This is a genomic window from Pseudoruegeria aquimaris (genome assembly GCF_900172235.1).
In the GTDB taxonomy this organism is placed as follows: Bacteria; Pseudomonadota; Alphaproteobacteria; order Rhodobacterales; family Rhodobacteraceae; genus Pseudoruegeria; species Pseudoruegeria aquimaris.
In genome coordinates, this window is the sequence record NZ_FWFQ01000011.1 from 57,308 (window position 1) to 110,275 (window position 52,968).

The 52,968-nt window shown below is 65.8% G+C and carries 66 protein-coding genes, 1 tRNA gene and 1 pseudogene (2 of these 68 only partly in view); 18 read left to right on the forward strand and 50 right to left on the reverse strand.

The genetic code is table 11. From position 1 onward, the window contains the following. The 7 genes from PSA7680_RS09190 to PSA7680_RS09220 form a co-directional block, all read right to left on the reverse strand. Window positions 1-1,651, reverse strand: partial view of a Tex family protein gene (locus tag PSA7680_RS09190; RefSeq protein ID WP_085868414.1) — the 5' portion only. Its footprint begins 704 nt before the window's first position; the window shows 1,651 of its 2,355 coding nt (coding positions 1-1,651); it begins with the start codon at window positions 1,649-1,651; its stop codon lies beyond the left edge, outside the window. A 157-nt stretch (window positions 1,652-1,808) separates the two neighbouring features. After that, complete coding sequence (locus tag PSA7680_RS09195; RefSeq protein ID WP_085868415.1) at window positions 1,809-2,309, reverse strand: lytic transglycosylase domain-containing protein; 501 nt, start codon at window positions 2,307-2,309, stop codon at window positions 1,809-1,811. Window positions 2,310-2,386: 77 nt separating this feature from the next. Then, window positions 2,387-2,815 carry a hypothetical protein gene (locus PSA7680_RS09200; RefSeq protein ID WP_085868416.1) on the reverse strand — a complete coding sequence of 143 codons (429 nt, stop codon included), beginning with the start codon at window positions 2,813-2,815 and terminating at the stop codon, window positions 2,387-2,389. A 109-nt stretch (window positions 2,816-2,924) separates the two neighbouring features. Then, window positions 2,925-3,001, reverse strand: a tRNA-Arg gene (locus tag PSA7680_RS09205). A gap of 64 nt (window positions 3,002-3,065) precedes the next feature. Further along, window positions 3,066-4,469, reverse strand: coding sequence for a sensor histidine kinase (locus PSA7680_RS09210; RefSeq protein WP_085868417.1), 1,404 nt, complete (start codon window positions 4,467-4,469; stop codon window positions 3,066-3,068). Window positions 4,470-4,500: 31 nt separating this feature from the next. After that, on the reverse strand, window positions 4,501-5,919 hold the full coding sequence (locus tag PSA7680_RS09215) for a dihydrolipoyl dehydrogenase family protein (protein WP_085868418.1): 1,419 nt from the start codon (window positions 5,917-5,919) through the stop codon (window positions 4,501-4,503). Between the two features lie 3 nt (window positions 5,920-5,922). Next, complete coding sequence (locus PSA7680_RS09220; RefSeq protein WP_085868486.1) at window positions 5,923-6,654, reverse strand: TVP38/TMEM64 family protein; 732 nt, start codon at window positions 6,652-6,654, stop codon at window positions 5,923-5,925. A 301-nt stretch (window positions 6,655-6,955) separates the two neighbouring features. On the opposite strand from PSA7680_RS09220, the gene rpmH reads away from it, so the two are divergent. The 4 genes from rpmH (at window position 6,956) to yghU (ending at window position 8,786) form a co-directional block, all read left to right on the forward strand. Next, a complete protein-coding gene (gene rpmH / locus PSA7680_RS09225) occupies window positions 6,956-7,090 on the forward strand; it encodes a 50S ribosomal protein L34 (protein WP_085868419.1) in 135 nt (44 codons plus the stop codon). Between the two features lie 122 nt (window positions 7,091-7,212). Next, on the forward strand, window positions 7,213-7,581 hold the full coding sequence (gene rnpA / locus PSA7680_RS09230) for a ribonuclease P protein component (protein ID WP_306372453.1): 369 nt from the start codon (window positions 7,213-7,215) through the stop codon (window positions 7,579-7,581). Next, window positions 7,578-7,859, forward strand: a complete 282-nt coding sequence (gene yidD / locus PSA7680_RS09235; protein ID WP_085868421.1) for a membrane protein insertion efficiency factor YidD — start codon at window positions 7,578-7,580, stop codon at window positions 7,857-7,859. The genes rnpA and yidD overlap by 4 nt, the downstream gene beginning before the upstream one ends. A 57-nt stretch (window positions 7,860-7,916) precedes the next feature. Further along, a complete protein-coding gene (gene yghU, locus PSA7680_RS09240; protein ID WP_085868422.1) occupies window positions 7,917-8,786 on the forward strand; it encodes a glutathione-dependent disulfide-bond oxidoreductase in 870 nt (289 codons plus the stop codon). 119 nt (window positions 8,787-8,905) lie between these two features. Here yghU and PSA7680_RS09245 read toward each other — a convergent pair whose 3' ends face one another. Next, window positions 8,906-9,430 carry a DUF3833 domain-containing protein gene (locus PSA7680_RS09245; protein WP_085868423.1) on the reverse strand — a complete coding sequence of 175 codons (525 nt, stop codon included), beginning with the start codon at window positions 9,428-9,430 and terminating at the stop codon, window positions 8,906-8,908. A 124-nt stretch (window positions 9,431-9,554) separates the two neighbouring features. On the opposite strand from PSA7680_RS09245, the gene ttcA reads away from it, so the two are divergent. From ttcA to yihA, 5 genes are all read left to right on the forward strand, one after another. Beyond that, the gene (ttcA, locus tag PSA7680_RS09250; RefSeq protein ID WP_085868424.1) at window positions 9,555-10,424 is read left to right on the forward strand and encodes a tRNA 2-thiocytidine(32) synthetase TtcA; all 870 of its coding nucleotides are present in this window, start codon (window positions 9,555-9,557) and stop codon (window positions 10,422-10,424) included. A gap of 77 nt (window positions 10,425-10,501) precedes the next feature. After that, window positions 10,502-12,061, forward strand: a complete 1,560-nt coding sequence (locus PSA7680_RS09255) for a putative bifunctional diguanylate cyclase/phosphodiesterase (protein WP_085868425.1) — start codon at window positions 10,502-10,504, stop codon at window positions 12,059-12,061. A 419-nt stretch (window positions 12,062-12,480) separates the two neighbouring features. Then, window positions 12,481-14,283 carry a membrane protein insertase YidC gene (gene yidC / locus PSA7680_RS09260; RefSeq protein ID WP_085868426.1) on the forward strand — a complete coding sequence of 601 codons (1,803 nt, stop codon included), beginning with the start codon at window positions 12,481-12,483 and terminating at the stop codon, window positions 14,281-14,283. Further along, the gene (locus PSA7680_RS09265) at window positions 14,280-15,026 is read left to right on the forward strand and encodes an MOSC domain-containing protein (protein WP_085868427.1); all 747 of its coding nucleotides are present in this window, start codon (window positions 14,280-14,282) and stop codon (window positions 15,024-15,026) included. The genes yidC and PSA7680_RS09265 overlap by 4 nt, the downstream gene beginning before the upstream one ends. Further along, complete coding sequence (gene yihA, locus PSA7680_RS09270; protein WP_085868428.1) at window positions 15,026-15,676, forward strand: ribosome biogenesis GTP-binding protein YihA/YsxC; 651 nt, start codon at window positions 15,026-15,028, stop codon at window positions 15,674-15,676. Before PSA7680_RS09265 ends, yihA begins: the two co-directional genes overlap by 1 nt. A gap of 103 nt (window positions 15,677-15,779) precedes the next feature. On the opposite strand, the pseudogene PSA7680_RS09275 reads toward yihA, so the two are convergent. After that, window positions 15,780-16,521, reverse strand: a pseudogene (locus tag PSA7680_RS09275) (SDR family NAD(P)-dependent oxidoreductase). A gap of 128 nt (window positions 16,522-16,649) precedes the next feature. Between PSA7680_RS09275 and argB the strand changes: the two are divergent. The 4 genes from argB to PSA7680_RS09295 all read left to right on the forward strand — a co-directional run bounded on the left by argB (window position 16,650) and on the right by PSA7680_RS09295 (window position 19,508). After that, entirely contained in the window at window positions 16,650-17,519 is an 870-nt protein-coding gene (argB, locus tag PSA7680_RS09280) for an acetylglutamate kinase (protein ID WP_085868429.1), read from the forward strand. 68 nt (window positions 17,520-17,587) lie between these two features. Then, the gene (locus tag PSA7680_RS09285; RefSeq protein WP_085868430.1) at window positions 17,588-18,382 is read left to right on the forward strand and encodes a sterol desaturase family protein; all 795 of its coding nucleotides are present in this window, start codon (window positions 17,588-17,590) and stop codon (window positions 18,380-18,382) included. 14 nt (window positions 18,383-18,396) lie between these two features. Beyond that, window positions 18,397-19,005, forward strand: coding sequence for a ferredoxin (locus PSA7680_RS09290; RefSeq protein ID WP_245824555.1), 609 nt, complete (start codon window positions 18,397-18,399; stop codon window positions 19,003-19,005). Next, window positions 19,002-19,508, forward strand: a complete 507-nt coding sequence (locus PSA7680_RS09295; protein ID WP_085868431.1) for a SixA phosphatase family protein — start codon at window positions 19,002-19,004, stop codon at window positions 19,506-19,508. The genes PSA7680_RS09290 and PSA7680_RS09295 overlap by 4 nt, the downstream gene beginning before the upstream one ends. A gap of 108 nt (window positions 19,509-19,616) precedes the next feature. Here PSA7680_RS09295 and PSA7680_RS09300 read toward each other — a convergent pair whose 3' ends face one another. From PSA7680_RS09300 to PSA7680_RS09400, 20 genes are all read right to left on the reverse strand, one after another. Beyond that, a complete protein-coding gene (locus tag PSA7680_RS09300; protein ID WP_085868432.1) occupies window positions 19,617-19,973 on the reverse strand; it encodes a hypothetical protein in 357 nt (118 codons plus the stop codon). Between the two features lie 2 nt (window positions 19,974-19,975). Beyond that, complete coding sequence (locus tag PSA7680_RS09305; protein ID WP_085868433.1) at window positions 19,976-20,767, reverse strand: amino acid ABC transporter ATP-binding protein; 792 nt, start codon at window positions 20,765-20,767, stop codon at window positions 19,976-19,978. A 12-nt stretch (window positions 20,768-20,779) separates the two neighbouring features. Then, complete coding sequence (locus tag PSA7680_RS09310; RefSeq protein ID WP_085868434.1) at window positions 20,780-22,084, reverse strand: amino acid ABC transporter permease; 1,305 nt, start codon at window positions 22,082-22,084, stop codon at window positions 20,780-20,782. Between the two features lies 1 nt (window position 22,085). Further along, entirely contained in the window at window positions 22,086-23,354 is a 1,269-nt protein-coding gene (locus PSA7680_RS09315) for an amino acid ABC transporter permease (protein ID WP_085868435.1), read from the reverse strand. 135 nt (window positions 23,355-23,489) lie between these two features. Beyond that, the gene (locus PSA7680_RS09320; protein ID WP_085868436.1) at window positions 23,490-24,506 is read right to left on the reverse strand and encodes an amino acid ABC transporter substrate-binding protein; all 1,017 of its coding nucleotides are present in this window, start codon (window positions 24,504-24,506) and stop codon (window positions 23,490-23,492) included. Between the two features lie 230 nt (window positions 24,507-24,736). After that, on the reverse strand, window positions 24,737-25,444 hold the full coding sequence (locus PSA7680_RS09325) for an ATP12 family chaperone protein (RefSeq protein WP_085868437.1): 708 nt from the start codon (window positions 25,442-25,444) through the stop codon (window positions 24,737-24,739). Further along, window positions 25,444-26,115: an HAD-IA family hydrolase gene (locus PSA7680_RS09330; RefSeq protein WP_085868438.1), complete on the reverse strand. Its 672-nt coding sequence runs from the start codon at window positions 26,113-26,115 to the stop codon at window positions 25,444-25,446. Before PSA7680_RS09330 ends, PSA7680_RS09325 begins: the two co-directional genes overlap by 1 nt. A gap of 401 nt (window positions 26,116-26,516) precedes the next feature. Next, window positions 26,517-27,566 (reverse strand): RluA family pseudouridine synthase, encoded by a 1,050-nt coding sequence (locus PSA7680_RS09340; protein ID WP_085868440.1) that lies wholly within the window; start codon window positions 27,564-27,566, stop codon window positions 26,517-26,519. Continuing rightward, a complete protein-coding gene (gene crcB / locus PSA7680_RS09345) occupies window positions 27,563-27,940 on the reverse strand; it encodes a fluoride efflux transporter CrcB (RefSeq protein WP_085868441.1) in 378 nt (125 codons plus the stop codon). The genes PSA7680_RS09340 and crcB overlap by 4 nt, the downstream gene beginning before the upstream one ends. 42 nt (window positions 27,941-27,982) lie before the next feature. After that, window positions 27,983-29,329: a replication-associated recombination protein A gene (locus tag PSA7680_RS09350; RefSeq protein ID WP_085868442.1), complete on the reverse strand. Its 1,347-nt coding sequence runs from the start codon at window positions 29,327-29,329 to the stop codon at window positions 27,983-27,985. A 2-nt stretch (window positions 29,330-29,331) separates the two neighbouring features. Continuing rightward, window positions 29,332-30,726 carry a trypsin-like peptidase domain-containing protein gene (locus PSA7680_RS09355; protein WP_085868443.1) on the reverse strand — a complete coding sequence of 465 codons (1,395 nt, stop codon included), beginning with the start codon at window positions 30,724-30,726 and terminating at the stop codon, window positions 29,332-29,334. 63 nt (window positions 30,727-30,789) lie between these two features. Then, window positions 30,790-31,125 (reverse strand): DUF3052 domain-containing protein, encoded by a 336-nt coding sequence (locus PSA7680_RS09360; RefSeq protein ID WP_139838598.1) that lies wholly within the window; start codon window positions 31,123-31,125, stop codon window positions 30,790-30,792. Window positions 31,126-31,378: 253 nt separating this feature from the next. Further along, entirely contained in the window at window positions 31,379-31,798 is a 420-nt protein-coding gene (gene rplQ / locus PSA7680_RS09365; RefSeq protein ID WP_085868445.1) for a 50S ribosomal protein L17, read from the reverse strand. Window positions 31,799-31,954: 156 nt separating this feature from the next. Next, window positions 31,955-32,971: a DNA-directed RNA polymerase subunit alpha gene (locus PSA7680_RS09370; RefSeq protein ID WP_085868446.1), complete on the reverse strand. Its 1,017-nt coding sequence runs from the start codon at window positions 32,969-32,971 to the stop codon at window positions 31,955-31,957. 114 nt (window positions 32,972-33,085) lie between these two features. Further along, complete coding sequence (rpsK, locus tag PSA7680_RS09375; protein ID WP_085868447.1) at window positions 33,086-33,475, reverse strand: 30S ribosomal protein S11; 390 nt, start codon at window positions 33,473-33,475, stop codon at window positions 33,086-33,088. A 15-nt stretch (window positions 33,476-33,490) separates the two neighbouring features. Further along, entirely contained in the window at window positions 33,491-33,859 is a 369-nt protein-coding gene (gene rpsM / locus PSA7680_RS09380; protein WP_085868448.1) for a 30S ribosomal protein S13, read from the reverse strand. 202 nt (window positions 33,860-34,061) lie between these two features. Continuing rightward, window positions 34,062-34,637: an adenylate kinase gene (locus PSA7680_RS09385; protein WP_085868449.1), complete on the reverse strand. Its 576-nt coding sequence runs from the start codon at window positions 34,635-34,637 to the stop codon at window positions 34,062-34,064. Next, a complete protein-coding gene (gene secY / locus PSA7680_RS09390) occupies window positions 34,634-35,992 on the reverse strand; it encodes a preprotein translocase subunit SecY (protein WP_085868450.1) in 1,359 nt (452 codons plus the stop codon). Before secY ends, PSA7680_RS09385 begins: the two co-directional genes overlap by 4 nt. A gap of 107 nt (window positions 35,993-36,099) precedes the next feature. Then, complete coding sequence (gene rplO, locus PSA7680_RS09395) at window positions 36,100-36,573, reverse strand: 50S ribosomal protein L15 (RefSeq protein ID WP_085868451.1); 474 nt, start codon at window positions 36,571-36,573, stop codon at window positions 36,100-36,102. Window positions 36,574-36,793: 220 nt separating this feature from the next. Next, a complete protein-coding gene (locus PSA7680_RS09400) occupies window positions 36,794-37,009 on the reverse strand; it encodes a DUF1127 domain-containing protein (RefSeq protein WP_085868452.1) in 216 nt (71 codons plus the stop codon). A gap of 247 nt (window positions 37,010-37,256) precedes the next feature. Here PSA7680_RS09400 and PSA7680_RS09405 point away from each other — a divergent pair, with 247 nt between their 5' ends. Continuing rightward, window positions 37,257-38,255, forward strand: a complete 999-nt coding sequence (locus PSA7680_RS09405; RefSeq protein WP_085868453.1) for a YHYH protein — start codon at window positions 37,257-37,259, stop codon at window positions 38,253-38,255. Window positions 38,256-38,282: 27 nt separating this feature from the next. On the opposite strand, the gene PSA7680_RS09410 is transcribed toward PSA7680_RS09405, so the two are convergent. The 12 genes from PSA7680_RS09410 to rpmC all read right to left on the reverse strand — a co-directional run bounded on the left by PSA7680_RS09410 (window position 38,283) and on the right by rpmC (window position 43,247). Beyond that, a complete protein-coding gene (locus PSA7680_RS09410; RefSeq protein WP_085868454.1) occupies window positions 38,283-38,801 on the reverse strand; it encodes a hypothetical protein in 519 nt (172 codons plus the stop codon). A gap of 164 nt (window positions 38,802-38,965) precedes the next feature. Beyond that, complete coding sequence (rpmD, locus tag PSA7680_RS09415; RefSeq protein WP_085868455.1) at window positions 38,966-39,154, reverse strand: 50S ribosomal protein L30; 189 nt, start codon at window positions 39,152-39,154, stop codon at window positions 38,966-38,968. A 12-nt stretch (window positions 39,155-39,166) separates the two neighbouring features. After that, window positions 39,167-39,727 (reverse strand): 30S ribosomal protein S5, encoded by a 561-nt coding sequence (rpsE, locus tag PSA7680_RS09420; RefSeq protein ID WP_085868456.1) that lies wholly within the window; start codon window positions 39,725-39,727, stop codon window positions 39,167-39,169. 117 nt (window positions 39,728-39,844) lie between these two features. Further along, window positions 39,845-40,204, reverse strand: a complete 360-nt coding sequence (gene rplR, locus PSA7680_RS09425; protein WP_085868457.1) for a 50S ribosomal protein L18 — start codon at window positions 40,202-40,204, stop codon at window positions 39,845-39,847. 11 nt (window positions 40,205-40,215) lie between these two features. Further along, entirely contained in the window at window positions 40,216-40,749 is a 534-nt protein-coding gene (gene rplF, locus PSA7680_RS09430; protein WP_085868458.1) for a 50S ribosomal protein L6, read from the reverse strand. 11 nt (window positions 40,750-40,760) lie between these two features. Beyond that, window positions 40,761-41,153, reverse strand: a complete 393-nt coding sequence (rpsH, locus tag PSA7680_RS09435; protein ID WP_085868459.1) for a 30S ribosomal protein S8 — start codon at window positions 41,151-41,153, stop codon at window positions 40,761-40,763. Between the two features lie 13 nt (window positions 41,154-41,166). Continuing rightward, window positions 41,167-41,472: a 30S ribosomal protein S14 gene (gene rpsN / locus PSA7680_RS09440; RefSeq protein ID WP_085868460.1), complete on the reverse strand. Its 306-nt coding sequence runs from the start codon at window positions 41,470-41,472 to the stop codon at window positions 41,167-41,169. A gap of 16 nt (window positions 41,473-41,488) precedes the next feature. After that, complete coding sequence (gene rplE, locus PSA7680_RS09445) at window positions 41,489-42,049, reverse strand: 50S ribosomal protein L5 (protein WP_085868461.1); 561 nt, start codon at window positions 42,047-42,049, stop codon at window positions 41,489-41,491. Beyond that, window positions 42,049-42,354, reverse strand: a complete 306-nt coding sequence (gene rplX / locus PSA7680_RS09450; RefSeq protein ID WP_085868462.1) for a 50S ribosomal protein L24 — start codon at window positions 42,352-42,354, stop codon at window positions 42,049-42,051. Before rplX ends, rplE begins: the two co-directional genes overlap by 1 nt. 2 nt (window positions 42,355-42,356) lie before the next feature. Then, a complete protein-coding gene (rplN, locus tag PSA7680_RS09455) occupies window positions 42,357-42,725 on the reverse strand; it encodes a 50S ribosomal protein L14 (RefSeq protein ID WP_005621870.1) in 369 nt (122 codons plus the stop codon). A gap of 74 nt (window positions 42,726-42,799) precedes the next feature. Further along, window positions 42,800-43,030: a 30S ribosomal protein S17 gene (gene rpsQ, locus PSA7680_RS09460; protein ID WP_085868463.1), complete on the reverse strand. Its 231-nt coding sequence runs from the start codon at window positions 43,028-43,030 to the stop codon at window positions 42,800-42,802. 13 nt (window positions 43,031-43,043) lie between these two features. Next, entirely contained in the window at window positions 43,044-43,247 is a 204-nt protein-coding gene (gene rpmC / locus PSA7680_RS09465) for a 50S ribosomal protein L29 (protein ID WP_085868464.1), read from the reverse strand. 243 nt (window positions 43,248-43,490) lie between these two features. On the opposite strand from rpmC, the gene PSA7680_RS09470 reads away from it, so the two are divergent. The 3 genes from PSA7680_RS09470 to PSA7680_RS09480 all read left to right on the forward strand — a co-directional run bounded on the left by PSA7680_RS09470 (window position 43,491) and on the right by PSA7680_RS09480 (window position 46,431). Further along, window positions 43,491-45,413: a DUF3604 domain-containing protein gene (locus PSA7680_RS09470; protein ID WP_085868465.1), complete on the forward strand. Its 1,923-nt coding sequence runs from the start codon at window positions 43,491-43,493 to the stop codon at window positions 45,411-45,413. 125 nt (window positions 45,414-45,538) lie between these two features. After that, window positions 45,539-45,769: a hypothetical protein gene (locus PSA7680_RS09475; protein WP_085868466.1), complete on the forward strand. Its 231-nt coding sequence runs from the start codon at window positions 45,539-45,541 to the stop codon at window positions 45,767-45,769. Between the two features lie 38 nt (window positions 45,770-45,807). After that, entirely contained in the window at window positions 45,808-46,431 is a 624-nt protein-coding gene (locus PSA7680_RS09480; protein ID WP_085868488.1) for a TIGR02466 family protein, read from the forward strand. A gap of 75 nt (window positions 46,432-46,506) precedes the next feature. Here PSA7680_RS09480 and PSA7680_RS09485 read toward each other — a convergent pair whose 3' ends face one another. Together PSA7680_RS09485 and PSA7680_RS18830 are read right to left on the reverse strand one after the other, a co-directional pair. Continuing rightward, on the reverse strand, window positions 46,507-47,583 hold the full coding sequence (locus PSA7680_RS09485) for a metal-dependent hydrolase family protein (protein WP_217808330.1): 1,077 nt from the start codon (window positions 47,581-47,583) through the stop codon (window positions 46,507-46,509). Beyond that, entirely contained in the window at window positions 47,580-47,777 is a 198-nt protein-coding gene (locus PSA7680_RS18830; protein ID WP_217808331.1) for a hypothetical protein, read from the reverse strand. The genes PSA7680_RS09485 and PSA7680_RS18830 overlap by 4 nt, the downstream gene beginning before the upstream one ends. 208 nt (window positions 47,778-47,985) lie before the next feature. Between PSA7680_RS18830 and PSA7680_RS09490 the strand changes: the two genes are divergently transcribed. Further along, entirely contained in the window at window positions 47,986-48,516 is a 531-nt protein-coding gene (locus PSA7680_RS09490) for an outer membrane protein (protein ID WP_139838599.1), read from the forward strand. A 45-nt stretch (window positions 48,517-48,561) separates the two neighbouring features. Here PSA7680_RS09490 and PSA7680_RS09495 read toward each other — a convergent pair whose 3' ends face one another. From PSA7680_RS09495 to PSA7680_RS09525, 7 genes are all read right to left on the reverse strand, one after another. After that, window positions 48,562-49,803 (reverse strand): Hsp70 family protein, encoded by a 1,242-nt coding sequence (locus PSA7680_RS09495; RefSeq protein WP_085868468.1) that lies wholly within the window; start codon window positions 49,801-49,803, stop codon window positions 48,562-48,564. A gap of 168 nt (window positions 49,804-49,971) precedes the next feature. Beyond that, a complete protein-coding gene (gene rplP, locus PSA7680_RS09500) occupies window positions 49,972-50,385 on the reverse strand; it encodes a 50S ribosomal protein L16 (RefSeq protein ID WP_085868469.1) in 414 nt (137 codons plus the stop codon). A 13-nt stretch (window positions 50,386-50,398) separates the two neighbouring features. Next, a complete protein-coding gene (gene rpsC / locus PSA7680_RS09505) occupies window positions 50,399-51,106 on the reverse strand; it encodes a 30S ribosomal protein S3 (RefSeq protein WP_085868470.1) in 708 nt (235 codons plus the stop codon). Next, window positions 51,106-51,486, reverse strand: a complete 381-nt coding sequence (gene rplV, locus PSA7680_RS09510) for a 50S ribosomal protein L22 (protein ID WP_085868471.1) — start codon at window positions 51,484-51,486, stop codon at window positions 51,106-51,108. Before rplV ends, rpsC begins: the two co-directional genes overlap by 1 nt. Window positions 51,487-51,491: 5 nt before the next feature. Continuing rightward, complete coding sequence (gene rpsS, locus PSA7680_RS09515) at window positions 51,492-51,770, reverse strand: 30S ribosomal protein S19 (RefSeq protein ID WP_085868472.1); 279 nt, start codon at window positions 51,768-51,770, stop codon at window positions 51,492-51,494. Between the two features lie 3 nt (window positions 51,771-51,773). Beyond that, window positions 51,774-52,616 (reverse strand): 50S ribosomal protein L2, encoded by an 843-nt coding sequence (gene rplB, locus PSA7680_RS09520; protein WP_085868473.1) that lies wholly within the window; start codon window positions 52,614-52,616, stop codon window positions 51,774-51,776. A gap of 245 nt (window positions 52,617-52,861) precedes the next feature. Next, window positions 52,862-52,968 carry the final stretch of a DUF1254 domain-containing protein gene (locus PSA7680_RS09525; RefSeq protein WP_176244109.1) on the reverse strand. The gene runs 1,300 nt beyond the window's last position, so the window shows 107 of its 1,407 coding nt (coding positions 1,301-1,407); the start codon falls outside the window, past its right edge; it ends in the stop codon at window positions 52,862-52,864.

The window sequence follows — 52,968 nt, forward strand, 5'->3', positions numbered from 1 at the left end:
CGAGGCGGGCGACGTCCAGCAGCTGCCGGCGGGACTTGAAGGCGCCATGCACATCGCGGTGAGCCACCACGGCCTCCGCGAGGCTCGGGCCGAGCCCCGACACATGCGCCAGCAGCGCCGCGGACGCGGTGTTCAGATCCACGCCCACCGCGTTCACAGCATCTTCCACCACCGCTTCCAGCGCCTTCGCCAGCCGGTGCTGGTCCACGTCGTGCTGATACTGCCCTACGCCGATGGATTTCGGCTCGATCTTCACCAGTTCGGCCAGCGGATCCTGCAGGCGCCGCGCGATCGAGACGGCCCCGCGCAGCGAAACATCCAGATCCGGGAACTCGCGCGCGGCCAGTTCGGACGCCGAGTAGACGGAGGCCCCCGCCTCCGAGACCACCACCTTCGTCGGCACCTTCTGCCCCTTGGGGATCATCTTCAGCGCCTCGGCCACCATGCGCTCGGTTTCCCGGCTGGCGGTGCCGTTGCCGATGGCGATCAGCTCCACGTCATGCTTGGCCACGAGGCTCAGCACCGCATGCATCGCGCCCCGCAGATCGTTCTTCGGCTGGAAGGGATAGAGCGTATCTGTGGCCAGCAGGCGGCCGGTGGCATCCACCACGGCGGCCTTCACCCCGGTGCGGATGCCCGGATCGAGCCCCAGCGTGGCGCGGGGGCCGGCGGGCGCCGCGAGCAGCAGATCCTTGAGGTTGCGGGCGAAGACGTTGATCGCCTCCTCGTGGGCACGGGCACGCAGATCGCCCAGCAGATCGAGGAACATGGAGGTCGAAAGCTTCACCCGCCATGTCCAGCCCGCCACCTTGCGCAACCAGAGATCGCCCGGCGCGTCGCCGTTGATGCCGATCGCATGGGCGATGATGCCCACCGCGCGGTCGGCGCCGGTTTCAGGGTCGGGCGCGATCTCCAGCGTGACGATGCCTTCCTTGGAGGCGCGCAGCATCGCCAGCGCGCGGTGCGCGGGCACGTCGGCCCAGCGCTCGCGGTGGGCAAAGTAGTCGGAGAACTTCGCCCCCTCCTGCTCCTTGCCCTCCACCACGGTCGCGGAGAGAAAGGCCTCCTTCTGCATGAAGCCGCGCAGCTCCCCCAAAAGGGCGGCATTCTCGGAGAGCCGCTCCGTCAGGATGTCGCGCGCGCCGTCCAGCGCGGCCTTCACGTCGGCCACGGCCTCCGTCAGGTAGCCTTCCGCCAGGGTCTCCGGGCTGGCCGCGCGATCGGCGAGGATCGCCTCCAGCAGCGGCTCAAGCCCGTTTTCCCGCGCGATCATGGCGCGGGTGCGGCGCTTGGGCTTGTAGGGGAGGTAGATGTCTTCCAGCGCGGCCTTGGTCTGCGCGCCGGCGATGGCTTTCGCCAGATCCTCGGTCAGCTTGCCCTGATCCTTGATCGAGGCGGTGATGGCGGCACGGCGATCCTCCAGCTCGCGCAGGTAGGCGGCGCGATCGGCCAGCGTGCGCAGCTGGGTATCGTCCAGCCCGCCCGTCACCTCCTTGCGGTAGCGTGCCACGAAGGGCACGGTCGCGCCCTCGTCCAGCAGCTTGAGCGCCGCCTCGACCTGCTGCGGACGCGCGCTGATCTCGGCGGCGATGGCCTGGGCGATGCGGGCCTTGGTGGCGGCTTCGGAAACGGGGGCGGAATCGGGCACCATTGCGGTCTCCAGTGTTGCTGCTCGGATCGCCGTTCTAGCCGTGCCGCGCTCGAGTGGAAAGCGCCGAGGCCGGCTTGAGGGGGCGATTTCCGCTCCGATGGCCGAAATGCCGATACGCGGCGAGATGCCTGCTGCGATGACGGCGGGCGTGGACCGTTCAGCCGCAGTATCTGCGCACCTCGGTATCGCGCAGGCCGGTTTCGACCAGCAGGCAGCGGTTGCGGGCTTCGTAGTAGTAGCCGCGCGCATACCACATCACGGCCTCCTGCTCGTCCCCATCCGAGACCATCCACGCCCCGCGCAGGTATTTGACCGCATAGGTCAGGTTCGTCTGGGGGTCGAGCAGATCGGAGGGCTTGCCGCGAAAGCCCATCTGGCCCGCCGTTTCAGGCAGGATCTGCATCAGCCCGAAATAGGGGCCGTTGCGCGCGCGGGGGCGGTAGTCGCTTTCGCGCTGGATCACCCGGTGCACGAGGCTGCGTGGCACGCCGTGGGCATCGGCGGTTGCGTTGATCATGGCGCGCAGTTCGGGCGTCTCGTTCGGGTAGAGCCGCATCAGTTCGGGCCCCGTCTCCTTCTTGGCCACGCCGCAGGCGGCGAGGAGGAGGGCGGCTGCGAGGATCGGGAATCGCGTCAGGATCGGGCGGAGGCTGGGCATGCCGCAGCTTCCACGAAGCCAGGGTCGGCGATCAACGGGCTTGCGCGGAATGGGCGGGATTCGGCCGGCACCGGCATTCAGGACGTCGGCGCCGGCGGCGCGACGCAGCTTCGGAACCTGCGCACCTCGGGGGCGGCGCCTTCGAGCGAGAAACGCACCCCCTGGGATTCGGTGAAGGCCGTGGCGGTCGTGTTGAATTCCAGCCCGTCCAACACGTTGCCGAAGCCACGGTCGCGCACCGAGAGCCGCGTGCCCTCGACTGCATGCCTGTCGGTGCCGATCGTCAGCGCCCGCCCCCCTTCGAAGGCCATGCCGAAGGTCGCGCTGGGGGCCCAGGCCCCGGCCTTGAGATCGAGACTCAGCCGGTATTCCGGAATGGAAGGATCATGGGTGATGACGATTCCGGCCGAATCGTTCTGGTGGGACAGCCGGCACAGCGGCCGGGAGGAGAATTCCCAGGCAAAGGCCTCCGTCGGCAGCAGCAGAAGGGCGCAGAGATACCGCATCCCTCTCAAGGTAGCGCCCGTGCGGCCCACAGCAACCTAAACTGGGCAGAATGCCTTCAGTCATCGGCCGGTTCAGGCCATTCCGTGCGATTTCAGGAGAGGAGGAAAGTGGCGGACTGGGGAGGATTCGAACCCCCGACCCCTTGATTCGTAGTCAAGTACTCTATCCAACTGAGCTACCAGTCCGCTTGGGGTGAGGCGGCTTTTAGACCTGCCGTCTGGGGAGCGCAAGAGCGAAATCGCAAAAAATTCACCCCGCCGCATCATCCAGTGAAATTTCTCCTTTCGGCAGCCAGATCGCGAAGGCGCTGCCGCTGTCATCGCTGCGCAGAAGCTCCAGCCGCCCGCCGTGTCCGCGCACCAGTTCGGCCGCGATGGCGAGCCCGAGACCCGTGCCGCCCTTGCGCGTTCCGCCCTGGAAAGGCTTGAAAAGATGCTCCAGCGCCTTGGGCGGCAGACCGGGGCCGGTATCCGTCACGTGGATGATCCAGGCCTCGTCGTCTTCCTCGGCGCTCAGGGTCACGGTGCCGCCCTTGCCGGTGGCGGCGATGGCCTGCCGTGCGTTGCGGGTGAGATTCGTCAGCACCCGGTAGAGCTGCTCGGGATCGGCGCGCAGGGTGAACTCTCGCGGCACCGCGCTCCGGATAACCACGCCCTCCTCGCCGCCCGCGAGCGACTCGCTGGCCACGATGTCATCCACCAGCCCGGCAAGCGCGAAACGGCTGAGCATCGGCGCCGGCTCCTCGGCCTTGCCGAAGGCCAGCGTGGATTCGCAGAGGTTCACCGCGCGGCTGATCGAGTTCATCAGCTTGGGCACGGCCCGCTGCACGGCCGGATCGCTGCTGATCTCCATCCGGTCGGTGAACAGCTGGGCGGTGGTGAGGATGTTGCGCAGATCGTGGCTCACCTTGGCCACGGCGCCGCCGAGCTGGGCCAGCCGCTCCTTCTGGCGCAACGCGCCGGTCAGCTCGGTCTGCATCGACTGCAGCGCCTCCTCGGCCTCGCGCAACTCGGTGATTCCCGCGCTCGGCTGGATGATGCGCCGCGCATCCTCGGGCGCCACCGCGTAGCTCTGCATCGCGCGCACCACGCGCTTGATCGGGGTCACAAGGAAGCCGCGCACCGCGAGGAACAGCAGCACGGCGGTGAAGGCCGAGATCACGGCCGAGAGAATCAGGATCCGCACCCCGTAGTCGAGCATCGCCGCCCTCAGGGAATCGGTCTCGGTGGTGATCTCGATCAACAGCCCCGCCTCGCGCACCGGCTGGCCGATCACCCGGATCACCTCGGGCTCCGGGTTGACCAGGCGCATCATCGCGTCCCGGATCAGCACCCAGGCTCCGGCGTCGCGCAGATCGACCGTCCGGTCGATCGGGGCGGGCATGGGTGAAGACAGGATCAGCTGGCGCACCTCGTCGCGCCGCAGCACCACGTTGAACACACCGGCGTTGCTCAGAAGCTCGGCTTCCAGATCCGGGTCGATCATGTCGTTGGCCAGCAGGGCCAGCGAGGCGATCTGCGCCTTCTCCAGCTTCAGCAGCAGGTAATCCTCCCGGAACCGCGCCACGGAGGGCACGAAGATCATCACTTCCGCCAGCATGACGAAGAGCACCGTCAGCATCAGGAAGCGTCCGGAAAGCGATCTGAGGAACATGGCCCTGCCCTTCACCCTGCCCTGCGCGCGGCTACGGCAGGTATTTCTGCACGAAGCCCACGACCTTCTTCACCGTCGGGTTCTCGAACAGCTTGGGCGAGAAATAGGCCCCGGCGGCCCGCTTGTTGACCTCGCCCAGCGTCGGATAGGGGGCTATCATGTTGGCAACGGCGGACATTTTCAACTTGTTTGCGATGGCGAGCGACCAGACGCCGATCAGATCCCCGGCCTGCGTCCCCACGATGGAAGCGCCCACGGGGCGGCCCTTCACCACCATGACCTTGATCAGCCCGGTGGTGCGCCCTTCCGCGATCGCGCGATCGTTCTCCTCGAAGGGGAAGCGCACCACGGTGAGCGCATCGCCGTGGGCCGCGCGTGCCTGCGCTTCGGTCTGGCCGACCTGCGCGATCTCGGGATCGGTATAGGTGGCCCAGGGGATGTGATCGGTGCGCGCCTTGCTTGGCAGCCCGAAGAGGATCGAGCGGATGATGACGCCGGCGTGGTATCCGGCCACGTGGGTGAACTGGAAGCCCCCGGCCACGTCGCCGATGGCGTAGACGCGGCGGTTGCTGCTGCGCAGGTCGGGGCCGACGGTGACACCCTGCCGGGTGTAGTCCACCCCGGCGGCCTCCAGCCCGAGGTTTTCGACGTTGACCTTGCGGCCCACGGCCACCAGCAGATGGGTGCCGGTGAAGCGGCGGCCGTCCTCGGCCTCGACGGTGATGGCACCGGCCTCGCCCGAAACCCGCGCCGCCTTGGTGCCTTCCTCGATCACGATGCCCTCGGCGCGCAGGCGTTCGAGCGCAATGGCGGCGATCTCGGGATCATCCTTGCCCAGCGCCTTCTCGCCCTCGATCACCGCCACCTCGCTGCCCAGCCGTCGATGCGCTTGCGCCATTTCAAGCCCGATGGGGCCGCCGCCGATGATCAGCAGGTGGCCGGGCTGTTCGCGCAGATCGAAAAGCGTTTCGTTGGTCAGATAGGGCACGTCGGCCAGGCCGGGAATTGGCGGCACGAAGGGGCCGGAGCCAGTGGCGATCACGAAGCGGCGCGCGGTGATCACCGTATCGCCGGCCTGCACCTCGCTTTCCGAGATGAACCGTCCGAATTCACGGATCACCTTCACGCCGAGGCCCTCGAACCGCTCCTGGCTGTCCACCGGCTCGATGGTTTCGATCACCCTGTGCACGTGATCCTTCGCCGCCCCGTAGCTCACTTCGGGCAGGACGGGCGTCACGCCGAAGGGGCGGCCCGTGCCCATCGCATGGGCGTGTTTGCCCGCCGCCAGCAGTGCCTTGGAGGGCACGCAGCCGAAGTTGAGGCAGTCGCCGCCCATCTTGTGGCCTTCCAGCAGGACGACCTCCGCCCCCATCTGGACTGCCCCCGCGGCCACCGAAAGCCCCCCGGAGCCGGCGCCGATCACGCAGATGTCCGTCTTGATCCTTTTCATGGCTCACACGCCTTTCTTGCCGGTCACGGCCTTGAGGATGATGGGCAGCGCCGCCAGCAGGCACAGGCCGAGGATGGGCAGCAGGATGCGCGGCTCGAAGATGATGCCGAGATCGGGCGTCTCACCGCGGGCGAAGACTTCGCCCAGTCCCGCGCCCACCGAGGTGTAGACGATGCCGCCGGGGATGATGCCGAAGAAGGTGGAGATCACGAAGCGATGCAGCGGCACGCCCACGAGCGCTGGCACGAGATTGGCCACGAAGAAGGGCACGGCCGGCACCAGCCGGATCAGGAAGAGCACCGACCACTGGTTCTCGTCGATCCCGTCCTTGATCTTGCGCACGGCCCCGTCCGAGGCCTCCATCCGCACGGCGAGGCGTTCGCCCAGCCCCCATTTCGCGGCGAGGAAGATGGCCGTGGCGCCGATCGTCGCCGCCAGCACGTTGAACAGCGCGCCGGGAAAGACGCCGAACAGGAAGCCCCCCGTCAGCGTGGCCACCGTGGCCCCGGGCAGCGAGAAGGCCACGATCAGCACGTAGACCCCCATGAACACGAGCGCCGCCAGCAGGTAATGCGCATCGCGGTAGGCCAGCAGCGCCTCGCGGTTGGCGGCGAGGGTCTCGAAGGAGAGGTAGTCGCGCAGGGTGAAGGCGCCGATCACCGCCACGGTGAGAATTGCGATCAGCGGCAGCCTTCGGGCGAGGCCATGCTTGCGGGGGGTCGTGGTATCTGTCATGCGGGCCATCTCGCCTCGTTTCGATCTCGCGTTGGTTTCGCCACAAGATGCGCGTTCGGGCTGGCGGGCGTAAGGGCGTTCACGCCCGCTTGAACGGGAGTGACGGGATTCGGGGCTTTTCGCCCGCTTCGGGGGGCGGCTGTAACAAATGGCGAAAAAAGCCGGCTTTTCCTGCAACAAACCGCGGGAAGGCGAATTGACTTCCCCGAAAGGAGCTTCTAAAGACCGGGCTTCGAACGCAACCGGCCTCCGAATCCATCCGGGATTCCTGGCTGACACCTGATGATGATGGAGACGGGCGATGAAACGCACCTATCAACCTTCGAACCTGGTTCGCAAACGCCGTCACGGCTTCCGTGCACGCATGGCCACGAAAGCTGGCCGCAAGATCCTGAACGCACGTCGTGCGAAAGGCCGCAAGGTGCTGTCCGCCTAAGCTGCCTGCCTCAGGCTTGAAACGCTCGAACCGTCGGATGCAGCCGCAGCCGGCGGTTTTTGCGTTTGTGCTGCGCCGCCCCCGCGCCTATCTAGGCGCAGAGACCGCAAGGGATGCTGAAGATGCACGTCCTGACCAAACGCGCCGATTTCCTGAAGGCCGCCCGTGCGCGGCGGCAGGGCACGGCCGGCTTCACGCTCCAGGCCCGCGCCCGCACGCCGGAGGAAGCCGCGCGCGTGGATCCCGATCTCGTGCGCGTGGGCTTCACCTGCTCCAAGAAGGTAGGCAATGCCGTGGCGCGCAATCGCGCCAAGCGGCGCCTGCGCGAGGTGGCCCGCGCCCTGCTGCCCGAAGGCGGGCGGCCCGGTTTTGACTACGTGCTGATCGGCCGCGCCGGCGCCACTGCGGAGCGGGAGTTCGGCGCGCTCCTGAACGACATGCGCTACGCGCTGCGGCGCGTGCACGAAGCGCCACGGGAGAAGCGCGGATGACCCCGCTGGCCCATATCGCCGCGCTTCCCATCCGCGCCTACCGGCTGATCTTTTCGCCCTGGGTCGGCTTCAACTGCCGCTACCAGCCCACCTGCTCGGCCTATATTCTGGAAGCGCTGGAGGAACACGGCGGCCTCAAGGGAACCTATCTCGGGGTGCGCCGCGTCTGCCGCTGCCACCCTTTCGCGGCCTCGGGCTACGATCCGGTGCCCCCCGCCGCCTCCAAACAATCCGTGAAAACGCCCGGTTGCGATTGCAATCGCCCGGATGGCTCATAGGTTACCCCCGAACGGCCGGTCAAATGACAGGACGGCCCGCAGGAAAGGAACCCCGAGATGAGCACCGAAAGCTACACCCCCCCGAAGGTCTGGACATGGGAGCCGGGCAACGGTGGCCAGTTCGCCAACATCAACCGCCCCATCGCCGGCCCGACCCACGAAAAGGAACTGCCCGTCGGCAAGCACCCGTTCCAGCTTTATTCGCTGGCCACCCCCAACGGCGTGAAGGTCACGGTGCTGTTCGAAGAACTGCTGGAGGCCGGCGTGCGCGAGGCGGAATACGACGCCTGGCTCATCAAGATCAACGAAGGCGATCAGTTCGGCTCGGGTTTCGTCGAGGTGAACCCCAACTCCAAGATCCCCGCGCTTATGGACCGCTCCGGCGAAACGCCCGTGCGCGTGTTCGAATCCGGCGCGATCCTGCTGCATCTGGCAGAGAAGTTCGGGAAGTTCCTGCCCGAAGATCCCGCCAAGCGCCCGGAGCTTCTGTCCTGGCTGTTCTGGCAGATGGGCTCCGCGCCCTACCTCGGCGGCGGCTTCGGCCATTTCTACGCCTACGCGCCGGAGAAGTGGCAATACCCGATCGACCGCTTCGCGATGGAGGCCAAGCGCCAGCTCGACGTGCTGGACAGGCATCTGGCCGAGAACACCTACATGACGGGCGACGACTACACGATCGCCGACATCGCGATCTGGTCGTGGTACGGGCAGCTGGCGCTCGGCCGCCTCTACGATGCCGCCGAATTCCTTGACGTGGCGAGCTACAAGAACGTGCAACGCTGGGCCAAGGCCATCGACGCCCGCCCCGCAGTGAAGCGGGGCCGCATGGTGAACCGCGGCTGGGGCGAGCCGCACGAGCAGCTGCACGAACGCCACGATGCGAGCGATTTCGAGACCAAGACGCAGGACAAGCTCGAAGAGGCGTGAGCGCCTTGAGAACACGATTTGCCCGGCGGCACGCCGGGCAGCCCCCGTCCGCCCCCCCCGGGCGGGGGCTTTACCCCCACCCGGCGGACGGTGCCCGCCCTCCGGATTTCAGCCTCACACTATTTCTCGAAGGTGATGATCACCTCGCCGATGGTCACGCCGAAGCGCTCCATGTAGGCGCGGTTCAACAGGCGATCTTCGCTCAGCAGCCACATCCAGTCGTCGAACGTCACGCGCAGGGTGCCGTCGGGTACCGGCAGATCGATGGTATACCCCCAGCGGAAGGTGTCGCCGCGCTCTTCCCCCTTCGCCACCCCGATCACGCCCGGCGCACTGCCTTCCCATGTCTGATCACCCGTCTTGCGCAGGGTCCAGACGCGCTGCTCGGTGCTGCCGTCCTCGTAGACGAAATCTTCCACCAGCTTCAGGCGCTCGCCGTCCCAGGTGCCGGTGATGTCCACCTCGAAGCGGCGGCGCACGGTGCCGAAGCGATCCTGGAACTGGCCGTAGGCGCGGGTTTCGCCGGCGAAGAACTCTTCGAGGTTCAACTCCCGATCGCTCAGGGCGCGATCCTCCAGCGAGGGCCGGCCGGTGCAGGCCGCAAGCAGCAGCAGGGCGGACAAAAGGGCGAGACGGCGAAACATGGCGCACTCCTTTGGCAGCGTCTTTGCAAATGATACGTTGCAGCGCCGGCTTCGGATGAATCCGGCCATCGCGCGCCCCGCTCACCCCTTGCCCGCAAGGCCGTTCTGCTCTATCGCAGCGCCCATGCTCGACGATCTCGACGATATCCACCCGCTCTTCGCCGGCGCGCCCTCCACCACGGAGTTCAAGAAGCTGCGCAAACGCATCGTGCGCTACACGCGCGAGGCGATCGAGCAATACGGCATGATCGAACGCGATGCGCGCTGGCTCGTCTGTCTCTCCGGCGGCAAGGACAGCTACACGCTGCTGGCCGTGCTCTACGAACTGAAGTGGCGCGGCCTTCTGCCGGTGGACCTGCTTGCCTGCAACCTCGATCAGGGCCAGCCCGGCTTTCCCTCGACGGTGCTGCCGGAATTCCTCGAGAAGATGGGCGTGCCCCACCGCATCGAATACCAGGACACCTACTCCGTCGTCGTCGACAAGGTGCCCCAGGGCCGGACCTATTGCGCGCTCTGCTCGCGCCTGCGCCGCGGCAACCTCTACCGCATCGCGCGCGAAGAGGGCTGCTCCGCCGTCGTGCTGGGCCACCACCGCGACGACATCCTCGAAACCTTCTTCATGAACCTGTTCCACGGCGGACGGCTGGCGACGATGCCGCCCAAGCTCGTGAACGAGGAAGGCGATCTCTTCGTCTATCGCCCGCTGGCCCACGTGGCCGAGGCCGACTGCGAGAAATTCGCCACCGCGATGAACTACCCGATCATCCCCTGCGATCTCTGCGGCAGCCAGGACGGGCTGCAACGCCAGCAGGTAAAACAGATCCTCGACCAATGGGAGAAGAACAGCCCCGGCCGCCGGCAGGTGATGTTCCGCGCCCTGATGAACGCGCGCCCGTCGCATCTGCTGGATCCGAAGCTCTTCGATTTCGCCGGGCTCACCCGCGACCCGGGCGCATTTGATGAAAATGCCGCACAACTTCCCAAGCTGCGTTAACGCCCGGATCAGACAGGGGCTTTAGGGCTGGAACGAGCAAGACCTGCCGATTCCAGCCCCGTGGAAGGACATGCCTCATGCGCGCGCCCAGCCGCTCAGATCTCAAAGCCCTCCGCCGCAACCTGCGCAGCACCGTCAGCGGCCCGCAGATCCTTGCCTTTCTGCCCGCGGCGACTCTGGCGAGCTACTGGATCGGCGGCGAAAGCGGGCTGCTGCTCTGCGCCCTCGGCCTGCCCGCCGCCTTCGCGCTGGCCGGCTCCTTCGGATTCGCGCCCGACGTGCCGGAACCCGAGGCCGATCCGGCGCAGCAGAAGGGCTTCGCCCATGCGGTGGACGTGGCCATGCGCGCCGCGCGCGGCACCTCGCGCCGGCCGGCCTGCTACCTGCTGATGCTGGACGAATACAATGCCCTGATCGAGCATTACGGCCGGGAGTCGATCCATGAAATCGAGCGCCGCGTCGCCGAGCGCCTCGCGCGCAGCCTGCGCAGCGGCGATCGGCTCTACCCGCTGGGCAACGGCCGCTTCGGCGTGGTGACGGCACCGGAAGAACGGCTCTCGCTGGAGGCCTCCATCCAGATCGGCACGCGGCTGCAATCGGCCATCACCGAGCCCTTCAGCCTCGACGGGCTGACCGTCTACACCTCCTGCTGCGTCGGCTTCTGCCTCGCCGGGCAGGCCCATGCCGAGACGGGCGCGGCCAGCGTCGCCGCCGCGGAAGCCGCGCTGGAACTGGCGCGCCGGCAGGGCCCCGGCGCCATCCGCGCCTTCACCCCGGAAATCGCGGCTCTGCCGGCGGAAATTCCGATCCTCGCCGAGGCGCTCGAAACGGCCCTGGCGGAGGGGCAGATCATCGCCCATTTCCAACCGCAGGTCTCGGCCCGGACGGGGGAAATCACCGGCTTCGAGGCGCTCGCACGCTGGAACCACCCGGAGCGCGGCCTGCTGCCGCCCGGCGAGTTCCTGCCCGTCATCGCGACCGCGGGCCTGTCGGAGCGCCTGTGCCACCGCATGCTGGACGAAGCGCTGCGCGCCATGGCGCGCTGGCGGGCCGCCGGGCTGGCGGTGCCCTCCGTCAGCGTCAACCTCTCCACCGAGGAGTTGCGCAATCCCGGCATCGTGGATCACATCCGCTGGGAACTGGATCGCCACGGCGTGCCCGCCGGCGCGCTGACGCTGGAAGTGCTTGAAACCGTGGCCGCCGGCGCGGGGGACGAGATGATCGTGCGCAACCTCGCCGCGCTCTCCGCCCTCGGCTGCCACATCGATCTGGACGATTTCGGCACCGGCGCAGCCGCGATCGCCAACATCCGCCGGTTCTGCGTGCAGCGCATCAAGATCGATCGCAGCTTCGTCACCCACATCGACACCGACAGCGACCAGCAGGCCATCGTATCCGGCATCCTGTCGCTGGCCGAGCGGCTGAAGGTGGATACACTCGCCGAAGGTGTTGAAACACCGTCCGAACAGGCGGTTCTGGCGCAGATGGGCTGCGGCCACGTGCAGGGATACGGCATCGCCCGCCCCATGCCGCTGATCGAGGCCGAAGCCTGGATCGCCGAGCATCAGGGCCGCCTTGGCATCGCCCGGGGCCCCGGCAGCCCGCGGGCCGCCGGCGGGCAGGCCGGGCACGGCTGAGCCCCCCCGGCGGCGAAACCGGGCCGCGCACAGGCGGCAGCCCCATCGCACCGCGCGGCTCGGCGCCATGCTCACGGGCCGGCACAGGCAGAAACAAGGCCCGAAACGAAGCCAGAAACAAGGGCCGAAACGAGGGCAAACTCATGGGCCGGCGCACCGCCGCCCGTTGCCCCCGCCCTGATCCACCCCGACCTGATGCCCCCCGACTGAGGCACCGCGTGGCACGGCGTCCTGCCCCCGGCTTCACCGCCGGCGGCACCGGCGAAGCCCGGCTGCCGTGCCATCCTGCCCGCCCCAAGGGGCGCCAAGGCCGGCTCCGCGCCCTTGCAACGCAGGGGGAAACCGGAAAATGACTTGACCTTTCGGCCCACGGCCTGTTGAACCACCCCTGACTTTTTCCCGGAAGGTGGCTGTCCCAGATGGACGATCAGAACAAGAATCTCATCCTTGCAACCGCGCTCAGTTTCCTCGTGATCCTCGTGTGGTTCGTGCTCTTCCCACCAGAGGAGCCCGTGGTGGATCCGAACGCCCCCGAGGTGAGCGAAACCACGAACGTGCCGGCCGTGGATGCCACGCCGCTGGCTACCACCGACGCAACGGCCCCCGCAGGCGGCGAAACCGCCGTGGCGGAAGCCGCGCGCATCAAGGTGGAAACCGAGGCGCTCAGCGGCACGATCTCGCTGGCCGGCGGCCGCATCGACGATCTGAAGCTGACGCAGTACAAGGAGACGATCGAGCCCGACAGCCCGCAGGTGACGCTCCTGCACCCCGAAGGCACCCCGGGCGGCTACTTCTCGCTCTTCGGCTGGGCCCCCGGCGGCGCCCTGGACTTCGCCGACGTACCCGGCCCCAGCACCGCCTGGCGGCAGGTGGGCGAAGGCGATCTGACGCCCGAGACCCCCGTCACGCTCGAATGGAGCAACGGCAAGGGCCTGACCTTCCAGCGCACCATCGCCGTGGATGCAGACAACATGTTCACCGTCACGCAGACGGTCCGCAACGCCTCCGGCGCGGAGGTTCGCCTCGCCCCCTACGCGGAAGTGGTGCGTGAAGGCGAGCCTTCGGATCTGAAGGGCTTCTTCATCATCCACGAAGGCGCCATCCAGCAGACGGGCGGCGAACTGAACGAACTGAGCTACAAGGATCTGCGCAATCTCGACTCCGACGACGTCTGGGGCCCGAGCACCGAGGTCACCTCCGTGGCGCAGAACGGCTGGGTCGGCTTCACCGACCACTACTGGATGACCACGATCATCCCGGCGCAGAACGAAAGCTTCAAATCCGTGCTGCGCTACGAGCCGCGCACCGACCGCTACAAGACGATCGCCCGCCGCGACGCCATGACCGTGCCCGCCGGGGCGTCGGCCTCCGTCGAGACGCGTTTCTTCGCCGGCGCCAAGGAGTGGGAGCAGCTGCGCACCTACGAGGATCAGGGCGTCTACCGTTTCGTCGACGCCATCGACTGGGGCTGGTTCTTCTTCCTGACCAAGCCGATCTTCCGCCTGCTGCACGCGCTGAACGGCTTCATCGGCAACATGGGCTGGTCCATCATCGTGCTGACCCTGATCATCAAGGGCATCCTCTTCCCGCTGGCCTACCGCTCCTACGTCTCGATGGCGAAGATGAAGGAGCTTCAGCCGGAGATGGAGAAGATCAAGGAGAAGGCCGGCGACGACCGCCAGAAGCTCCAGCAGGAGATGATGGCGCTCTACAAGAAGGAAAAGGTCAACCCGGCCTCGGGCTGTCTGCCGATCCTGATGCAGATCCCGATCTTCTTCTCGCTCTACAAGGTGATCTTCGTCACGATCGAACTGCGCCACGCGGCCTGGTTCGGGCCGTTCCAGGATCTCTCGGCGCCTGACCCGACCTCGATCATGAACCTCTTCGGCCTGCTGCCCTTCGCCGGGCCAGAGCCGGGCACGCTGATGGCGACGATCTTCCTCGGCATCCTGCCGCTGCTCCTGGGCATCTCCATGTGGCTGCAGCAGAAGCTGAACCCGGCGCCCACCGATCCAACGCAGGCGATGGTCTTCGCCTGGATGCCCTGGGTCTTCATGTTCATGCTGGGCAGCTTCGCTTCGGGGCTGGTGGTGTACTGGATCGCCAACAACACGATCACCTTCACCCAGCAGTACCTGATCATGCGCAGCCAGGGCTACAAGCCGGACGTGCTGGGCAACATCACCTCCAGCTTCCGGCGCAAGAAGCCCGAAAGCAAATGAGCGCGCGCCTCACCGACATCTGGCGCCATCCGATCAAGGCCCATGGGCGCGAGCGGCTCGAAGCGGTCACGCTGACGGCCGGCGCCCCGCTGCCCTTCGATCGCGCCTGGGCGGTGACGCATGAACGCAGCAAGGCGCAGGGCACCGAATGGGTGCCCTGCGGCCATTTCTCTCGCGGCGCCAAGGCGCCCGGCCTGATGGCGATCGACTGCCGCTACGACGAGGCCAGCGGCCAGATCACCCTGCGCCACGAAACGCGGGGCGAGATCACCTTCGATCCCGATGGCGACGTGAGCGGCTTCCTCGCCTGGGTGGCGCCGCTGATGCCCGAGGACGGGCTCGCCTCCACCGGCATCCTGCGGGTGCCCGGCGTGGCCATGACCGATACCGATTTCCCCTCGATCAGCCTCATCAACCTGACCTCGCATCGCGCCGTGGCCCAGAAGATCGGGCGGGACATCTCGCCCCTGCGCTGGCGCGGCAACCTCTGGCTCGACGGGCTCGCCCCGTGGGAAGAGGAGGAATGGCTGGGCCGTGACCTGCGGATCGGCGAGGTGGTGCTCTCGGTGCGCGAGCAGATCACCCGCTGCAAGGCCACCACGGCCAGCGTCAGGACGGGCCGGCGCGACGCCGATACGCTCGCGGCCCTGCGCGATGGCTGGGGGCATCAGGAATTCGGCGTCTACGCCACAGTGAAACAGGGCGGCATGATCCGCACCGGAGATCCCTTGGAGCTGCTTTGATGGCCTTTACATTCACCATCGCCCCCGAGCCCGACCCCCTGCGCAGCGAGGCCGGGCGCAAGCTTTTCGCCGGCACGACCGACTTCCTGAAGGGCGTCGTCGCGATGAGCGGCATGCCCCCCGCCGACCGGCTGGAAGTCTGTTTCGCGGGCCGCTCCAATGTGGGAAAATCCACGCTGATCAACGCGCTCACCGGCCGCAAGGCGCTGGCGCGCGCCTCCAACACGCCGGGCCGCACCCAGGAGATCAACTTCTTCACCGTGGCCGACAGCCACTACCTCGTGGACCTGCCCGGCTACGGCTATGCCAACGCACCGCTGCCGGTGGTGGAGAAATGGCAGCGCCTGCTGAAGAGCTATCTCTCCGGCCGCCCCTCGCTGCGCCGCGCCTTCGTGCTCATCGATTCCCGTCACGGGGTGAAGAAGGTGGATTCCGAGATCATGGCGCTGCTCGACAAATCCGCCGTGACCTTCCAGGTGGTCATGACGAAGACGGACAAGGTGAAGGAAAAGGACCGTGCCAAGGTGATGGAGCAGGTCAAGGCCGCGCTCGCCAAACATCCGGCCGCCTATCCCGAGATCGTGCTCACGTCTTCGGAAAAGGGCGAAGGCATCGCCACCCTGCGCGCCATCATCGCCGGGCTGGAATAGCCGGACGCGGCCGGACATGGGGGTTCCGCCCCCGGCCCTCGCGGGCCTCCCCCGGGATATTTGCGGAACAAAGTGGGCCCCGCTGACCGCCTCATGACGGCGATCAGACGTGCTGGGCGCCGTTCACCTCGATTTCCGCGCCGGAGATGTAGGAGCTTTGCGGCGAGCAGAGGAAGTAGATCGCATCGGCCACTTCGGAGGGCTGACCGAGGCGCTGCAGGGGCAGTTTTTTCGACGATCTTCTCGGTGCCGGGGCTGAGGATCGCGGTTTCCACCTCGCCGGGCGCGATCGCGTTCACCCGCACGCCGAGCGGGCCGAAATCATGGGCCATCTCCCGCGTCAGTGCAGCGAGCGCGGCCTTGGAGGTGGCGTAGGCGGCCCCGGCGAACGGATGGACCCGTGAACCGGCGATGGAGGTGACGTTGACGACGGAGCCCTTCGCGGCCGCGAGTTCGTCCTTCAGGCCGCGGGCCAGCACGACGGACGCGAAGAAATTCACGTGGAAGACCTGCCCCCAGGTGCGCAGATCGGTGTCGATGGTGTTCAGGCGTTCGCCGTTCGGCCCTTTCGGCGAGATCCCGGCGTTGTTGACCAGAGCGTCAAGCCGCCCGTCGAGCTTGGCGCGGATCACCTCGATGGCTTCGATGGTGTTGCTCGGATCCGCGAGATCGATCTGGATGTGGTTCTCCGCGCCGCCGGGCCAGGGGCAGCGGGCATCGAAGGGCTGGCGGGAGCAGGTGAGCACGCGCCAGCCCTCCGCGGAGAAGCGTTTCACGGTGGCGTGCCCGATTCCGCGGCTGGCACCGGTGAGCAGGAGGGTCTTCTGGGTATGCGACTCGGCCATTGGGGATCTCCGGGTGGGCGAGGCGCAGCCTAGCGCAGCGGGGGCGAAAGGCAATGCGTCCGGCGGTTCCCCCTTGGCAGAGCCACGGCAAATCTCTAACACAAGCGCCGACAACAGGGACCGAACACATGAAGACGCAGGACGCCATGAACCGCGACTGGATCGCCACCGCCAGAACTCTTTCCCAGGCGCTGCCCTACCTGCAGCGCTACGACGACGCCATCGTGGTGATCAAGTTCGGCGGCCACGCCATGGGCAGCGACGAGGCGATGGAGAGCTTCGCGCGCGACATCGTTCTGCTGCAGCAGGTGGGGGTGAACCCGGTGATCGTCCATGGGGGCGGGCCGATGATCAACGAACTGCTGGCCAAGCTCGACATCAGGTCGGAGTTCGTCAACGGCAAGCGCGTGACCGATCAGGCCACCGTGGAAGTGGTGGAAATGGTGCTCTCGGGGCGTGTGAACAAGCGCATCGTGCAGGCGATCAACGCGCAGGGCGGCAAGGCCGTGGGCCTGTCGGGCAAGGACGCCAACCTGATGATCTGCGAACAGACGGACCCGGCGCTCGGCTTCGTGGGCACGCCCTCGGAGATGAACCCCGAGATCCTGCACAACCTCTTTGCCGCCAACAAGATCCCGGTCATCGCGCCGCTCGGTGCGGGCCGCAACGGCGAGACGTTCAACGTCAACGGCGACACCGCCGCGGGCGCCATCGCCGCGGCGCTGAAGGCCGATCGCCTGCTGCTGCTGACCGACGTGGAAGGCGTGAAGAATGCCGAAGGTGAGGTGGTGACGGAGCTTTCGCGCGAACAGGTGCAGGAGCTGACGGCGGCCGGCGTGATCGCCGGCGGCATGATCCCCAAGACCGAGACCTGCCTGGCCGCGCTCGAAGGCGGCGTGCGCGCGGCGGTGATCCTGGACGGGCGTGCCCCCAACGCGGTGCTGCTGGAGCTGTTCACCGAACACGGGGCCGGCAGCATCATCCGCGAGCCGCGCTGACGCTTTCGTGTATCCCCGCGCCGCTTTGCCCGGTTGCGCCTCGGCGTGGTTCGGGCTGAACTGCGCCCATGGAACATGAAGCGCTGATCCGGCTGTCCGTTTTCCTTGGCCTTTTCGCCGTGCTTGCGACGGCGGAGGCGCTGCTGCCGAAGCGGCCGCGCCGGGAAAGCCGGGTGCGGCGCTGGCGCACGAACTGGGCTCTGGTGGTGATCGATACGCTCTCGCTGCGCCTCGTGGCACTTGCCCTGCCGCTGCTGGCCGTCGGGGCCGCCCTGGATGCCGCCGCCCGCGGCTGGGGGTTTTTAAACGCGCTTGCCTGGCCGACGTGGCTGGAGATGCTTCTGGCCATTCTCATCCTCGACCTCGCGATCTGGGCGCAGCACCTCGTCACCCACAAGGTGCCCCTGCTGTGGCGGCTGCACCGGGTGCACCACGCCGACCGCGACATGGACGTTACGACCGCCATCCGGTTCCACCCGGTGGAGATCGCGCTCTCCATGCTGCTCAAGATCGGGCTCGTCTACCTGCTGGGGCCCTCCGCGCTGGCGGTCGTGATGTTCGAGGTGCTGCTCAACGGCACGGCGATGTTCAACCATGCCAACCTGCGGCTGCCGCCCCGGCTGGACGCGGCGCTGCGGCTGGTGATCGTCACCCCGGACATGCACCGGGTGCACCACTCCGACCGGCGCGACGAGCATGACAGCAACTACGGCTTTTCCCTTTCCATCTGGGATCGGATCTTCGGCACCTACGTGCCGCAGCCCGAGGCCGGCCACGAGGGCATGACGGTCGGGCTGCAATGGCAGGACGAGCGGCCCGCGAAACTGGGGTGGAGCCTCTGGCTGCCATTCGCGCGCAAGTGAGGCAGGTCAGGGTCTTGTCCGAAAACGGGTTGTTCGTGATGGGCGGGCTGCATCCTGCCGAGGGCGGCACGCTGATGCTGATCGGCATGGCGGCCGATGGCTGGCCCTGCTTCACCGCGAGCCGGGAATATGCCGACGGCGCCCCGGACCCGCTGGACCGGTTTTCCAAGCGGGTGATCGGCGGCCTTGCGAAGCAGATGGGCGGGCACGCCGTATTCCCGTCCGACGGGCCGCCCTACCCCCCGTTCATCCGCTGGGCGCTCGACAGCGGTTCGTTCTGGCAGAGCCCGGTCGGGATGCTCGTCCATGCCGAGGCCGGGCTGATGATCTCGCTGCGCGGGGCGCTGCAGCTGCCCGGTATCCATCCCCAGCCCGAAGTGCCCACCGCCGCGCCCTGCGATAGCTGCGAGGGCCAGCCCTGCCGCGGCGCCTGCCCCGTGGATGCGCTCGGCGGGCCCGAGGGCTACGACGTGGCAGGCTGCAAGGATTACCTTGCAACGCCGCCCGGAAGCGCGTGCTATGAGGGCGGCTGCCTCGCGCGCCGCGCCTGCCCCGTCAGCGCGGCCTTCGGGCGGCCCGATGCCCAATCCGCCTTTCACATGCGAGCCTTCCTGCCGAAATGACATTGCGCCTGATCCTCACCCGCCACGCCAAATCGGCCTGGGACGACCCCCTCGCCGACGACCATGACCGCAAGCTGAACGATCGCGGAACGCGCGCCGCCACGGCCATCGGCGCCTGGCTTGCGCGGCAGGGCTACGTGCCTCGGCAGGTGATCTCTTCCTCGGCCACGCGCACCCGCGAAACCTGGGCGCTGATCGCGGAGCAGCTTGAAGCACCGCCCGAGGCAAGCTTCACGCGAAGGCTCTACCATGCCCCCGCGCTGCGGATGCTGAGCGTGCTGCAGGAGGCCACCGCACCTTGCGTGCTGATGCTTGGGCACAACCCCGGAATCGCGGATTTCGCCGAGCAGATCCTTGCCGAACCGGTGAAGGACGGCGCCTATTTTCAATATCCCACCTGCGCCACGGCGGTGGTGGATTTCACCGCAAGCAGCTGGGCGCAGGTTCAGACGGGCACCGGAGAACTGGTGGATTTCATCGTGCCGAGGCGGCTTACCGGATGATTGCACTCCGCTTCAACGAGCGATGAACGCTCGCCCGGGTGGGCGCGGAACGCGCCCGCCTTGGGGCGGGCGGGCGCGGGCCTGTTCCTTGCGAAACAGGCCGGACAATCAGGTGATTTTCGACTGGAAACTCATCGCCAGCCCGCCGGGCAGTGTCAGGCAGTAGACGGTTTCGCCGTGCATCCGGAACGGCCCCTCCGGAGAAAGCCCGTTTGCGCGCGCCTCTTTGGCCATGGCCTCGGCGTCATCCACCACGAGCTGCAGCATGATGCCTTCCGGCATGCCCGGACCCGAAGCCCAGACCTCGACCCAGCTTTGATCCAGCCCCGAAAAGATGGCGCCGGAGAAGTCCCCTTCCCCGGCGCCCATTTCGTTTTCCAGCCCCAGTTTGCCGAATGTCTCGGCGATGGCGGCGGCTTCTGACACCTCGGCAACCTTGCAGACGCGGATGCCGAGGAGCGCCATGCCTAGTGCCCCAGGATCTGGCTGAGGAAGAGCTTCGTGCGTTCGCTCTTCGGGTTGTTGAAGAACTCCTCGGGCTCGTTCTGTTCGACGATCTGGCCCTGGTCCATGAAGATCACCCGGTTGGCGACCTGCCGTGCGAAGCCCATCTCGTGGGTCACGCAAAGCATCGTCATGCCTTCCTCGGCGAGCTCGATCATGGTGTCGAGCACCTCCTTGATCATCTCCGGGTCAAGCGCGGAGGTGGGCTCGTCGAAGAGCATGATCTTGGGCTTCATGCAGAGCGAGCGGGCGATGGCCACACGCTGCTGCTGGCCGCCGGAGAGCTGGCCGGGGTATTTGTCGGCCTGCTCCGGGATCTTCACCTTCTCGAGGAAATGCATCGCGGTTTCCTCGGCCTCCTTGCGGGGCGTCTTGCGCACCCAGATCGGGGCCAGCGTGCAGTTCTCGAGGATCGTCAGGTGCGGGAAGAGGTTGAAGTGCTGGAAGCACATGCCGACCTCGGAGCGCACCTTGTCGATGTTCTTCAGATCGCTCGTCAGCTCGATGCCGTCCACGATGATCTGCCCCTGCTGGTGTTCTTCCAGCCGGTTGATGCAGCGGATCATGGTGGATTTGCCCGAGCCCGAAGGCCCGGCGATCACGATGCGCTCGCCCTTGTTGACGGTCAGGTTGATGTCACGCAACACGTGGAAGCTTCCGTACCACTTGTTCATGTTGGTGATCTGGATGGCGACCTCGTCGCTCACCTGCATCTTGGAGCGGTCGATTTCGCGGTCGATGGCAAGTTCAGACATGGTGTGAACTCCTTAGTGATGGCCAGTCTGAAGCTTGCGCTCCAGATACATGGAATAGCGGGACATGGAGAAGCAGAAGATGAAGAAGACGAGGGCAATGAAGCCGTAGATCTCCCAAACGATGCCGTTCCAGTTGGTGTCCGCGCGGATGGCGTTGGACAGCCCGAGCGGATCGAGCAGGCCGATGATGGACACCAGCGTCGTATCCTTGAACACCCCGATGAAGGTCGAGACGATGCCCGGAATCGAGATCTTCAGCGCCTGCGGCATGATGATCAGCCGCTGTGCCTGCCAGTAGTTCAGCCCGAGCGAGTCGGCGCCTTCGTACTGGCCCTTCGGCAGGGCCGCGAGGCCGCCCCGGATCACCTCGGCCATGTAGGCCGCGGCGAACAGCGTCACCATGATGATGACCCGCAGGATGATGTCGAAGTTGGTGCCCGGCGGCATGAAGATGTTCAGCAGCGTCGAGGCCACGAACAGCAGGGTGATGAGAGGCACGCCGCGGATGAACTCGATGAAGCCCACGCAGAGCGCCTTCACGATGAAGAGGTTGCTCTGCCGCCCCAGCGCCAGCACGATGCCCAGCGGCAGCGAGATCAGGATCGCCGTAATGCCGATCGTCACCGAGAGCATGAAGCCCCCGAACTGCCGGCTTTCCACCGCCTCGATGCCGATGGGCAGGATCGCGCCGAGCGCTCCGGCCACCGGGCCGGCGAGGAACAGCCACCAGATCACCGGGGCCGCGAAAGCCGCGATGATGCCCAGCAGGCCGCCCGCGATGCCCGAGACGAACCTGTAGGCGAAATAGCCCACGACGAAGCCGGCCATGGCCACCAGCGGCCCCCAGATCGTGCCGCCCCACAGCAGCCAGGCCACGGCGAAGGGGAAGATCGGGGTGAACCACAGCAGCGCGCGCGGCGCCTTGTCGAAGAGCACCGGCGCAAGGCCGACGCCCACGAGGACGAAGGCCAGGATCACGCGCCAGTAGTGCTCTGGCGGGTAGAAGCCGAACATCAGCTGCAACCAGCGTTCGCTGATCACGCCCCAGCAGGCCCCGGCGTAGTGCCCTTCACGCCCGAGCCCGGCGAGGATCTCGCGGCACTCGTTGAGCGAATGCGCCCCCCAGGTGGGCGAGATCGCCCAGGAGAGCAGCCCCGAGAGGATCACGTAGATCACGTAGATCGAGACGAGGGACAGGATCGAGTTGAACCACCCCGAGAAGAGGTTTTCCCGCAGCCAGCCGATCAGGCCGACGGTGGAGGCCGGCGGATCCTGTTCCGGCAGCATTTCCGTGCGGACGAAAGAAATGTCGCTCATATCAACGCTCCACCAGTTTGACGCGGTTGTTGTACCAGTTCATCACCGCCGAGATGCTCAGCGAGATGGTGAGATACACCAGCATGCCCATGAGAACCGTTTCCAGTTCGCGGCCCGTCTGGTTGAGCGTGATGCCCATCAGCGTGCCGGTCAGATCCATGTAGCCCACGGCGATGGCGAGCGAGGAGTTCTTGGTCAGGTTCAGGTAGTTGGAGATGAGCGGCGGAATGATCACCCGCAGCGCCTGCGGCAGGATCACGAGGCTCATGGTCCGCCGCGGCGACAGCCCCAGCGCGCTTGCGGCCTCGGTCTGGCCTTTGTTGATGGCCATGATGCCGGCGCGCACGATCTCGGCGATGAAGGCCGCCGTGTAGAGCGAGAGCGCGAGCCAGAGGGCGATCAACGAGTTCCGGAGGTGGATGCCGCCGGAGAAGTTGAAGCCTTTCAGTTCCGGGTAGCCGAGGTGGAAGCCCAGCACCGTCAGAAGGATGCCGGTGGGCACCACCACGACGGCGATGCGCTGCCACCAGGTCGTCGGGCGATCGCCCGTCTCTTCCTGGATGCGGTCCGCCCGGCGCTTGATCCAGGCCGAAACCCAGAAACCCGCCATCAGCACCGCGAGGAAGGCGATGAGATCGAGGCTCACGTCGAAGCGGATGGCGCTTTCGCCGAACAGGTGGACGTTGCCGAGGCTGTTGGAGAACAGCGGCTCGGGGATGTAGACGCCCCGGTTCGTCACGGCGACGCTGTCGCTCAGCATCATCGAGGCTTCCGGGTTCTCCCCGCGGAAGGCCCGCGGCGCGGGCAGCGTCTCGATCAGGATCGCCATGGTGAACACGATCCAGAGCAGCACCGGCACGTTGCGGAACATCTCGACGTAGATCGTCATCAGGCGGGCGACGAGCCAGTTCTTGGACAGGCGCAGCACCCCGATGACCACGCCGAGGACGGTGGCGGTGATGCAGCCGAGAACGGCCACGAGCAACGTGTTCAGCAGGCCGATCAGGCCCGCGCGCAGGTGGCTGTCCTGTGAATTGTAATCCAGCAGGCGCTGGTTGATGTCATAGCCGGCAGGCTCCGCGAGGAAGCCGAAGCTCGGCTCCTTGCCGAGATCGGCGAGGTTCTGGGCGGTGTTGCCGATGAGCCAGCCGATCAAGAGCAGGAACCCGATCAGGGCCACGATCTGGATCGTGAGCGACCTGTAGCGGGTGTCGTAGATCAGCATGGACAGCTTGAACGACTCCCTGGGAGGGTCGGTGAGTGTCGTCATGAATGATTTCCCCGTCGTCCCGGCAAACAGCGGCGCATTTTCATGCGCTCTTCGGGCCGGACACTTATAACGTGTTTTTTGCGGTGTTTATGTGAGAAGGGCGCGGGGGGTTCCCGCGCCCTTCATCAGGTGTGCTTAGCGGAAGGGCGGCGAGTAGAGCAGGCCGCCATCGGTCCACTGGGCGTTCAGGCCACGGGCCAGACCGATCGGAGTGGCTTCACCGATGTTCTTCTCGAAGACTTCACCGTAGTTGCCGCCCGCCATGATGGCGCGCTTGGCCCATTCGGCGTCCAGGCCGAGCATTTCGCCCAGGTTGCCTTCGGTGCCGAGCAGACGGTTGACTTCCGGGTTGTTGGTGCCGGCGGACAGTTCGCCGATGTTGGCGGAGGTCACGCCCAGCTCTTCAGCGGAGATCAGCGCGTTCAGCGTCCAGCGGACGATGTCGCCCCACTCGTTGTCGCCGTGGCGCACCAGCGGGCCCAGCGGCTCTTTGGAGATGATTTCCGGCAGCAGAACGTGCGCGGAGGGATCTTCGAAGGTGGCGCGGGTCGCGGCGAGGCCGGAAGCGTCGGTGGTGTACACGTCGCAGGCACCGGCCAGGTATTGCTGCTGGGCTTCGGCGTTGGTTTCGATCGGCACCGGCTCATAGCTGATGTTGTTGGCGCGGAAGAAGTCCGCGAGGTTCAGCTCGGTGGTGGTGCCGGTCTGGATGCAGACGGTGGCGCCGTCCAGTTCCTTGGCCGAGGACACGCCCAGCTCTTTCGGAACCATGAAGCCCTGACCGTCGTAGTAGTTCACGCCGACGAAATCGAACTTCAGGTCGACGTCACGGCTGAAGGTCCAGGTGGTGTTGCGGGCCAGCATATCGATCTCGCCGGAAGCCAGCGCGGTAAAGCGCGTCTTGCCGGTGGTCGGAACGAATTCGACAGCCATGGGGTCGCCGAGAACGGCGGCGGCGACGGCACGGCACACGGCCACGTCGAAACCTTCCCAGACACCGTTTGCATCCGGCGCGGCGAAGCCGACAAGCCCAGTGGTCACGCCACAGTTCAGCTTGCCGCGGGCTTTCACGTCGTCCAGCGTCGCGGCGGCAGCTACACCTGCGCCCATGCTGGCGAGCGTCAGCGCGCCAAGAAATACGGATTTTTTCATGTTTACCTCTTCCTGATGGTCCGCCCGAGTGTGGGCGGCATTCCGGCCTGTTCCGGCCGTGGGTGATTTAGGGAACCGGAGTGGCCCGATGCCCAGCGCCACAAGTTTGGGCAAATTCCCAAAGAAAGGTCAAGTGCGGCCGGGGCAAATCAGGGCCTCGGGAAGAGGGTTTGCGATGATCGCTTCGCAACTGGACATATGCCCGCGCAAAAATCGTGCCCAGTCGAGGGTTAACGAGTCAGATTGTAGAAGCGATGGGCGTGCAGGAAGCCCTCTTTCTTCGCCTGCGCCATTTCGGCGGCCTCCTCATCGGTGCCCCAGAGCTCTTCCTGCCAGGTTTCATCGATTCGGGAGAGCGCCCAGAGCTCTTCGGGCGGCATGTGCCCGGCGAGCGCGGCAAGGCCGATGACCAGCGAACCGGAGATCCCCACCAGATCGTGGAAGGCCGTCAGCTCGAAGGGGTCCAGCGCGAAGACGAGCTTGCGCAGACGCGCCAGCGCCTCGGCGTCCTGTTCGAAGAACATCACCCCCGCGTTGGTGCCCAGCCGGGCGCCGTGGGTTTCGTCCAGCCAGTCGAGGAGCGGATCCCAGGCGGCCGCTTGACGGGCGATCAGCTCGGCGGGGCCGTCGGCGCGGTAGCAGAGCAGATCGGTTTCGCCGTAGGCCGCGATCAGCGCGGCCACGTCGTCGAACTGCGGGGTCACCTTGTCGATCGCGGAGTTGGCCGAGCGGGTGACGGGCATGGTGAGCGGTTTGACCTCGCCTTCCTGCGCGGCCCATTCCGCCGCGACGGCCTCGGCCATGGCCCGCGTCGGCATCACCAGCGCCGCCTTGCCCGGCGTCTTCAGCCGGCGCCCGTCCAGCAGCACCTCGAAACCGCCGTCGCATTCCGCTGCCGTGGCTTCCTTCCAGAAGCGTTTCTGTTTCCACTCTGCCATCAGTTTCCGCTCCAAAGCATGTTCCGCAACGCGTCGAACGTATCGACGACGGCCTCGGCCCCGGCCCTTTCGAGCCGGCGGGCATCATGATACCCCCAGCTGACGCCGATGGCACGCACCCCGGCCGCCCGGGCCATTTCCATGTCGAAGCTCGTATCCCCGATCATCACCGCGCGCTCGGGCGCCACGCCGGTTTCCGCCAGCGCCGTGAGGATCATCGAGGGATGCGGCTTCGAGGGGTGATCGTCCGCCACCTGCCGGGTCACGAAATGGCGGCGCAGGTCGAAGCTTTCAAGAATGAAATCGAGTCCCCGCCGGGATTTTCCCGTGGCCACGCCGAGCAGCGTCGCATCTTCGGCGTGCAGCGCGTTCAACGCCTCCAGCGCGCCGGGATACAGCGGGGTGACATTCGCTTCCCCGCCCTCCTGCCGAAGCCGAGCGTAGTGGTGCTTGTAGCCCTCCACGATGGCCCGGTGCACCGGCGCGCCCTGATCGGGGAACAGCCCGGCCACGAGTTGGGGCAGCGAAAGCCCCACGCCCGAAAGAAGCGCCTGCCGCGCGGGGGCCGCGCAGCCCGCCCCTTCACAGGCCGCCTGCATGGCGGCGACGATCAGGTGCTGGCTGTCCACCAGCGTACCGTCCACGTCGAATATCGCGAGCCTGAGATCCATGGCGCCCCTGCCTTTGCCTTGTCGCAGGCTTCACCACGGGCGGGCGCGAAGGTCAACCGTCCTCGGCGTGGGCCCCGGCGGAATGGGTCAACCCGCAGGATTGGCCGCATAACTCCACGAGAGTACCGAAAGGATCTTCGCAACGGAGCAAGCGGTGTGGCTTCTGCCTCGGGGAATACCTGCGCACCCGCTGCATCCGCTGCCGCCCGTCAAGGGCCCCGATCCGCTTGGCGCGCCGCTTGAGTTCCACGCCCTGCACCGGCTCCGATGACGGCATCTGGACGTGGAAAAAGGATGCTCCGGCTTGGAGCGGCCTCCTGAAAAACAAGGGCGCGCTCGGCTGAGCGGGCCTCTGCGGGGAAGCTGGCCCTAAAACGCGGGCTGCCCCGCAGCCCGGCGGCCTAGTGCAGTTCCTCGAACGGGTCCTCGGCGGCCAGATCCTCCGTCCAGCCGAAGGTTTCGAAGGTGCGCGCCATGTGCTCGGGCAGCGGGGCGGTGATGGTGATCGCCTTGCGCGTGACCGGGTGCTGGAAGCTCATCGAGCGCGCATGCAGGTGCAGCTTGTTGGAGATGATGCCCCCCAGCTTCGCGCCCCAGCCATCGCCGAGGTTCTCCTGCCCGGAGCCGCCGTATTTGCCGTCGCCGATGATCGGGTGCCCGATGCCGGCCATATGGGCGCGCAACTGGTGGGTGCGGCCGGTGATCGGCTCCATCGCCACCCAGGCCGCGCGGCTGGCCACACGGTAGAGGGTGGCGTAGTGGGTGAGCGCGCGCTTGGCGCCTGGCGTGCTGTCGATCTCGGCCGGATGCACGATCTGCATCTTCTCGCCCTCGCCCTGGCTGCCGTGGCCGGGCGCCTTCACGAGGCCCGTCTTGATCTCGCCGAGAAAGGGATGCGGCACGCCTGCGACGACGGCCCAGTAGATCTTGCGGGTGGCCTTGTGCCGGATCGCGGCGGTGAGCGCCTGCGCGGCTGCGCGGGTGCGCGCCAGCAGCAGCACGCCGGAGGTGTCCTTGTCGAGCCGGTGCACGAGGCGCGGCTTTTCATCGAGGCCGAAACGCAGCGCGTCCGACAGCCCGTCCACGTGGCGCGTCTGCTTGCTGCCCCCTTGCGTGGGCAGCCCCGGTGGCTTGTTGAGCGCGATGATGTGATCGTCCTTCCAGATCACCGCCTGCTGGATCAGCGCCTCGTCGGCCGCGGAGATCCGGCGCACCGGCGGCTTGGCGGCCTTGGCGGCATCCACCGCGGGCAGCGGCGGCACGCGTACGACCTGCCCCACTTCCAGCCGGGTCGAGGTTTTGACTCGCCCGCCATCGACGCGGATCTCCCCCTTGCGGCACATCTTCTCGATGCGGCCCTGGGTAAGTTGCGGAAAATGCCGGCGGAACCAGCGGTCGAGCCGCTGATCGCCCTCGCCCTCGGCAACCGTAACCTGCTGCACGCCACTCATGCGATGATCCCCCTGGTAAGCGTCATGCCCGCGAAGACGGCCCCGATCGACGCCAGGACCGAGAGCGCCACGTAGAGAAGGGCCAGCCCCGTCTCGCCGCGCTCGAACAGCACGATCGTATCCAGCGAGAAGGCCGAGAAGGTGGTGAAACCGCCCAGCATGCCGACGGTCAGAAACGGCGCCAGATGCATCGATCCCCGATGCGCCAGCGTGACGATCAGCACCCCCATCGCGAAGGAGCCGATCACGTTGACGATCAGCGTGGCCAGCGGGAACCCCGCGCCCAGAACGCGCAGCACGGCAACGCCCGTGAGGTATCTCCCCACGGCCCCGATCGCCCCGCCGGCGGCTACTTGAAGCATTGTCAAAAACATCCGGCCTCTCTCTGCCTGCATGCCCCGATTGTCAAGCCGGGTTCAGCTTTCGCCCCGGCGCCCGTCGCGGCTTTCCTCGCGGCGCGCGCGCAGCTTGGCGAAATAGTCCAGCCGCTTCTTCAATTCCCGTTCGAAGCCGCGTTCGGGCGGCGTGTAATAGACGCCGCGCTTCATCGTCTCGGGGAAGTAGTTCTGCCCGGAGAAGCCGTCTTCGGCATCATGGTCGTATTGATAGCCCGCGCCGAACCCCTGCTCCTTCATCATCGAGGTGGGGGCGTTGAGAATATGCATCGGCGGTGGCTCGGAGCCCGTCTTCTTCGCCGCCGCCATCGCCGCCTTGTAGGCCGCGTAGCCGCCGTTGGATTTCGGCGCGAGCGCGAGGTAGATCACCGCCTGCGCCAGTGCCAGTTCGCCCTCCGGTGAGCCGAGGCGTTCGTAGGTTTCCCAGGCGTGCAGGCAGATCGTCTGCGCCTGCGGATCGGCAAGGCCGATGTCCTCCACCGCCATGCGGGTGATGCGCCGCGCGAGATAGCGCGGATCCTCGCCGCCGGTCAGCATCCGGGCATACCAGTAGAGCGCGGCATCCGGATCGCTGCCGCGCACGGATTTGTGCAGGGCCGAAATCAGGTTGTAGTGCTCGTCGCCGCTCTTGTCGTATTTGCTGGCGCGCCGCATCAGCCGGGTGGTGAGCGCCTCGGTTTCAAGCTTGCCCTCCACCTTCCAGGCCGCGATCTGCTCGATCAGGTTCAGCAGGGCCCGCCCGTCGCCGTCGGCCATCTCCAGCAGCGCCTCGCGCGCCGAACCCGAGAGCGGCAGCGACTTGCCAAGCTCCTTCTCGGCCCGCTGCGCCAGCCGCTCCAGATCCGCAAGCGAGAGCCGCCTGAGCACCAGCACCTGCGCGCGGGACAGAAGGGCGGCGTTCAGCTCGAAGCTCGGGTTCTCGGTGGTGGCCCCCACGAGCAGGATGGTGCCATCCTCCATGTGCGGCAGGAAGCCATCCTGCTGCGCCTTGTTGAAGCGGTGGATCTCGTCCACGAAGAGCAGCGTGCCCTGCCCGTTCTGGCGTCGGATCTTCGCCGCCTCGAACACTTTCTTCAGATCCGGCACCCCGGTGAAGATCGCGCTGATCTGGACGAAGGCCAGATCGGTCTGATCCGCGAGCAGCCGGGCGATCGTCGTCTTGCCCACCCCCGGCGGCCCCCAGAGGATCAACGAAGACAGCGCACCGGAGGCCAGCATCACGCCCAAAGGCGCATCCTCGCCCAGAACCTGCTCCTGCCCGATGACATCGCCAAGCGCCTGCGGGCGCAACCGGTCGGCCAGCGGGCGCGGCGCCTGCGCCGCGGCGCCCTCCCGCGTCGAGGCGGCGGTGTCGAAGAGATCAGCCATGGCTACAGTCTAAAACGCAGGCTCACGCGTTGCCCAGAGCGGATGACCTGAAGATCCACCGTGCGCCCCACGGCGCGCAGGGCCCGGGCCACGTCCGCCGGGGTTTCCACGCGCGCGCCGTTCACGGCGAGGATCACGTCCCCCATCCGCAGGCCGATGCGCACGGCCACCGGGCCGGGTTCCGTCACGACCACGCCCTCGGCGCGCAGCGGCAGGCCCAACTCCTCGCCCACCGCGGGGTTGATCCGCGCCAGCGCTAACCCCGGAAGCACGTCGCGTTCGCCCAGCACCCTGGCCGCGCGGTCGGGCATGTCGGGTGCCCGGATCAGCGGCACCGTCAGGTCGAGCCGTTCCCCGGCACGCAGCACCGAGATCAGGGAGGTTTCCCCGAGCCCGGCCACCGACATCCGGTAGATCATCTCGGGGCCGGAGTTCACCGGCAGCCCGTCCACCGAGAGGATCACGTCGCCCTGCCGCACGCCGGCCTCGGCGAAGGGGCTCTGCGGATGGACGTCGCTCACGAGGATTCCCTCGGGAACGGACAACCCCAGCCCCTCGGCGAGATCGCCGTCTACGGCCTGCCCTTCGAGGCCCGCCCAGGGGCGCTGGAAGCTCGTCTGCCCCTCGCGCGCCTGCTTCAGGAACTGCGCCACCAGCGCGGACGGAATGGCGAAGCCGATGCCGTTGGAGCCGCCGGAGCGGGTGAGGATAGAGGTATTCACCCCGATCAGATCCCCGTTCACGTCGATCAGCGCGCCACCGGAATTGCCCGGGTTGATCGGCGCATCGGTCTGGATGAAGTAGCCCCGCGCGCTGCCCGTGGCCGCGCCGGAGCGCGCCAGCCCCGAGACGATGCCGCTCGAAACCGTTTGCCCGACGCCGAAGGGGTTGCCGATCGCGAGCACCAACTCGCCCACCTCCACCGAAGCGCTGTCGCGCAGGGCCAGATGGGGCATCCCCTCGGCTCCTTCCAGCTTGAGAATGGCCAGATCGGCCTGCTCATCCGCCAGCACGACCTGCGCCGCGAACTCGCGCCGATCCGAAAGCACCACGCGGATGTCGGTGGCTTCCCCGACGACGTGGTGGTTGGAGACGACGAACCCGTCCTCGGACAGGATCACGCCGGACCCCAGCGAGTTCTGCACCCGCGGCTGCGGCCGCCCCAGATCCTGGAACAGGCGCCCGAAGAAGGGATCGGAAGCGAAAGGCGACACCGCGCGCGCCTGCACGATACGCTTGGCATAGATGTTCACGACGGCCGGCGCCGCCTCCTTCACCAGCGGGGCGAACCCCAGCGAGATCTCCGCCTGCGAGACGGGCACCCGCGTTTCGGCGGAAAGGGTTGCGGGCAGAAGGGCGCAAAGGCCGATGGCAAGGGAACGTGTGATCAGGCGCATCCGTCTTCCTTCCGGTTGTTGCCAAAGGCATATGCCGTTTCCCGGCAGGGATTTCAACGCGCGCTATTTGCGCCTTCGCTTCAGGAATTTGAGCCCGGACCAGTCCGCATCCACCGCGCAGACCTTCACGTCCACCCACCCAAGCGGCAGGATGCCAGCGCGCATGCCGTCTTCGGTGAGGCCGCAAAACAGTGAAGAGGCCTTCTTGGGCCACGAGACCCAGAGCATTCCGCCAGCCCGCAGCCGCGCAATTGCCGCCACTGCGGCGGCCTCCACATCTTCCTGCTTGTGGAAAAACAGGTGCATCGCGTCCAGATCATCCCCCCCTGCCCCGAGGTCCACGCCCTCCATGCCCGAAAGAAGCTCGGTGTAGTGGGCCGGCGGTGCGACGACGCCCACGCGCATTCCGGGCTTGAACCCAAGATTCTGAAAAAGGGGGCGGCCGGAATAGCCGGCGGAGTTTGGAGCAGCCATTCCAAAACCTAGCCTCTCGCACGGGCCACAGGAAGGGCGGGCTTCGCGCCTGTCTTCCGAGCCGCGAAATCCCGCTGGACCCGCTTCCCGCCGCGACGGCGGCGGCATACAGGCAAGAAAAAAGCCCCGCCGAAAACGGCGGGGCTCATGTCGGCACGGCGCGGGTCACGCGGTGTGCTTACTCTTCGGCGGCCTCTTCGGCGGCCACGCGGGCCTTGTCGGCGGCGCCTTTGGCGTCCACGTCGCGGTCCACGAACTCGATGATGGCCATCGGCGCCTGGTCACCGTAACGGAACCCGGCTTTCAGGATACGGACGTAGCCGCCCTGACGCTCCGCGTAGCGCGGGCCCAGAACGTCGAACAGTTTGGCGACATAGGCATCCTGCTTCAGCTTGGCAGCGGCCTGGCGGCGGGCGTGAAGATCGCCGCGCTTGGCCAGCGTGATCAGTTTTTCAACGATCGGGCGCAGTTCCTTGGCCTTGGGCAGGGTGGTCTTGATTTGCTCGTGCTCGATAAGCGAGCCAGCCATGTTGGCGAACAGGGCCTTGCGGTGCTCATGAGTACGGTTCAGGCGGCGGTAGCCACGTGCGTGACGCATTTTCTTTTCTCCGTCTTGCCCTCTACGGGCGGTTTTGCTTTGTCCGGCGATCCCTATGCGTTGGGACGCTCTCCTTGGGGCGGCATGCCCGTGTGTTCCCCGCCTGCGCGGGCATTGAAGGGGGCCGTCTACAGCCGGCCCCCGAACTCGTCAACCTCAGAATTGGTCTTCGAATTTCTTGGCCAGATCCTCGATGTTCTCCGGCGGCCAGTCCTCGACGTCCATGCCGAGGTGCAGGCCCATGCCCGAGAGCACTTCCTTGATCTCGTTCAGCGACTTGCGGCCGAAGTTCGGGGTGCGCAGCATCTCGGCTTCGGTCTTCTGGATCAGGTCGCCGATGTAGACGATGTTGTCGTTCTTCAGGCAGTTCGCGGAGCGAACGGAGAGCTCCAGTTCGTCCACTTTCTTCAGCAGAAGCGGGTTGAACTCGAGGCCGTCGTCGTCATCCTGACGCGAAGCGGCTTCCGGCTCGTCGAAGTTCACGAAGATCGTCAGCTGGTCCTGCAGGATGCGGGCGGCGAAAGCCACGGCATCTTCCGGCGCGATGGAGCCGTCGGTTTCCAGTTTCAGGGTGAGCTTGTCGTAGTCCAGAACCTGGCCTTCGCGGGTGGGTTGCACCTCGTAGGCCACCTTCTTCACCGGGGAGTAGATCGCATCGATCGGGATCAGGCCGATCGGGGCGTCTTCCGGCTTGTTCTTGTCGGCGGAGACGTAGCCCTTGCCGGTGTTCACGGTGAGTTCCATGAACAGGTCGGCGCCGTCGTCGAGGTGGCAGATCACGTGATCCTTGTTGAGCACTTCGATGCCGGCGGATTCAGCGATGTCACCGGCGGTGACGACCGAGGGGCCTTTCGCGGAGATGGACAGGCGCTTGGGGCCCTCCACTTCCATGCGCAGCGCCACGCCTTTCAGGTTCAGAACGATGTCCGTCACGTCCTCGCGGACGCCAGCGACGGAGGAGAACTCGTGCAGAACGTTGTCGATCTGGACGCTGGTGATGGCAGCGCCTTGCAGGCTGCTCATCAGCACGCGGCGCAACGCGTTGCCGAGCGTCAGGCCGAAGCCGCGCTCCAGCGGTTCGGCCACGATCGTGGCCTGACGTGCAGGGTCGTTGCCCGGCTTGACGTCCAGCTGGGTCGGCTTGATCAGTTCTTGCCAGTTCTTGTGGATCATGTGTGTCGCCTCCATTCTTGTTCCCGGCCCATGCCCAGCACGGGAACGCCCGAGGGTGTAATGACGAAAAATCGGGCCGCGCGAGAGCGCAGCCCGAAACTGGTGTGCCTGAGCTTAGACGCGGCGGCGTTTCGGCGGGCGGCAGCCGTTGTGGGCGATCGGGGTCACATCACGGATCGAGGTGATGTTGAAGCCGATGGCAGCCAGGGCGCGCAGGGCGCTTTCACGGCCGGAGCCGGGGCCTTGCACTTCCACTTCCAGCGTTTTCACGCCGTGTTCCTGGGCTTTGCGGCCTGCATCTTCGGCGGCCATCTGCGCGGCGTAGGGCGTGGACTTGCGGGAGCCCTTGAAGCCCATGGTGCCGGCGGAGGACCAGGAGATCGCGTTGCCCTGAACGTCGGAGATCAGGATCTTGGTGTTGTTGAAGGAAGAGTTCACGTGAGCAACGCCGGTGGCGATGTTCTTGCGCTCTTTGCGCTTCATGCGGGATTTATCGCGTGCCATGGATCAAGCCTCCCCTTATTTCTTCTTGCCGGCGATCGGCTTCGCCGGGCCCTTGCGGGTGCGGGCGTTGGTGTGGGTGCGCTGACCGCGAACCGGCAGGTTGCGGCGGTGACGCAGGCCGCGGTAGCAGCCGAGGTCCATCAGGCGCTTGATGTTCATCTGGGTTTCGCGGCGCAGATCGCCTTCCACCGTGTAGGTGGCGTCGATGTGCTCACGAATGGCCAGAACTTCGGCGTCGGACAGTTCGTTCACGCGGCGGGTCTGGTCGATCCCGACGGCTTCGCAGATCTGTTTCGCGGAGGTGTTGCCGATGCCCGTGATGTAGGTCAGAGCGATCGGGACGCGTTTCCCGGTCGGGAGGTTAACGCCAGCAATACGTGCCAAGTGTCATGTTCCTTTTACGTTGCGGTTCCGTAGCACCAGAACCTTTTTTCACAACGGAAGCCCGAAGGCGTTTCGCCCACGGGCCACTGCTGAATTCGATGTGGGTTGACTTGGAGCGAATCCCCAAGAAATCAATCCGATTCTCACTCGAGATGGGGTGATCTATGGGGTTTTGCAGCAGAGGTCAAGGCCCGGTTACACCCTAGCCGAGGATCTCCCTGATTGCCGCCGCCACGGCATCGATCTCGCCCAGCCCGTCGACCGTTCTGAGATCGCCCTTGGCGTAGTAGTAGCCGATCAGGGGCGAGGTCTTCTTGTAGTACTCCATCAGCCGGACCTTGAGGCTTTCGGCGTTGTCGTCGGCGCGGACGGGCTGGCCGGCGGCACGGGCCTCTTCCGCGCGGTTCACGATGCGGTCGATGAGCACGTCATCGTTCACCTGAAGCTCGATCACCGCGTCCAGCGACTGGCCGTGACGCTCCAGCAGCGCGCCCAGGGCGTCGGCCTGGGCGAGGGTCCGCGGGAAGCCGTCGAAGATGAAGCCCCCACCCTGCTCGCCTTCGAGCTTCTCTTCGATCAGCCCGATCACGATCTCGTCGGTCACCAGTTCCCCGGCATCCATGATGGCGGCAACCTTGTTGCCCATCTCGGTGCCCGAGGTGCGGGCTGCCCGCAGCATGTCGCCCGTCGAGAGCTGGATCATGCCGCGTTCTTCCACGAGCCGCCCCGCCTGCGTGCCCTTGCCGGCACCGGGCGGGCCAAGCAGAATGATGTTCATCGTCTTGCTGTCCCTTTTTTGCCGCCACGCTTCTTGCCGCGCAGCTGCGATTTTTCGATCAGCCCTTCATACTGGTGCGCCAGCAGATGGGACTGGACCTGCTGGATCGTATCCATCGTGACGGACACGACGATCAGCACGGAAGTGCCGCCAAAATAGAAGGGGATCGACAATTGTGAACGCAGAATCTCGGGCATAAGACAAACTGCCGCAAGATAGGCGGAGCCCAGAACCAGCACGCGGGTCACCACGTAATCCAGGTATTCGGCAGTCTTCTTGCCCGGGCGGATGCCGGGGATGAAGCCGTTCTGGTTCTTCAGGTTGTCGGCCACGTCATCGGTCTTGAAGGCCACGTTGAACGTGTAGAAGTAGGTGAAGAACACGATCATGGACGTGAAGAACAGCAGGTAGAGCGGCTGGCCGGGGCCGAAGTAGGCCAGGATGGTGGACATCACCGGGCCGGTGGCGCCGCCGGAGAAGGTCGCCAGCGTGGTGGGCAGCAGCAGCAGCGAGGAGGCGAAGATGGCCGGGATCACGCCCGCCGGGTTCACCTTCACGGGCAGGTGGCTGGAGCCGCCGTCATAGACCTTCATGCCGACCTGGCGGCGCGGATACTGGATGTGGATCTTGCGCAGCGCGCGCTCCATGAACACCACGAAGGCGATGAGCGCCACCATCATCAGCATGATGCCGATGATGACCACCGGGGAGATCGCGCCGGAGCGGCCCTGCGAAAGGAACTGGGCCAGAGCGGCCGGAACCTCGGCGATGATGCCGACGAAGATGATGAGCGAGATGCCGTTGCCGATGCCGCGCGCGGTGATCTGCTCACCCAGCCACATCAGGAACATGGTGCCGCCCACGAGGGTGATCACCGTGGCGGCGCGGAAATACCAGCCCGGATCCGTCACCAGATCGCCGGCCTCCAGCGAAACCGCCAGCCCGTAGGCCTGGAAGGTGGCCAGGAACACAGTGCCGTAGCGGGTGTACTGGTTGATCTTCTTGCGGCCCTGCTCGCCTTCCTTCTTCAGCTGCTCGAGCGAGGGCACCATGGCCGTCAGCAGCTGCACGATGATGGAGGCGGAGATGTAGGGCATGATGCCCAGAGCAAAGATCCCCATGCGGCCGATGGCGCCGCCGGTGAACATGTTCAGGATGCCGCCGAGCCCGGCGCTGGCCTGATCGATGAATTCCCGAAGCGCGTTCCCGTCGATCCCCGGCACCGGGATATAGGTCCCGAGGCGGTAGACGATCAGGAGACCGAGAGTGAAGAAGATACGCTGGCGAAGCTCGGTGGCCTTACCGAAAGCCCCCCAGCTCATGTTCGCCGCCATTTGCTCTGCTGCAGATGCCATCCGGCCCTCTTTTCGATACGTAAGCGCCGCCGGGTCCGTTTCCCGGATCCGGCGGCGCTTGGAAAACTGTAGGTTATGTAAGCGGCGTCAGGGCCGCTCACAAGCGCTTATTCAGCGGCTGCCGGGGTTGTGACCGTAAGAGAGCCGCCGGCTTTCGCCACGGCGTCCACGGCGGCCTTGGAGGCGCCGGTTACGGTGATGTCCAGCTTGGAGGTGATTTCACCCTTGGCCAGCACGCGCACACCGTCGAGCTTGCGGCGCACGAGGCCGGAAGCCACGAGCACGTCCTCGGTGATCGGCGCGGAAGCGTCCAGCTTGCCGGCTTCAACGAACTTCTGGATCAGGCCCAGGTTGATGACGGCGAATTTCTTGGCGTTCGGCTTGTTGAAGCCACGCTTGGGCAGACGCTGGTAGAGCGGCATCTGGCCGCCCTCGTAGCCCTTGATGGCCACGCCGGAGCGGGATTTCTGACCCTTGATACCGCGGCCTGCGGTCTTGCCTTTGCCGGAGCCGGGGCCACGGCCGACGCGCATGCGTTTCGGGGCTGCGCCGGGGTTGTCCCGGAGTTCATTGAGTTTCATGTCGCTTCTCCTTGCCGGATGTGACCCCTGAAGCGTAAGCGGGCCAACCACGGCGTTTCTTGCTTGTTGATTCTGCGGCTCCCAAGGCGCCACCGGGGGCGTATACGCTCCCCGCCCCGTGGTTGCAAGGGGCTAGGCCCCTGCCCCCGTGTCCGAACGCGAAACGCCCCCGGCGGGAGGTTCCGGGGGCGTTCGGCGTTCTCGGCTGTGAGCGTTGGGCTCAGGCGCCGTAGACGTGCTTGCGGGCGATGTCCGCGATGTTGTAGCGGCTGATGCCGATGTCGTTCAGATCGCGGTCGCTCAGGGCGTCCAGCTCGTTGTAGAGCTCCAGGTATTTGCGGCGCAGTTCGCGCTTGGCCTTGAAGCCTTCCAGCAGCTCGGCGGCGCGGCGCAGGGGGGCAAACTCGTTGTGGGCGGCGGTGTTGATGTAAGCCATTGTCTTTGTGTCCTTTCGTCGGGGCCGAACTGATTTTCGGCCGGTCACTGTTTCAGTCTCTTCCCTTGTGACCCAAAGATAGGACGCCCCGTTACCGGTAACAATCGCCGGAAGCGGCAACCCCGCCATGCGTTTTCTGCAAGTGCGAAATGGGTCCCCCCCCCGCCGGACCTTCCGTCCGTGCGCGTATCATGTTCGGGTGCCTCCGTTTTCCGGCGCCCGCCATTTGACGCAATAAGGGACAGACATGCATTTCAAACCCGCCCTCGCCGCAATCGCCGCAGTCGGCCTGGCCTTCCCCGCCGCCGCCCATGAGCATGACGAAAGCTCCGTTCTGGCCGCGCTGACCGAAGCCTTTTCCGGCGCGGATCTCGCGGCCGCGCCCAAGATCGTGGACTGCACGCTCTCCGGCGGCGCCAGGGCGCGCTGCCTGTCGCTCACCGTGCGCCCCGAACCGAGCGGCTACGTGCCCGGCCCCTGGTGCCCGACTTCCGCCGATGACGGCCCCGACGTCAGCGGCATCTGGCTGCACGACGGCCGCGTCTTCGATGCCGACGGCAGCTTCATGGGGCAGATCGCCGAGTTGTTCGATGATCCCGCCTGGCAGATGGTGGATCCGGATACCGGCAAGATCGCCGTCACCGACACGAAGGAGAAATGCGCGGCCGCGGCACGGCCCGACGTGGGCGCGGAATACGCCAACACCTGCGTCGAATGCCTGCCGGAGTATCTCGACCCTGATCTGACGGTCACCTACGTGATCCCGCTTCATCCGGTGCCCGCGCAGGCGCCCGCCCCCACCCGCGACGCCGGCTCCGGCGTGGCCTTCAACGGCATTCGCCTCGATGCACCCGCCCCGGTGGACGCGATCCTCGGCGCCTACACGATCGCGCCCTTCGACGATTGCGGCGGTCACATCAACCTGTTCGTCGGCTACCACTACCATGCCGCCACCGACTGCATCGGCGCCAGCGCCGGAGGCTCCGATGCCCACGCCGCGCCGGTAGGCCTGGCGATGGACGGCTACGCGATCTATCCCACGCTCTCGGACGAGGAAACCGCCGCCGCAGGGCTCGACTCCTGCTTCGGTCACGAAGCCGCGGGGCTCGGCTACCACTACCACGCAGGCCCGGCCGGCGGGAACGCCATCCTCGGCTGCCTGTCGGGCCAGTTCGGCTGCGTGCTCGAAGGAGGCGCCGGCCAATGCGACGCCAGCCAGCGGCGCGGCCCTCCGCCGCGGGACTGACGTTTCCGCCCGGATGGCGCGGCCCGGTCAGCCCAGCTGGGCCGCGTTGCACGCGGCGGCCATTTCCATCGCCTTCTTGGTGCCGGTCAGATCCACCACGAAGGCATACTCCGTCTCCGGGAACACGATCATCTGGTATTGCTGGGCGATGTCGGTGGCGAACTGCGGATCATCGCTCAGCACGTAGCCGCCGGAATAGCCTTCGGTGATGTTGCCGCGCATCCCCGTGGCCTCGCCGAGGTAGATGTGATCACCGATCAGGATGGCCACGGCCTCCTTCTCGCCCTTCTTGATGTTGGTGTCGGCCTTGGTGAACACGCCGACGTAGCCCACGCCGCGATCCTCGGTGAGCCCCATCTGGATCACGTTCTCCAGCGCGTCGACGCGCTCGATCAGGCAGGATTTGCGTTCCGCGTCGGCATAGACCTTCCAGCCCTCGACCTCGCCGAACTTCGTGTAGGTGGCGGCCAGGGCCGGCACGGCGGCTGCGGCAAGGGCGCACGCAAGGGCAGCGGGGGCGGCGAAACGGGAAAGTTGGAACGGCATGGCGGTATCCTCTGCAAGAAATCGGCCCCGGCCTGGCCGGGCCGGCTCCACCCTAGCCCGAAGCGCGGCACGGGGCGACAGCGCACCCCGCCGCAAGCGAAAAAGCGCCACCGGTTTCCCGGCGGCGCTTTCCCGAATTCACTTCTTGATCGCGAAGGCGGGGCTCAGCCGCGCTCTTCGATGATCTCCACGAGGTGGGGGATCTTGGCGACCATGCCGCGCACGGCGGGCGTGTCTTCCAGCTCGCGGGTGCGGTGCATCTTGTTCAGGCCCAGGCCCTTCAGCGTTGCGCGCTGGATGGCGGGGCGGCGGATCGGGGAGCCGATCTGCTTGACGACGATGGTTTTGGCCATGTTTCGCTCTCCTTACGCTTCGGCTTCAGCCGGCGCCTCATCCTTGTTCAGGATGTCGGCGACCTTCTTGCCACGACGCTGCGCGACCATGCGCGGGGAGGCTTCCTTCTTGAGGCCGTCCAGCGTGGCGCGGATCATGTTGTAGGGGTTCTGCGAACCGATGGACTTGGCGACAACGTCCTGCACGCCGAGCATTTCGAACACGGCACGCATCGGACCACCGGCGATGATACCGGTACCGGTCGGAGCGGTGCGCATGATCACCTTGCCGGCGCCGTGACGGCCTTCCACGTCGTGGTGCAGGGTGCGGCCTTCGCGCAGCGGCACGCGGATCATCTGGCGCTTGGCTTGCTCGGTGGCTTTGCGGATGGCCTCGGGGACCTCCTTCGCCTTGCCCTTGCCGAAGCCGACGCGGCCCTTCTGGTCGCCCACGACGACGAGCGCGGCAAAGCCGAAGCGCTTACCACCCTTCACGGTTTTGGACACACGGTTGATCGCAACCAGGCGATCTGCAAATTCCGGGGTTTCCTCGCGGTCGCGACGGTTGCCCCGGCGGTTTTCACGTTCTGCCATCTGGCATTCCTTTGATTGAGTGGCGCGCTTGGCACCGATGAACTCGATCCTTGGTGCAGCGGGGCGCGCGGCCCCGTGCCCGGATCATCGGGGCGGCCCGAAGGCCGCCCACAGGTCTTAGAACTTCAGGCCACCTTCACGGGCGGCGTCGGCCAGGGCCTTCACCTTGCCGTGGTAGAGGAAACCGCCACGATCGAAGTAGCACTCCTCGACACCCTTGGCCTTGGCACGCTCAGCGATGGCTGCGCCAACCTTGGCTGCGGCTTCGATGTTGTTCTTGCCCACAACGCCGAGATCCTTCTCGAGGCTGGAGGCGGAAGCCAGGGTGACGCCTTGCACGTCGTCGATCAGCTGGGCGCTGATGTTCTTGTTGCTGCGGTGCACGGACAGGCGGATACCACCGACGTTCCGGGCTTTGAGCTTGTTCCGAACGCGCAGACGGCGCTTCAGGAACAGGGTCCGTTTGCTGTTTGCCATTTTTCGCGTCCTTACTTCTTCTTGCCTTCCTTGCGGAAGATGTATTCGCCCTTGTAGCGGATGCCTTTGCCTTTGTAGGGCTCGGGCTTGCGCCATTCGCGGATGTTCGCGGCGACCTGGCCGACGAGTTGCTCGTCGATGCCCTCGATCACGATTTCCGTCGGTTTCGGAGCCGTCACGGTGACGCCGGCCGGAACCTCGAAGTTCACGTCGTGGGACAGGCCGAGGGAGAGCTTCAGGGTGTTGCCCTGCATCTGGGCGCGGTAACCCACACCCTGGATCTCAAGCTCACGCTTCACGCCGTTGGTGACGCCGTTCACGATGTTCGCGACCATGGTGCGGGACATGCCCCACTGCTGACGAGCGCGCTTGGACTTGCCACGCGGCTCGATGGTCACGACGTTGTCTTCCACCTTCAGGGTCACATCATCCGTGGCCGTGAAGCTGCGGGCGCCTTTCGGGCCTTTCACTTCGATGGTCTGGCCGGATACGGAAGCCGTCACGCCGGAGGGCAGTTCGACCGGTTTTTTACCAATACGAGACATTCCTGACCTCCTTAGAAGACGGTGCAGAGCACTTCGCCGCCGACATTGGCAGCGCGTGCGTTTGCATCCGACATCACGCCCTTGGACGTGGAGACAATGGAAACACCCAGACCCTGACGAACCTGCGGGATGTCCTTCGAGCCCATGTAAACACGGCGGCCCGGCGTGGAAACGCGCTTCAGTTCGCGGATGACGGGGGTGCCGTCGAAGTATTTCAGCTCGATTTCAAGGGTCGGGTGACCGTTGGCATCGGTGCCTTTCTCGTAGCCGCGGATGTAGCCTTCATCGACCAGGACATCCAGAACCCAGGCACGCAGCTTGGAGGCCGGGGTGGAAACACCGGTCTTGCCGCGCATTTGAGCGTTGCGGATACGGGTGAGCATATCGCCGATAGGATCGTTCATATCGTTCTCTCCCTTACCAGCTCGATTTCACCATGCCGGGGATCTGGCCGTTGGAGCCGAGATCACGCAGCGCAATCCGCGAGATTTTGAGTTTGCGGTAGTAGGCGTGCGGCCGGCCGGTCAGCTGGCAGCGGTTGTGCAGACGGGTTGCCGACGAGTTGCGCGGCAGTTTCGCCAGCTTCAGGCGCGCCTTGAAGCGCTCTTCCATCGGCAGGCTTTCGTCTTTCGCGATCTCTTTCAGCGCTTCACGCTTGGCGGCGTATTGCTCCACCAGCTTCTGGCGCTTCTTCTCGCGCTCGATCATTGCTTTTTTAGCCATGTCTCTCTCTCCCCGCTCAGCTGTTGAAGGGCATGTTGAAAGCTTTCAACAGCGCCTTTGCTTCCGCATCAGTTTTCGCGGTGGTGCAGATAACGATGTCCATGCCCAGCATGTCGACGACCTTGTCGAAGTCGATCTCCGGGAAGACGATGTGCTCTTTGAGGCCCATGGCGTAGTTGCCACGACCGTCGAAGGACTTGCCCGAAACGCCGCGGAAGTCGCGGACGCGCGGGAGAGCGATGGTGATCAGACGATCGAGGAACTCGTACATCCGGTCGCCACGCAGGGTCACCTTGGTGCCCAGCGGCATTTCCTCACGAACGCGGAAGGTCGCGATGGACTTGCGCGCTTTCGTGATGACGGCCTGCTGGCCGGCGATGGCGGTCAGGGCTTCCTGAGCGGCCTTCACCTTCTTGGTGTCCTTGACGGCTTCACCGATCCCCATGTTCAGAACGATCTTGTCCAGCTTCGGGATCATCATGTCGTTCTTGTAGCCGAACTCTTCCTTGAGCGCGGCGCGGATCGTGTCCTTGTAGAGCGTCTTCAGACGCGGGGTGTAGGTTGCGGCGTCGAGCATCAGACCGTCTCCCCGGTGGTTTTGGCGTAGCGCACCTTCTTGCCGTCTTCGAAGCGGAAGCCGACGCGGGTTGCCTTGCCGTTGGAGTCGAGCAGCGCCAGGTTGCTCAGGTCGATCGGCATCGCTTGCGGAATGCGGCCGCCCTGGGAGTTCTGGGATTGCTTGGTGTGACGGATGGCGATGTTCACGCCTTCCACGATGGCCTTGCCGGCGGAGGGGTTCACGGAGGTGATTTCACCCTGCTTGCCCTTGTCCTTGCCGGCCAGCACGACGACCTTGTCGCCTTTTTTCAGTTTGGCAGCCATGATTACAGCACCTCCGGAGCGAGCGAGATGATCTTCATGAAGTTCTTCGCGCGCAGCTCACGCACAACCGGGCCGAAGATACGGGTACCAACGGGCTCGTTGTTGTTGTTCAGGATGACGGCAGCGTTGCGGTCAAAACGGATGGCGGTGCCGTCTTCACGACGGACTTCCTTGGCGGTGCGCACGACGACGGCCTTGCGGACGTCACCTTTCTTCACGCGACCACGCGGGATGGCTTCCTTCACGGAGACGACGATGATGTCGCCAACCGAGGCGTATTTACGCTTGGAACCACCCAGAACCTTGATGCACTGAACACGGCGGGCGCCGGAGTTGTCAGCAACATCCAGGTTTGTTTGCATCTGGATCATGTGGTTTCTCCCGACCTTTGGGGGCCTATGCGGGGCTTGTCCCCAGGGTTTCGATTAAGCCGAAAGGCTCTGCCTTATGCAGGCAGAACCTCCCAACGCTTCGTCTTCGAGATCGGCGCACATTCCTGGATGCGGACGGTATCACCAACCTTGAATTCGTTCTTCGGATCGTGAGCCCGGTATTTCTTGGACTTACGGATCGTCTTCTTCAGAATAGGGTGCGTGAAGCGACGCTCGACGGAAACCGTGATGGTCTGCTCGTTCTTGTCGGAGGTCACGGTGCCTTGCAGGATACGTTTGGGCATTCTTCAGGCTCCCTTATTCTGCGGCCGCTTGCGCGGCTTTTTCGTTGAGCACGGTTTTGACGCGGGCCACATCACGGCGGACCTGCTTGACGCGTGCGGTGTTTTCGAGCTGGCCGGTGGCCTGTTGGAAGCGCAGGTTGAAGGCTTCCTTCTTGAGCGCGGTCAGTTCATCACGAAGCTGATCCGGCGTTTTATCGCGGAGTTCCTGGGCGTTCATCGCCAATTTTCCTTTTTCAACATCACCAGAGGGCCCCCCGAAGGGTCACCCTGATTCCAGTGGAGTTCACGGATGAGCGGCCCCTTTACGCCCTATCCCCGACGTTGGCAAGCGAAATCCTGAAGAAAAGACGGATTTGGCGGATGCGCGAAACCGTGCGAGGGTGGGGAGATCATTTCAAATGAAACCAAGCAAGCTTTTGGCCGAGGAGGGTCCCGAGCGAAACATACCCGGAGGAAAGACATGAAACAGATCCTGAGGGCCTGCGCAGCGCTGGCCGTTTCGGCCGGTCTCGGCCACGCATCCGACGTGCCCACCGGCGACACCGCGGCAGACAACCTGCCGACGCGCCCCTTCTCCCCCTACGCCAACCGGACGTTTCCCGACCGCCCCCTCTGGGGGGAAACCCACCTTCACACGGGGCTTTCGCTCGATGCCGGCGCTTTCGGCAACACCCTGAAGCCGGATGACGCCTGGCGCTTCGCCAAGGGCGAACAGGTCACCTCCTCCACCGGTCAACCCGTCAAGCTCAGCCGCCCGCTGGACTGGATGGTGCTGACCGACCACACCGATCTCATGGGGTTCGCCCCCGATCTGCAGGCCGGCAAACCCGGTGTTCTGGCCGATCCGAAGGGCCGGGAATGGTACGAGGGCTACAAGGCCGGGGGCGAAGAGGCCGGGAAGACGGCCTTCGATCTGATCACCAACTTCTCGCAGGGCACCCTGCCCGAACTGCTGCTGGAGTCCTACAGCCCCGGCGCCGACGCCTTTTCCAACGTCTGGGAAGAGATCGTCCTCTCCGCCGAGGCGCACAACGACCCGGGCCGTTTCACCGCCTTCATCGGCTTCGAATGGACCTCGGTGCCCAAGGGCTTCAACCTGCACCGCAACGTGATGCTGCGCGACGGCGCGATCCGCGCCCTGCAGGTGGTGCCGCCCGTCACCCAGCCGCCCTCCGGCAGCACCGATCCCAAGGCGCTCTACGCGTGGCTGGAAGCCTACCAGGAGAAGACGGGCGGCCGCGCCGTGGCCTTCGCCCACAACGGCAACCTCTCCAACGGCTGGATGTTCCCGCTGGAGGGCACCTATCACGGCGGCGAGGTGGATGCGGACTACGTGGCCGCGCGCGCCCGCTGGGAACCGCATTACGAGATGACCCAGATCAAGGGCGACGGCGAGGCCCACCCGGCGCTGAGCCCGGAAGATCCCTTCGCCGACTACGAGAACTGGGACGCGGGCAACCTCGACCTGACCGAACTCAAGACGCCGGAGATGCTGGCCGGCGAATACGCCCGCGAAGCGCTGAAGAACGGCCTCGTTCTGGAAGAGAAATTCGGCGTGAACCCTTACAAGTTCGGCATGGGCGGCGCCACCGACAGCCACACCGCCCTCGCCACGGCCGAGGAAGACAACTACTTCGGCAAATCGGTGAGCGTGGAGCCCTCCCCCACCCGCATCCAGCATCCCTTCGTGAAATCCGATCTCGGCGAAGTGCCCGGCCACAAGCTGGTGGCCTCGGGCTACACGGCCGTCTACGCCACCGAGAACACCCGCGCGGCCATCTTCGATGCCTTCAAGCGCCGCGAGACCTATGCCACAACGGGCCCGCGCATCGGCCTGCGTTTCTTCGGGGGCTGGGATTTCACCAATGCCGACCTGCTGTCGCGCACGCCGGCCGTCGCCGGCTACGAGCGCGGGGTGCCCATGGGCGGCGACATGCCCACCCGCGAAACCGAGGCCGCGCCTTCCTTCCTGCTTTTCGCGCTGCGTGATCCCATCGGCGCCAACCTCGACCGGATGCAGATCGTGAAGGGCTGGCTCGATGCCGACGGCGCCACCCATGAAAAGGTCTATGACGTCGCGTGGTCGGGTGACCGCGCGCCGGACGCGAACGGGATGCTCCCCGAGGTCGGCAACACCGTGGACATCGAAACCGCCAGTTGGCAGAACACGATCGGCGCCTCGGAGCTGTCCACCGTCTGGACGGACCCGGATTTCGATCCGGCCGAGCGTGCCTTCTACTACGTGCGCGTGCTCGAGATCCCGACGCCGCGCTGGGTCGTCTACGACAAGCTGCGCTACGGCATCGACCTGCCCGAGGAGGCCCGGCTCATCCACCAGGAACGCGCCTATTCCTCGCCGATCTGGTATACCCCGGCAGAGTGACCTCCGGCCCACGGTCAGAGGCTACGCCCCGCGCGGGGCCACGCGGTGAGCGGCATCGAAGCCCCCCGAGATGATCGCGAAGCTGGGCGAAAAGTCTGGGGCCGGAGACGCTCTGCATCAAGGCCGTGCAGCATGATCCCGCCCGCCGGACGCTCCAATTCCAGCGCGCCCACATCGACGCCTCCGGCACGCGGCTCGTGCCGCTGCCCCTGCGCCATGCCTACCCCGCCGAGATCGATCTCATGGCCCGGCTCGTCGGGCTCGCGCTGCAGGCACGCCGGGGCGGCTGGCACCGGCAGGAATTCACCGCCGAGAGCAAAATGCACGTTTCTCTCTACGCAAAAGCTGATAGCTGAGCAGCGAACACCGAAGTCCGCAATCAAAGGCCATGCCCATGCCCCAGATCGACTCTCTCTTCGTGACCCGCCTCTACCGCGACCGCCTGACCGCCTTCGGCGAGACCGTGGACCCGGATGAACTCGAAGCCTCCTGCTACTCCATCGCCGAAGACGACGAGGCCGGGCAGGCGTGGTGCGAAGCCAACGACTACCCCGGCTACACCAGCTACGCCTCGCTCACCGATCTCGCCTGGCGCTTCCCGATCTTCGAAGAGGTGCGCAAGCTGCTGGACCGGCACGTGGCCGCCTTCGCCGAGGATCTGGAGCTGGATCTGGACGGGCGCGCGCTGCGGCTTGAGGATCTCTGGATCAACATCCTGCCCGAGGGCGGCTTCCACTCCGCCCACATCCACCCCCATTCCGTGATCAGCGGCACAACCTACGTGGCCATGCCCGAGGGCACCAGCGCGCTGAAGCTGGAGGATCCGCGCCACGCGATGATGATGGCCGCCCCGCCGCGCAGGAAGACCGCGCGGCAGGAGATGAAGAACTTCGTCACCGTCAAGCCCGCGGTCGGCGACGTGCTTCTTTGGGAAAGCTGGCTGCGCCACGAAGTGCCGATGAACATGGCCGAGGACGACCGCATCTCGGTGAGCTTCAACTACGCCTGGGCGGACTGACGCACCGTGGCGGAAGGCGAAGGGCCCCGGGCGCGCACCGGGGCCTTTTTCGTTCCATATGCACCCGCGGCGCGATCACATCTCGTTCTTGAAGATCTCGCCGCCCTTCATGATCAGGTAGAAGTTGGCGTTCGGATCGGCCACGAGGTCGATGTCTTCCAGCGGGTTGCCGTCCACGAGGATGAGATCGGCATAGGCCCCTTCAGCGATCACCCCGAGCGGGCCGGCCGGATAGGGGTTTCGCGGCCCGTTGATCGAGGTCGCCATCTTCAGCACCTCGTAGGGCGAATACCAGCGCTGCAGCTTGGCGAGGAAGGCGCCCTGACGCTCGGCCAGTTTCGGATCGAACAGGATGTCGGCGCCGAAAGCCACCTTCACCCCCACTTCCCTGGCCGTCCTGTAGGTGAAATCGGTGCCGCTGGTGACGTCGATCCACTTCTGCTGGCTGACCGGATCATCGAAGGAGAAGCCGTCCTCGTCGTCCAGCAGCGGCTGCACGGAGAGCCAGGCGTCGTGATCCTTGATCATCTGCATCGTCTCCCGGCTCATCAGGAACCCGTGCTCGATCGATTTGACTCCGGCCTCCAGCGAGATCCGCACGGCATCGTCTGTGAAGGTGTGGGAGGCGACGTAGGTGTTGTAGGTATCAGCCACTTCCACGAAAGCCTCGATCTCGGCACGCGCGTATTGGCGCACGTCCAGCGGATCATAGGTGGACGACACCCCGCCGCCGGTTGAGATCTTCAGCTGGCTTGCCCCCATCCGCATGATCTCACGCGCGCGTTTCGTCACCTCCGGCACGCCGTCGGCCATCGCCATCAGGCCGACACCATACCAGTACCATTGGGAATCCGCCGGGTTCGTGGGAACGGCCTGGTAGGGGCGGTAGTCGAAATAGCCGCCGGTCTGGGCCACGGGCGGGCGCGAGGGCAGGATGCGCGGGCCGACAAGTTCGCCGCCGTCGATCATCTTCTTGGTGGCGAACGGGTTGCCGCCCACGCCCCGCACGGAGGTGAAGCCCCGCATCAGCGTCGCCTCCGAGCCCTTGGCACCGCGGATGGCGATTTCGAGGATATCCCCCGTCACCACCGTGCTCTGCGCCGCGCAGCAATAGGAGGTGTGCCAGTGCACGTCGATCAGGCCGGGGATCATCGTCCGCCCGCCGAGATCGGATCGGTGGAGATCGCCGCGATCATCTCGCCCTCCACCAGCACGTTGGCCTTCTCGATCAGCGCCTCGTTGACACCGTCGAAGACGTTGACGTTGGAAATCAGGATCTGCCCGGCGCCGGCGGGCGCGGCGGCAAGGGCCGCAAGAGCGGCCGCGAACGGTAGAAAAGACTTCATGACAAACTCCAAAACCTGCGTGGACGCATCCTCGCCGAAGCGGCGGATTGTGCCCAGATCGTTCTCACGAGCGGACACGTTCGCGTGAAAACCGCCCAGACGGCACCCGCCCGGCAAAAGCGGGCTCATCCAGATGCGAGGGGCGCACGTAGCTTCCATGACGGCCGGGCATCCTCACCGCGCCGCAGCAAACCGAAAGGATAGGACAATGAAGCTCAGAACTGCTCTCGCGGCGACCGCCGCCGCGTTTCTCGCCGCGCCGCTCTCGGCGCAGTCCCTCGATGATTTCACCGGCTTCTACGCCGGCGCCCAGCTCGGCTACGGCGACGTGGGCACCAACGCGCCCGGCGTGAGCGGCGATGACTGGATCGGCGGCATCATCCTGGGCTACGACTACGACTTCGGCGATTGGGTGATCGGCGGCGGCATCGACTACGACTGGGCCGACATCAACATCGCCGCCGGCGTGGACGTGGAGAGCGTCTGGCGGATCAAGGCGCGCGGCGGCTACAACTGGGACAACAGTCTGATCTACGCCACCGCCGGCTATGCCGACGCCGGCACCAACGCGCTCGGCAGCTCCGACGGCTGGCTCGCCGGCATCGGCTACGAATACCGGGTGCGCAGCGATCTGAGCCTCGGCGCCGAGCTCCTGTATCACGAGTTCGACGATTTCAACGGCTCCGGCATCGACGTGGACGCCACCACGGTGCAATTCCGCGCCTCCTACCGCTTCTAGGGCGGCCCCGCTCCGCGTGCCCTGCCGGGCGCGCGGGGCCCTGCGTTATGTGGCCGACGCCGCGAGGGCCAGCCCGTCCACCACGGCGGTGAAGGCCTCGGAGCGCAGCAATTGCGCAGGGGGAAACAGGGCCTGCATTTCCTGCGCCACGAATCCCATGAGGCTGGAGCCGCCCACGAGGATGACCCGCCCCACCTCGCCCGGCGCGACACCGGCGCGCTCGACCGTCTCCCGCGCGGCCTGCCCGAGCGCGGCGCGCGCCTTTTCCAACTCGGCGTTCATCTCCTCGCCCGTGATCGGCACAGAGAGCCCGGCCTCGATCATCGCCATGTCGATGCGCCCCTGGCCGGCGGCGCCGTTCGCGGCAATCTTCCCGGCCTCAACCGCGAAGGCCAGTTCATGGCCCAGTTCCATCTCCAGCACGGTGGCGAAACGGGCAAGCTTCGCGGGTTCCACCGCCAGCCGCTGCATGTCGGCCGCCATCTGGCGCATCTTCCCAGTATAGAGGAAAGGGATCTTGGCCCAGGTCGCAAGATCGACATAGGGCGCGCGGGGCACCGGCAGGCGGCCTTGCCCCATCTCACGGCGCAACTCCGATCCAAGCCCCAACTCCGGCATGGCGAAGGCCAGAGACAGGACCTGATCGAAGTCCGTGCCGCCGAGCCGGATGCCGTGGTTGGCGAGAATGTCCACCTCGCCGCCCCGATCCCGGAACACGGAGAAGTCCGAGGTGCCGCCGCCGATGTCCACGATCAGCGCCGGCGCGCCCGTCTCGCCCATTCCCCGCGTGGCATGGGCGGCGGCTTCCGGCTCGGGCAGAAAGGCGACCTCCGCGAAGCCCGCGGCCAGGTAGCAGGCGCGCAGATCGGCTTCGGCCTGCGCGTCCTTCTCCGGCGCGCGGCCGTGAAAATGCACCGGGCGTCCCGAGAGCACGCGGGAAAAACGCATTCCGGTTTCGGCTTCGGCACGCGATCTGACGGTGGCCAAAAAGGCGGTGATCACATCCGCAAGGCTCTGCCGCTTGCCGCCGAGCAAGCGTTCCTCATGCAGCAGCGGCAGGCCCAGCACGCTCTTCAGCGCGCGCATGTATCGCCCCTCCTCGACCGCGATCAGGCTCGCCCCGGCGGCCGCGCCCACGCGCATCGCGCCACCGGTCGGAAAGAAGACGGCCGTGGGCAGGGTGTCGCGCCCGGCCTCGACCGGCAGGCGCCAGACGCGCCCGCCGTGCGCCAGCGCGGCGGCGGAATTGGAGGTGCCGAAATCCACGGCGAGAGTTGCGCCTTGCATGGGAGCCTCACGGTGCTTGAGGGAAAGGGCGCCCGTCTAAAGAGGCGCGGCGCGGAAAGCAAGAGGCGCAACGAAAAGCCCCCGCCAGTTTCCCGGCGGGGGCTTCAAACTCTCAACTGGGCCGCCTTCGCGGCTGTTTGGGAACCGCGGAAGCGGTTCGCAAACCAGTTACCAGTCTTCGCGGACGATGGTGCGGGTTTTCACCGGCAGTTTCATCGCGGCAAGACGCAGAGCTTCGCGGGCGACATCTTCGGACACGCCGTCGATCTCGAACATCACGCGGCCCGGTTTGACCTTGCAGGCCCAGTAATCCACGGAACCCTTACCTTTACCCATCCGGACTTCAACCGGCTTGGAGGTCACGGGGGTGTCCGGGAAGATCCGGATCCAGACGCGGCCCTGACGCTTCATGTGGCGCGTCATGGCACGGCGGGCAGCCTCGATCTGGCGCGCGGTCACGCGCTCAGGCTCGATGGCCTTCAGGCCGTAGGTGCCGAAGTTCAGGTCGGAGCCGCCTTTGGCTTGACCCTTGATCCGGCCCTTGTGCATCTTGCGGAATTTGGTGCGCTTCGGTTGCAGCATCTCTCAGTTCTCCTTACCGACGGCCGCCGGCGCCACGCGGGGCCGGGCCTTCCTGGAGTTCCTGTGCACGACGATCACGCGCGGCAGGATCATGCTCCATGATCTCGCCTTTGAAGATCCACACCTTGATGCCGATGATGCCGTAGGGCGTCATGGCTTCGGAGTGGGCGTAATCGATGTCGGCACGCAGGGTGTGAAGCGGCACGCGGCCTTCGCGGTACCATTCGGTACGGGCGATTTCCGCGCCGCCGAGACGGCCTGCCACGTTCACGCGGATGCCGAGGGCACCCATGCGCATGGCGTTCTGCACGGCGCGCTTCATGGCACGACGGAAGGAAACGCGGCGCTCCAGCTGCTGGGCGATGGACTCGCCGACGAGCTGGGCGTCGAGCTCCGGCTTGCGCACTTCAACGATGTTGAGGTGCAGCTCGGATGCCGTCATGTTGGCCAGCTTCTTGCGCAGGGTTTCGATATCGGCGCCTTTCTTGCCGATGATCACGCCCGGACGCGCGGTGTGAACGGTCACGCGGCACTTCTTGTGCGGGCGCTCGATGATCACACGGCTGATGCCAGCCTGCTTGCACTCTTCCTTGATGAACTCGCGGATCTTCAGATCTTCCAGCAGGAGATCGCCGTAATCCTTGGTATCTGCGTACCAGCGGCTGTCCCAGGTGCGGTTCACCTGGAGACGCATACCGATCGGGTTTACCTTCTGACCCATTATGCTTGCTCCTCGACTTGGCGAACCTTGATGGTCAGCTCGGAAAACGGCTTGATGATCTTGCCATAACGGCCACGGGCCCGGGGGCGACCGCGTTTCATCGTCAGGTTCTTCCCAACGTAGGCTTCGGCCACGATGAGCTCATCCACATCCAGGTTGTGGTTGTTCTCGGCGTTGGCGATGGCGGACTGAAGGCATTTCTTCACGTCCACGGCGATGCGCTTGTTGGAGAAGGTCAGGTCCGTCAGGGCCTTTTCAACCTTCTTGCCGCGGATCATCTGAGCCACGAGATTCAGTTTCTGCGGGGACGTGCGAAGCATACGGACCTTGGCCATCGCTTCGTTGTCGGCCACGCGGCGGGGATTCTTCTCTTTACCCATGGCTCTTACTTCCGCTTCGCTTTCTTGTCCGCGGCGTGCCCGTAGTAGGTGCGCGTCGGGGAGTATTCACCGAACTTCTGGCCGATCATCTCTTCGGTCACGTTGACGGGGATGTGTTTTTTCCCGTTGTAGACACCGAAGGTCAGGCCCACGAACTGGGGCAGGATCGTCGAACGACGAGACCAGATCTTGATGACTTCGTTACGGCCGCTCTCGCGAACCTTTTCAGCCTTCTTGAGGACGTAGGAGTCGACAAAAGGCCCTTTCCAAACAGAACGTGCCATAGATTAGCGACCCTTCTTCTTGGCGTGACGCGAGCGAATGATGAGCTTCTGCGACGCCTTGTTCTTGTTGCGCGTGCGCGAACCCTTGGTGTCCTTGCCCCAGGGCGTAACCGGCGTGCGGCCACCCGAGGTCCGGCCTTCACCACCACCATGGGGGTGATCGATCGGGTTCATGGCAACACCACGCACGGACGGGCGGATGCCCTTGTGGCGGTTGCGGCCAGCTTTACCGAAGTTCTGGTTGCTGTTGTCGGGGTTGGACACGGCACCGACGGTGGCCATGCATTCCTGACGGACCATGCGCAGTTCGCCGGAGGAGAGGCGGATCTGGGCGTAGCCGCCATCGCGGCCCACGAACTGGGCGTAGGTGCCGGCGGCACGTGCGATCTGGCCGCCCTTGCCGGGCTTCAGCTCGATGTTGTGCACGATGGTACCGATCGGCATGCCGGAGAAGGGCATGGCGTTGCCGGGCTTGATGTCAGCCTTGGCGGAGGCAACCACCTTGTCGCCCACGGCGAGGCGCTGCGGTGCGAGGATGTAGGCTTGCTCGCCGTCTTCGTATTTCACGAGGGCGATGAAGGCCGTGCGGTTGGGGTCGTATTCGATCCGCTCCACGGTGGCCACGACGTCAAACTTGTTCCGTTTGAAATCGACGATGCGATAGAGACGCTTTGCGCCGCCGCCTTTGCGGCGTTGCGTGATCCGTCCGGTGTTGTTCCGGCCGCCGTTCTTCGTCAGACCCTGCGTGAGGGCTTTGACGGGGCGTCCTTTCCAGAGCTCCGAACGGTCGATCAGTACCAGCCCACGCTGGCCCGGCGTCGTCGGTTTGTACGACTTGAGTGCCATGCTTTCTGTCTTCCGTTTGCTGTACGCCCGAAGGCGCAGGTGAAGGCCCCCGAAGGTGCCCGAGTCTCAAGCGGCGGGGCAGCCCCGCCTCTCCCGTCGCCTTGGCCGGATTCCGGCAAAAACGACAGCCCCGGACGAATCCGGGGCCGTGGGATTGCGGCGATGTATCAGGGGTTGGCGGGGCTGTCCAGACCACGCCGCCAAAAAAGCTGCACCCTCACCCGCGGGCCGGCCGGCGCCTTACCCTACTGCTTCTCGAGGTCCGGCAGTTTCCAGCCGCTTTCGATCCATCCCTCCTTCGGGCCGTAGAGGCGGAAGAGCAGGAAGAAATCCTCGCCCGTCGGGATCCAGT

Coding starts and splice junctions, on each gene's coding strand:
- rplQ (WP_085868445.1), bottom strand. CDS start 31,798: ATGCGTCACGCACGTGGCTACCGCCGCCTGAACCGTACTCATGAGCAC.
- argB (WP_085868429.1), top strand. CDS start 16,650: ATGAAGACGCAGGACGCCATGAACCGCGACTGGATCGCCACCGCCAGA.
- PSA7680_RS09400 (WP_085868452.1), bottom strand. CDS start 37,009: ATGGCTTACATCAACACCGCCGCCCACAACGAGTTTGCCCCCCTGCGC.
- yidD (WP_085868421.1), top strand. CDS start 7,578: ATGACCCCGCTGGCCCATATCGCCGCGCTTCCCATCCGCGCCTACCGG.
- rpmC (WP_085868464.1), bottom strand. CDS start 43,247: ATGAACGCCCAGGAACTCCGCGATAAAACGCCGGATCAGCTTCGTGAT.
- PSA7680_RS09315 (WP_085868435.1), bottom strand. CDS start 23,354: ATGACGACACTCACCGACCCTCCCAGGGAGTCGTTCAAGCTGTCCATG.
- PSA7680_RS09410 (WP_085868454.1), bottom strand. CDS start 38,801: ATGCCGTTCCAACTTTCCCGTTTCGCCGCCCCCGCTGCCCTTGCGTGC.
- rpmH (WP_085868419.1), top strand. CDS start 6,956: ATGAAACGCACCTATCAACCTTCGAACCTGGTTCGCAAACGCCGTCAC.
- PSA7680_RS18830 (WP_217808331.1), bottom strand. CDS start 47,777: ATGAAGTCTTTTCTACCGTTCGCGGCCGCTCTTGCGGCCCTTGCCGCC.
- PSA7680_RS09325 (WP_085868437.1), bottom strand. CDS start 25,444: ATGGCAGAGTGGAAACAGAAACGCTTCTGGAAGGAAGCCACGGCAGCG.
- yidC (WP_085868426.1), top strand. CDS start 12,481: ATGGACGATCAGAACAAGAATCTCATCCTTGCAACCGCGCTCAGTTTC.
- PSA7680_RS09480 (WP_085868488.1), top strand. CDS start 45,808: ATGCCCCAGATCGACTCTCTCTTCGTGACCCGCCTCTACCGCGACCGC.
- rplP (WP_085868469.1), bottom strand. CDS start 50,385: ATGCTGCAACCGAAGCGCACCAAATTCCGCAAGATGCACAAGGGCCGG.
- PSA7680_RS09350 (WP_085868442.1), bottom strand. CDS start 29,329: ATGGCTGATCTCTTCGACACCGCCGCCTCGACGCGGGAGGGCGCCGCG.
- crcB (WP_085868441.1), bottom strand. CDS start 27,940: ATGTTTTTGACAATGCTTCAAGTAGCCGCCGGCGGGGCGATCGGGGCC.
- rplF (WP_085868458.1), bottom strand. CDS start 40,749: ATGTCTCGTATTGGTAAAAAACCGGTCGAACTGCCCTCCGGCGTGACG.
- yghU (WP_085868422.1), top strand. CDS start 7,917: ATGAGCACCGAAAGCTACACCCCCCCGAAGGTCTGGACATGGGAGCCG.
- PSA7680_RS09310 (WP_085868434.1), bottom strand. CDS start 22,084: ATGAGCGACATTTCTTTCGTCCGCACGGAAATGCTGCCGGAACAGGAT.
- PSA7680_RS09300 (WP_085868432.1), bottom strand. CDS start 19,973: ATGGCGCTCCTCGGCATCCGCGTCTGCAAGGTTGCCGAGGTGTCAGAA.
- PSA7680_RS09485 (WP_217808330.1), bottom strand. CDS start 47,583: ATGATCCCCGGCCTGATCGACGTGCACTGGCACACCTCCTATTGCTGC.
- PSA7680_RS09265 (WP_085868427.1), top strand. CDS start 14,280: ATGAGCGCGCGCCTCACCGACATCTGGCGCCATCCGATCAAGGCCCAT.
- rplB (WP_085868473.1), bottom strand. CDS start 52,616: ATGGCACTCAAGTCGTACAAACCGACGACGCCGGGCCAGCGTGGGCTG.
- PSA7680_RS09195 (WP_085868415.1), bottom strand. CDS start 2,309: ATGCCCAGCCTCCGCCCGATCCTGACGCGATTCCCGATCCTCGCAGCC.
- PSA7680_RS09210 (WP_085868417.1), bottom strand. CDS start 4,469: ATGTTCCTCAGATCGCTTTCCGGACGCTTCCTGATGCTGACGGTGCTC.
- PSA7680_RS09320 (WP_085868436.1), bottom strand. CDS start 24,506: ATGAAAAAATCCGTATTTCTTGGCGCGCTGACGCTCGCCAGCATGGGC.
- PSA7680_RS09470 (WP_085868465.1), top strand. CDS start 43,491: ATGAAACAGATCCTGAGGGCCTGCGCAGCGCTGGCCGTTTCGGCCGGT.
- rpsE (WP_085868456.1), bottom strand. CDS start 39,727: ATGGCAGAACGTGAAAACCGCCGGGGCAACCGTCGCGACCGCGAGGAA.
- rplV (WP_085868471.1), bottom strand. CDS start 51,486: ATGGGTAAAGAGAAGAATCCCCGCCGCGTGGCCGACAACGAAGCGATG.
- rpsC (WP_085868470.1), bottom strand. CDS start 51,106: ATGGGTCAGAAGGTAAACCCGATCGGTATGCGTCTCCAGGTGAACCGC.
- rpmD (WP_085868455.1), bottom strand. CDS start 39,154: ATGGCCAAAACCATCGTCGTCAAGCAGATCGGCTCCCCGATCCGCCGC.
- rplE (WP_085868461.1), bottom strand. CDS start 42,049: ATGCTCGACGCCGCAACCTACACCCCGCGTCTGAAGACGCTCTACAAG.
- PSA7680_RS09215 (WP_085868418.1), bottom strand. CDS start 5,919: ATGAAAAGGATCAAGACGGACATCTGCGTGATCGGCGCCGGCTCCGGG.
- PSA7680_RS09330 (WP_085868438.1), bottom strand. CDS start 26,115: ATGGATCTCAGGCTCGCGATATTCGACGTGGACGGTACGCTGGTGGAC.
- secY (WP_085868450.1), bottom strand. CDS start 35,992: ATGGCATCTGCAGCAGAGCAAATGGCGGCGAACATGAGCTGGGGGGCT.
- PSA7680_RS09405 (WP_085868453.1), top strand. CDS start 37,257: ATGCATTTCAAACCCGCCCTCGCCGCAATCGCCGCAGTCGGCCTGGCC.
- rplR (WP_085868457.1), bottom strand. CDS start 40,204: ATGGCAAACAGCAAACGGACCCTGTTCCTGAAGCGCCGTCTGCGCGTT.
- rpsS (WP_085868472.1), bottom strand. CDS start 51,770: ATGGCACGTTCTGTTTGGAAAGGGCCTTTTGTCGACTCCTACGTCCTC.
- PSA7680_RS09245 (WP_085868423.1), bottom strand. CDS start 9,430: ATGTTTCGCCGTCTCGCCCTTTTGTCCGCCCTGCTGCTGCTTGCGGCC.
- PSA7680_RS09200 (WP_085868416.1), bottom strand. CDS start 2,815: ATGCGGTATCTCTGCGCCCTTCTGCTGCTGCCGACGGAGGCCTTTGCC.
- PSA7680_RS09305 (WP_085868433.1), bottom strand. CDS start 20,767: ATGTCTGAACTTGCCATCGACCGCGAAATCGACCGCTCCAAGATGCAG.
- rpsH (WP_085868459.1), bottom strand. CDS start 41,153: ATGAACGATCCTATCGGCGATATGCTCACCCGTATCCGCAACGCTCAA.
- rnpA (WP_306372453.1), top strand. CDS start 7,213: ATGCACGTCCTGACCAAACGCGCCGATTTCCTGAAGGCCGCCCGTGCG.
- PSA7680_RS09490 (WP_139838599.1), top strand. CDS start 47,986: ATGAAGCTCAGAACTGCTCTCGCGGCGACCGCCGCCGCGTTTCTCGCC.
- PSA7680_RS09355 (WP_085868443.1), bottom strand. CDS start 30,726: ATGCGCCTGATCACACGTTCCCTTGCCATCGGCCTTTGCGCCCTTCTG.
- PSA7680_RS09370 (WP_085868446.1), bottom strand. CDS start 32,971: ATGATCCACAAGAACTGGCAAGAACTGATCAAGCCGACCCAGCTGGAC.
- ttcA (WP_085868424.1), top strand. CDS start 9,555: ATGCTCGACGATCTCGACGATATCCACCCGCTCTTCGCCGGCGCGCCC.
- rplO (WP_085868451.1), bottom strand. CDS start 36,573: ATGAAACTCAATGAACTCCGGGACAACCCCGGCGCAGCCCCGAAACGC.
- rpsQ (WP_085868463.1), bottom strand. CDS start 43,030: ATGCCCAAACGTATCCTGCAAGGCACCGTGACCTCCGACAAGAACGAG.
- PSA7680_RS09285 (WP_085868430.1), top strand. CDS start 17,588: ATGGAACATGAAGCGCTGATCCGGCTGTCCGTTTTCCTTGGCCTTTTC.
- PSA7680_RS09220 (WP_085868486.1), bottom strand. CDS start 6,654: ATGACAGATACCACGACCCCCCGCAAGCATGGCCTCGCCCGAAGGCTG.
- yihA (WP_085868428.1), top strand. CDS start 15,026: ATGGCCTTTACATTCACCATCGCCCCCGAGCCCGACCCCCTGCGCAGC.
- rpsK (WP_085868447.1), bottom strand. CDS start 33,475: ATGGCACGCGATAAATCCCGCATGAAGCGCAAAGAGCGCAAGAACATC.
- PSA7680_RS09495 (WP_085868468.1), bottom strand. CDS start 49,803: ATGCAAGGCGCAACTCTCGCCGTGGATTTCGGCACCTCCAATTCCGCC.
- PSA7680_RS09340 (WP_085868440.1), bottom strand. CDS start 27,566: ATGAGTGGCGTGCAGCAGGTTACGGTTGCCGAGGGCGAGGGCGATCAG.
- PSA7680_RS09295 (WP_085868431.1), top strand. CDS start 19,002: ATGACATTGCGCCTGATCCTCACCCGCCACGCCAAATCGGCCTGGGAC.
- PSA7680_RS09385 (WP_085868449.1), bottom strand. CDS start 34,637: ATGAACATCATTCTGCTTGGCCCGCCCGGTGCCGGCAAGGGCACGCAG.
- rpsN (WP_085868460.1), bottom strand. CDS start 41,472: ATGGCTAAAAAAGCAATGATCGAGCGCGAGAAGAAGCGCCAGAAGCTG.
- PSA7680_RS09255 (WP_085868425.1), top strand. CDS start 10,502: ATGCGCGCGCCCAGCCGCTCAGATCTCAAAGCCCTCCGCCGCAACCTG.
- rplX (WP_085868462.1), bottom strand. CDS start 42,354: ATGGCTGCCAAACTGAAAAAAGGCGACAAGGTCGTCGTGCTGGCCGGC.
- rplN (WP_005621870.1), bottom strand. CDS start 42,725: ATGATCCAGATGCAAACAAACCTGGATGTTGCTGACAACTCCGGCGCC.